The organism is Streptomyces sp. NPDC058683, assembly GCF_042716195.1.
In the GTDB taxonomy this organism is placed as follows: Bacteria; Actinomycetota; Actinomycetes; order Streptomycetales; family Streptomycetaceae; genus Streptomyces.
Genome location: NZ_JBHXSK010000025.1, coordinates 57,672 through 114,218 on the forward strand (window position 1 = coordinate 57,672; position 56,547 = coordinate 114,218).

Consider the following 56,547-nt stretch of genomic DNA (forward strand, 5'->3'; position numbering starts at 1 on the left):
GGAGGCGGAGGCCGCCCCCGGTTCCAGTGTGGCCACGCCGGCGGCTGCGAGTCCCCCGGCGGCCAGTGCACCCGCTATGAGGGTCGCGAGGCCCCTGCGCCCCGCACCGCTCCTGGAGATAGGTGTCATTCCGTCCGTCCTCCATGCCAAATTCCCTGACGCTCGAGGATTCGGAACAGCCACCCATGCGGATTGGTGAATATTGACGGATCTGACCGATCTATCGGTTGATCTATCGATTGATTTCGACTCCCTTGGCCGTCTCACCCTTGCCTGTGCGGCCGGGGCCGGGGCCGGGGGACGGGAGCGCGGGAAGTCCGCGTGGGGCTGATACGCGGGTATGCGCCCTGCGGAGGTCGTCCATCTCGGCGAGGGCGATGCGCCCGTGCTGGTCGTGGCGCTCGCTCACGACTGTGCGCGAGGCCTGTCAGCGGCAGAACTCCATGATGGTGTCGTCGAAGTCCGGGAACTCTCGGGCCGCCTGCTCAAGAACGGCAACCGCCGACTGCTTGCAGTCGGACGCGAATCGTTCGGCGACGGCCGCCAGTTCCATGTGGTGGCGCGGGGTCCAGTCGGGCTCGTACGAAGTGGCCGCCTCCCAAGGGCCGTATCCCCCGGCCAGCAGCCACAAGAAGGCACCCAGATCACGCGCGACGACACCGGTCTCGCCCTCGGAACCGAGAAAGACCACAGGCTGGTCGACGAGCGGGCGGTGCGGACGGACGAGCCAGAAGGCCGCGTATCCGCCTGAGCCGTCCTGGCCGAACACACGGAAGCTGTCGCCATTCAGCTCGGCGTTGCCCGTCCAGGCCCGGAACCAGTCCGTCGTCTCCTCGGCAGACAGGAAGGCCGGGAAGGGCTCGAAGTCCACTCCGTTGCCGTCGTCATAGTCGAACGGGAGCGCCAGAGCGGCGGCGAGGGCCGCAGGGAACTGCCGATCATCGGTAGGAATCACGCGGACACGCTAGCGACTACCACTGACACTGAAGCGCTCCGGGATCGGTGGAGGCCCGGGAGCGCTTCAGCGGGCCGTTCTCTGTCAGCTCGCGCTCGTCCATGCATCTGGGCGGGGCGTCAGCACCGCGGAGACCACCGCGTAGGACGAGGCCATGACATCGCCCACGAAGCGCAGGCGTCCGATGCCGAGTCGGCGCAGTGCCGCACCGTGGTCGGCGGCGACGACGAGGCAGACCGCGAGGAGGAGGAGTCGCCACAGGGCCATCACCGGGCGGCGCATCGCGTGAGGCAGCTCCGCCAGGGAGGCGTGGAGTCGCTCGCAGTGGAACGGGACGTGACGTTCCTCGTCGGACAGGATCCGCCCTGCCACCTCCGAAGTGAGCGCGTCGTCGGTGCCCTCGCGCAGGGCACGGTAATAACGCAGCGCCACGACTTCCGCGATCATCAGCACCAGCAGTTCCATGCGCAGGCCCATGAGACGCCGCAGGCGTACGAAGACCGTGTCGCTCCAGTGCCCGGTCAACGTCGGCATGCCCCCGGCAGCCAGCAGACGGGCAAGCAGACGGGCATGGTTCTGTTCCTCGGCGATGAAGAGCCGGACCGCCTGCCCGTAGTCGGCGTCGCCGGCCTGGTCCGCCTTGCTGACGAGGTTGGCACCGTCACCGTCCTCGCCGACCTGGAAGCGCTGGATGCTGGCCCACACCGCCGGATGCAGCGTCGCGCTTTGTCCCCAGTCCGGATCACCCTGGACACGTCTGCGCTCGCGCTCGTCCTCGAAATGCCCTGTCCACTTGGCGAAGCCGCCCGTATGCACCCGGTCTCCCCTCTCCGGAACACGGCCACCGTGCCCCGCAGAGGGACGACGCAGGCGGACACCGAACCGTTCCAAGGCTGCCCGGCGCTCGCAGCGGCCTGTCTCCGGTGAAAGCCGTCGACGACGGCGACTGGTCCATGGGCAGCCTGGACGACGACGGCAGCGTCACCTGCCGGAGCGTCTACAGCGACCGTCATGGGCGGATCGGAGGCAGCTTCCGGCGCTTGCGGCCGCCGCGACCGTTCCGGAACGGGTCCGAGCCACGTGCCAACAGGATGTAGCCGACCACGCTGAGTGCGGCAAAACAGATGGCGAGGATGACGCCGAGTGGCCGGCGGTCTTCGGTCAGTGAGCCCGCTGCGCGTATCAACTGCGCGACTCCGATGACCAGTCCGCCCCACCCGACGAGGGTGCCGGCGTGCCTGCGGTGCTGCCGCCGGACGAACCACATGCCAAGAGCCAGGCAGATGGCGCCACCAGTCCCGAAAGCCACTGCATCGAACATTCCCGCCTCCGGACGGAAGCGTACCGATCCAGTCGGGTCGAGGAGCAGATGAGTTGACGGCGACGACGTTACGGAGAGCGACGGCCACGAGCGTCAGCGATCAGCACGAGCGCACACCGGCAAAAGCGGAACAAGCTCATCCCCCGAGCTGTTGGCTGCTACGTCGGACCAGGCTCCGCCGGGCTCGCCCGCCCAGGTGGCGCCGTCGGCCGGCGCACTGTCACGCCCCATATCAACACTCGGTAGAAGGAGTAGCGATCATGACCAAGGGATCCGCGCTTGTCATCGGAGTCGGCCCCGGCCTCGGCCTGGCCCTTGCGGAGGCCTTCGCCAAGGACGGCCACCCTGTGGCGCTGTTCGGGCGTGACGCGGCGCGGCTGGACAAGTACGCGTCTGAGCTGACCTCCGAGGGCCGCACGGCGCGCGCCTACTCGGTGGATGCAGCCGATCCCGAAGGACTGGAGGCCGCACTCACGCGTGCCGCAGACGAATTGGGGTCGCCGGAAGTGCTCGTGTACAACGCGGCCGTGATGAGCCCTGACACGCCCACCGGGCTGGACGCGCGGGAGCTTGCGCACATCCTCGCGGTCAACGTCACTGGAGCCGTCGTCGCGGCCCGGACGGTCCTCCCGCTCCTGCGTGACGGCCGAGGGAGCCTGCTGTTCACCGGTGGTGGTCTGGCTCTGGACCCCTCGCCCGAATTTACGTCTCTGTCGGTCAGCAAGGCGTCGCTGCGGGCCTACGTCCAATCTCTCCACAAGCAGCAGCAAGGCTCCGACGTGCACGTGACCACCGTGACGATCGGTGGCGCCATCGGCGGGGACAATCCGCGCTTCTCTCCCGAGAACCTGGCCGCGGCCTACCTGAACCTGCATCAGCAGCCGCAGGACCAGTGGCAGGCCGAGCTCCTCTACACCTGATGGCGTGAAGCCGGTTACGACGTCGGGGACAAAGGTGTGCCGGCCCGGCCAGCTCCGCCTGGCCGGACGGCGGGGCGATGGATCGACGCGGAATGCATGCGCTTTGCGGATCCGTCAGGCGCTGTCCTCGGGGCGTGGCCCGTAGCGGGTCCGGAGTCTGCGCTCCTCCTCGGCCGCCCTTTGGAGCGGGGCGAGCAACTGCGGCCGTGCCGTAGTCGTCCCGGAGGCCCGTGTCGGCGTCTTGAAGGTTCCGGCCAGTGCCCACTGCTGGAAACGGTGGTGGACGCTCTGCCTCGACCAGTCCGTCGTAGCCCCGGCCCGTGGCCGCGAGGAGCGCCATGCCGAGTCCGGCGCGGGCGGCTTCCAGCACTCCGGTCAGGTAACCGCCGCGGCGAACCGGTGCGGACATGGGGCCGGTGGGTCCGGGGCGCACCGCCCGGGGTCAGCCCGTGGCCGCCAGGCGAGGGGTGCGGCCGCGCAGTGCCGCCGAGAAGCGGTCCGTGACCTCCGTCAGGGCATCGGCCGACCCGGGGGCCACGCTGAGCCGTCCGTCGGTGTCCGTCGTGATGTCCTTGTCGAGCGTGAACCAGCCGGGGACGATGTGCGCGGCGCCCATGGAGCTGAGCACCGGGCGCAGGGCGTAGTCGATGGCCAGGACGTGTGCCGTGCTGCCGCCGGTCGCCAGCGGCAGCACGGTCTTGCCGGCCAGCGCGTACTGCGGGAGCAGGTCGAGCAGTGCTTTGAGGACGCCGGAGTAGGCCGCCTTGTAGATCGGCGTGCCGATCACGACGCCCTCGGCCCGTTCGAACAGCGCGGTGGCCTCGACGACGGCCGGATGCGCGAAGTCCGCACCCAGCAGGGCTTCCGGGGGCAGGTCCCGAACGTCGAGGGCGATCACCTCGTGGCCCTGCGCGGCCAGACGGCGGTCCAGGTGGCGCAGCAGACGCGCGGTGCGCGAGCCGGCGGACGGGCTTCCGGAGACGGACAGGACAGTAGCCATGGTGAGCCTTCCAGAGTGAGGGTGGGGAGTCGGTCAGAGGGCGGAGCTGTCCACGGCGCTCGTCACGCGCTCGACTCGTTGTTCAGGAGGTCGCGGTGGCCGCCACGAGACGGGGGTCCACGTCCTGGCCGCGCGGTCCGGCGCGTTGCGGTCCGCGAGCGGATCGGCGTCACCGGCCGGCAGCCGGGCGGATACGGTGAGTTCGCTGTCGTACGCGGCCGTGAACAGGGGCTCGGCGACCGGGGCGGCGCTGCTCACGGCAGTTCGAACCGGTGCCGCGGGGACGACCAGCCGGCCGCCGCCGCCACCGCCCGGTCGACGTCCTCGGCCAGCAGGAACCGGCGCGCCACGAGGTCCTCGGCGGCGGCCCTGATCGCGGCGGTGTACCCGTCCGCGTCCTGGTGGCGTCTCTGGACGCTCGGGCGGGGGTCGCCGGTGATCAGACGCTCGTCCTCCGTCGCGGCGAACGGGAACGTGGAGCCGCTGAACTCGTGCAGCGCGCCGTGGCCCTGACCGGGCGCGCGGGTGTTCCAGCCGGTGTAGGTGGCGAGCGGGACGGCCACCATGGGCGCGCGGACGCCCGCCGTCTCGTTGCCGTCGGTGTCGACGGCCGGGACCAGCACGGTGTAACCGCGCGAGCGGTCGGCGACCGGCGGCACGGTCGAACGGTCCACCGCGTACAGCTCGTTGGGCCCCTGCGGGGGCAGCGCGCCCGGCACGGACGGGAATTGGCGTGACCACTCGGCCGCCGTCACCAGTGTGCCGTCGGCGACCGTCGGCACCGCGCTCGGCGGCGGTTCGGCTCCCTCGCTCACCCAGGCGTCGAGCGCGTCCAGAACGGCGCGGAAGAAGGCGGAGGTGGCCACGACGTTCTCCGGGTGGTTGCAGATGCCCTGCGCGGGCGCACCCGCCGTCGGATCGGCCACGTGCTGGCTGGAGGACCACAGATAGCCGCGTACGTTCGGCGGGAAGCCCAGGTCCTGGCCGTCCGTCGTCGTGTGCACCAGCGAGCCCCGGCGCTGCCAGTACTCGGTCGAGGTCTGGGTGTGCAGCACCTTGGGGTCGCTCGCCCGCTTCATGATCGCGTCACGTGCGCCGGTGAGATGGTCCGTCGTCTCGGCGTAGGCGAAGGGGAAGGCGTCGGCCGCACTGAGGTGGTCCTCGTACTGCTGGCCGCCCGGGACGGTGAGGTTGGTGAAGCGTGCGACGCCCAGCCGGCCGGCGCCGGAGACGTGCGGGAGCAGCCCGTCGAAGACGCGCCGGCCTTCGAGGTCCTCGTTGAAGCCCTGGTGGATGAAGTCGCGGATGGCCCGGCCGGTCTGCGAACGCCCCCAGCCGTACGCGTACTCGACGGGACCGGCCGGCCCGCCGGGATCGTGGCGCAGGTGGCTCACGAGGTCCCGGACCGCCACCAGGCCCAGTCCCAGGACGAGCGGATCCTCGGCCTCGTAGGTGAGCTCGTAGATCCAGCCCGGCCGGAATCCGTCGTCGAGGTGGAGGTCGTGGCGGCTCGGGACGAGGGCCGTGGACCGTCCCTTCAGGTCGTTGCCGCCGCCCTGCACCCGGGCGAACCGCCAGGTTCCCGAGGGGAGTTCCTCCGGCCTGCTGTGCGCGTAACGCCGCCGGGTGAGCCGTGCGCCGTGCACGCCGCGCTCGCTCACCGGAGACGACCTGGTGCTGGACCAGCGGGACAGCGGGAGCGACCCGGTGGGCTCCTCCACGATGAACTCGGCCGTCGTCAGCCCGCGTACGGGCTCGCCGTCGTGCTTCGCCACCGGCAGGTCCAGCAGCAGCCGTCCGTCGCCCGGCAGCAGGTCGCCCTGCCAGGCGCCGAAGACGACCGTGTACCCGCGGCGCAGCAGATAGCCGTTCCCCGCGTCGGCGAGGGTCCGCGGCCGGTTGGTGTGCGGGGCGTCGCAGAAGTACTGCACGGCCCGCTTGTTGCCGCGGTTGCCCCAGTCGAAGAACAGGCGGCGGCGCCCGCCGTCGACCGGGCGCAGGATCTCCACGTCACCGCTGAAGCGGACCAGGCCGGTGCCGTCACGCGGCGCGAGGCCGAGGTCGGGCACGGCGCGGTGGGCAGGGGCCTGCGGGTCGACGGCGTAGTGCGCGGTCGCGGTGACCACCTCGTACGCCCCGGCCTCGGCGAAGCGGTGCCCGTCGGCGAACGGCTCGCGCGTGTGCACCTCCAGCCGCACAGCCGGCTCCGGGACGGCGCTCAACGGGTCGCCTCCTGAACCGCCGACGCGACGGGCCGCCAGCCCAGCTCGGGCGCGACGAGGTGCCGTACGTCGTGGAGGATCTGCTCGTACTCCTCCCGGTGGAACTCGTACGGCAACTCCAGGCGCAGCTCGGACACCTCGGCGAGCACCGGATCGGCGGCCAGTCGCTCCAGGATCTGCTCGGCGGTGCCCACCACGTCCGGGGCGAACAGGATGCGCTTCGGGCCCTGGGGCGCGCGGGTGCGTTCGTGGCGGCTCGCCGCGTAGGCCCGGTAGCGGGCGCGGGTGGCCGTGTCGGCGCTGTCGAGGGGTACGACCACCCGGCCCAGGGCCACCCGCGGCGCCCGGTCCCCGGGCAGGGTGCGCCGGTACTCGGCGAGCAGGTTCAGCTGGGCCGTGGTGAAGTCGTCGGTGTCCTCGCCGGTGACGATGTTGCCGGACAGCAGACCGAGGCCCTGCCCGGCGGCCCAGCGCACCGAGCGCAGGCTTCCGCCGCCGTACCAGATCCTGCGCGCCAGACTGGGGTTGTGCGGTTGCAGACGGGGCCGCTGGACGTTGCCCGGCGAGTGGATGACCGTGTCCGGGCCGCCGAGGTAGTCGCCGCCCAGGTTCTCCAGGACGCGGGCGATCCTGCCGTACGACAGGTCGAAGCCGCGCCAGTCGCCGTCGTACACCAGGTCGCCGAGCAGGTCGGCGTGCGGCATGCCGGTGCTGAAACCGATCTGGAGCCGGCCCCGGGACAGCACGTCGGCCAGCGCCAGGTCCTCGGCGAGCCGGAACGGGCTCTCGTAACCGATGGGGATGACCGCGGTACCGAGCTCGATCCGCTCGGTCCGCTGCCCGGCCGCCGCGAGGAACACGGCCGCCGAGCCGACACCGTGTTCGAGGTGGCGCTGCCGGATCCAGGCGCCGTCGTAGCCGAGCCGCTCGCCGTACTCGAACAGCTGGAGGGTCTCCTCCAGACCCGGGTACGGGTCGTCGTCCGCGAAGTTGCCGGGGGTCAGGAAGGCCAGTGAGGTGATGGTCGGAGTGCTCATGTGTCGCCGGTCCTCAGCTCGTGGTCGTCTCGGCGGCGGGGGAGGGGACACGCCCGCCCGGGATCGCCGCCAGCAGCTCGCGGGTGTACGCGTCGCGGGGCTCGGAGAACAGCTCCTCCGGCGGCCCCGTCTCGACGACCCGTCCGGCCCGCATCACGGCGACCTGGTGCGCGATCTGCCGCACGACGGCCAGGTCGTGGGAGATGAACAGGTACGCCACGCCGGTGTCCGCCTGCAACTCGGCCAGCAGGTCAAGGACCTGGGCCTGCACGGACACGTCGAGCGCGGACACGGGTTCGTCGCACACCACCAGGTCGGGGGAGAGGGCGAGGGCACGTGCGATGGCCACCCGCTGGCGCTGTCCGCCGGACAGCTCCGCCGGGCGCCGCTCCAGTGTCGCGGCGGGCAGCGCGACCCGGTCGAGGAGTTCGCGGGCGCGGTCGAGCCGGGAGGTGTGGTCGCCGACCTTGAACGCCCGCAGCGGCTCGGTGATCACCTCACCGATGGAGAAGCGCGGGTCGAGCGAGGCGTAGGGGTTCTGGTAGACGAGCTGGGCGCGCCGGCGCAGCTGCCGGACCTCGGCGCCCTGGGCGGTGGTGACGTCGGTGCCGTCGAACAGCACCTGCCCGGAGGTCGCCTCGGCCAGGCGCAGCACCAGCCGGGCGGTGGTGGACTTGCCCGACCCCGACTCCCCGACCAGGGCGAGGGTCTGCCCGCGCCGCAGGGTGAGGCTGACGTCGTCGACCGCGCGCAGGGTCCGGGCCTCGCCCCCGGCGCGCGGCAGCGTGAACTCCTTGACCAGGTTGCGTGCCTCGACCAGGGGAGCTGCCGTGTCGGCCGGGGCGGCGGGGACCGGGGTACGGGGGCGGGCCGTGGTCAGGCTCGGGGCGGCGGCCAGCAGCCGCCGGGTGTACTCGTGCTGCGGGTCGGCGAGGACGGCACGGGTCTCGCCCGCCTCGACCACCCTGCCCTGCTCCATGACCACCAGGCGCTGGGCCCGGTCGGCGGCCACCCCGAGGTCGTGGGTGACGAGCAGGATCGCGGTGCCCGACTCCTCGGTGAGGTGCTGGAGATGGTCGAGGATGACCCGCTGCACGGTGACGTCGAGCGCGCTGGTCGGCTCGTCGGCGATGATCAGCCGGGGCTTCGCGGCGATGGCTATGGCGATCAGGGCCCGCTGCCGCATGCCGCCGGACAGCTCGTGCGGGTACTGGCGGGCCCGGACGGCCGCGTCGGGCAGTCCGGCCCGGTCAAGGACGGCGACCGCTTCGGCGCCCGCCGCCCGGCGGGTCGCCAGACCGTGGATGCGCAGCACCTCGGCGACCTGGTCGCCGATCCGCTCGACCGGGTTGAGCGAGACCGTCGGATCCTGCGGGACCAGCCCGATCTGCGCGCCGCGCACGGTACGCAGCTCCGCCTCCGACAGCGTTGCCAGGTCGTGCCGGCCGAAGCGGACCGTGCCCGCGTCGATGGTGCCGTTCGCCGCCAGCAGCCGGGTGACGGCGTGTGCGGTGGTGCTCTTGCCGGAGCCGGACTCGCCGACCACGGCGGTCACCTGCCCGGGCCATACGTCGAGGTCCACGCCCCGTACGGCCGAGACCGTGCCGCCCCGGGTGCGGTACGACACGGACAGGCCGCGGATCTCCAGGAGTGGTGTGGTCACGTTCTCACCGTTCTCGCGTGCGTCGCCGTTCTCGCGTGCGTCACCGATCTCATGTGCGTCGCCGGTCATCGCTGCCGCGCCCATTCGCCGTCCAGCGCCCTGGCGATGCGGTTGGTGGCCAGCACGGTCGCGGCGATCGCCAGCCCGGGCAGTGCGGTCAGCCACCAGGCGTTGGCCAGGTAGTTGCGGCCGTCGGAGATCAACGTCCCCCACTCCGGGGCGGGCGGCGGCGCGCCGTAGCCGAGGAAGCTCAGCGCCGACACGGCCAGGATCGAGGAGCCGAAGTCCAGCGTGGCCAGGACGATCACCGGGCCTGCCGCGTTGGGCAGCACATGCCGGCCGAGGACCGCGTACCAGCGGGTCCCGCAGGAGCGGGACGCCTCGACGAACACCGCCTGCCGCACCCGCAGCACCTCGGCCCGCGCCACCCGGGCGAAGGAGGCGACGCTGGCGATGCCGACCGCGACGGCCACCTTCACCGTCCCGTACCCGAGCGCGGTCACCAGGGCCAGCGACAGGAACAGCGCGGGGATGGAGAGGAGGACGTCGACGAAGCGCATCAGCACGTCGTCCACCCAGCGGCCCACGAACCCGGCGACCACGCCGAGCAGACCGCCGACCACGAACGCGACCAGGACCGCGATCAGCGTGGCCTTGAGGGAGAGCTGGGCGCCGTGCACCACGCGGGAGAAGACGTCGCGGCCCAGTTCGTCCGTGCCGAACCAGTGACCGCCGCTCGGACCGCGGAAGTTCTGGGACGGCACCCCCTTCAGCGGGTCCTGCGAGGTGAACAGATCCGGCCAGAAGGCGGCCAGCACCACCAGCACGAGGACGACGGCGGACAGCAGCAGACCGGGGCGGCGCACCAGGAAGCGGAGCACCCGGCGGATGTCGGCGGGCCGTCCGGGTTCCGCGGGAGGTCCCGTCTCGACCGGCCGGGCGAGACCGAGGGCGGCCTCGGCCTGGTCGTCGACAAGGCCCTGGCTCATGCGAAGCTCGCCTTCCTGTCCGAGGCCACCACGATCCGCGGGTCCAGCAGCGGATAGACGAGGTCGACGAGCAGGTTCGTCGCCACGAAGATCAGCGCCCCGAACACCACCACCCCCTGGACCAGCGGGATGTCCTGGGTGGTGACCGCCGCCGCGGTCACCCGGCCCAGACCGTCGCGGGAGAACACCGTCTCGACCACCACCGAACCGGCGATCAGCTGCCCGACCAGCAGGCCCACGACCGTCAGCGCCGGCAGCGAGGCGTTGCGCAGCGCGTGCCGCAGGTGCACCCGCCACCGGCCGGCGCCCTTGGCCCGCGCGGTCTCCACATAGGCCTGGTCCAGCGCGGTCAGCAGGCTCTTGGCCAGCACCTGGGCGACCTGCGCACCGGTCGGGATCGCCAGCGTGAGCGCCGGCAGCACCAAACCCTTCAGCCCGTCGTTGCCGAACGCCGGGAACCAGTGCAGCTTGAACGAGAACGCCTCGACGAGCAGCAGCCCCACCCAGAACGTCGGGACCGACACCCCCAGCGGAGGCAGCGACAGCAGCAGTTGCCGCAGCCACCGCCGCGAGGTGTACGTGGCCACCACCGCGAGGCCGCCGCCGAGGACCACCGCCAGCAGCAGCGCGGCACCGGTCAGTTGCAGTGTCTGCGGCAGCGCGTCGGCCAGCGTGGAGGTCACGGGGCGGCCGGTGGAGACCGCGTCGCCGAAGTCCCCGCGTACCGCCCGGCCCAGATACTCCGCGTACTGGACCAGCACCGGCTTGTCGAAGCCGTACTCGTGCCGCAGCTCGGCGAGTTGGGCCGGATCGACCTGCCCCGAGTCCATCCCGGCCCCGGCCATCGCGGAGACCGGGTCACCGGGCAGGAAGTCCAGTACCAGGAACGACACCGTGTAGGCCGCCCACAGCACCCCGACCGCCTGCGCCAGCCGTTTGATCACATAGCGGCGCATCCGTCAGCCGATCCAGGTGTCGTGCAGCTGGACGCGGCTGCCGGAGTCGAATGTCAGGTCGTGCACCTTGTTCGAGACGCCCAGCTGGGTCTGGAGCTCCACCACCGGCACGTTGTACGCGTTCTGCACGATCAACTGCTGCGCCTCGGTGACCAGCTGCTTGCGCTTCGCGGTGTCCGTGGTCGCGGCCTGCGAGGACAGCGCCGTGTCCAGCGGACTGGCGGGTAGGTGGTAGAAGTTGGCCAGCTGGGTCGAGAACGAGCTGCGCAGGATGTCCGGGTCGGCGCGGGTCGTGTTCCCCCACACCACGTCGAAGTCACCCGACTGGAGCGTGGTGGCGAACTGGGTGACCGGGAGCTGCTTGAGCACCACGTCGATCCCGACGGCCTTGAGCTGCTGCTGGACCAGCTCCAGCGCCGGCTGGTTGGTGGCCGAGTTGGGGAACCAGGTGATGGTCAGGCTCAGCTTCTTGCCGTCCTTGGCGCGGATGCCGTCGCTGCCCGCCTTCCAACCGGCCTCGTCCAGCAGGGACTTGGCCTTGGCCGCGTCGAAGGCCAGGTCCGAGGAGAGATCCGTGTAGTCGGGCGTGGTGTGCGCCAGGACGCTGGTCGCCGGCTGGGTGCCGGTCGGGAAGACGGTGTCGGCGATCTGCTTGCGGTCGACGGCGGTCAGGATCGCCTGGCGCACCTTCGTGTCCTTCAGCAGGGGCCGCGCGTTGTTGAGTCCCAGGCCGAACACCACGCCGGGGTTGGCCCGGCTCCGGAGGGCGACCTGGCCGCCCTTGAGCGCCGCCTCGTTGGCCTTGCCGACGCTGCTGATCGCGTCCACCTGCCCGGACTGGAGGCTGCCGGCCCGTACCCCCGCCTCGGGTACGACCTTGAAGACCAGCTTGTCCAGGTAGGCCTCGCCCTTCTTCGACCACAGCGAGGAACCCCAGTCGTACCCGGTCCGCCTGTCCAGGGTGACCGACTGGTTCTGCACGTACTGCTTCAGCACGAACGGCCCGGAGCCGACCACACCGTCACTGCACTTCTGCTGCGGGGACTTCTGTACGCTCGCCGACGACTCGATGCCCAGCGAGTGAGTCGAAGTCGCTTGCAGGAACTGGGCGTTGGGCTGCTTGAAGGCCACCTTGACGGTGAGCGGGTCCACCACGGTGGTGCTCTTGACGCCGCTCAGATAGCCCTGGCCGAGGGTGCCCAGCGCACCGAGGTCCGGTACCGCGTCGAAGTTGTCCTTGACCACCTGCGCGGTCAGCTTCGAGCCGTCGCTGAAGGTGACCCCCGACCGGAGGTGGAACGTGAACGTCGTCGCGTCGGGGCTGATGTCCCAGCTCTTGGCCAGCCACGGCACGATCTTGCCGGTCTTCGGGTCCTGGTCGGTCAGGGAGTCCACGGTCTGGCGCACCGAGTAGATGGTGTCGTTGCTCGCGACCTGCTGCGGATCCACGCAGCCGGCGTCGGATCCCACCGCGAAGGTCAGGGTGCCGCCGGACTTCGCCTGGCCGCTTCCGCTGCCGGATCCGTCGTCGCCCGAACCGCACGCGGTCAGCAGGACGCTGGTGGTCAGGAGCGCGGCCAGGGGCGCCCATCGGGAGGGTCTGAAATCCGGGAGTGCAGTCACGGAGGGCTTTCTCCTACTCGTGTCACCCGGCACGGGGTGCCGGGCTTCGGGGCGCGAGGCACGGCCGTGCAGGGGCGTGCGGTCCCCGGCCGGATCGGCGCCGGCCGGGGAAGCGCTGTGCAGACGGAGGGCAGGTGGACGACACCGGAGACCGGTGGCGAGGGAAGGGCGGCGCGAAGGGGCCGTGGCCGGTGACGGGAGGTCAGCCGGCGGCAGGCGGGCCGGTCAGAGCCGACAGAGGCAGCTGGTCGAGCGCTTCAGATCGATGTGGCGCCGACGCGAGAGCCGGGAGTACGCCGTGGCGTCGGCGGGGGAGGCAGCCGGGTCATCGCTGTGTCGCATGCCGGTCCCTCCTCGTCTCCGGCCCCGGTGACGGGGCCACGCGCTTGCGGGAGTCATCGGTGACCCCGCCGGGCTTTCACCTGGAGCACCCCACCGCGTGGGAGGGTTGCCGGTCAGCGAGCCAGGGCTTGACGCTGACACTCAATGCCGTTGGCGATCGTACGGATCGGTTTTGTCGTACGTCAATGCCGCAACCGGACGCCCTGTTCGAGAAGACGCGACCGTCTCACGCTCCGGGACGCATGGTGGACGCACCTAGTGCCGTGTGCTTTGATCCGGCCATGGAGACCGCAGGTCAGGCACGCACCGTGCTGCTCGACCCGTTCTGGGCGGGCCGTCGCGCCGACCAGTTCGACCAGACCTGTCGCTGACCAATCGCTCCCCTCAGCTCGGTTCAGCTCGGCTCCTTCTCCTCGAAGCGCGTGAACACGCCGCGCAGCCCCTTTTCACCGTCGCGTCCGTCGCGCGCACCCTCCCGACCGCCCCGCCGCAACCCGTCGGAAAGAGAGGCATGGCCGTCAACAGCATCGCTCCGACCGGGGTGTTCGCCGCGCTGCGGGTCCGTGACTACCGGATCTACTGGAGCACGGGCCTGGTGTCCAACATCGGCAGCGCCATGCAGGGTGTCGCGCTGGACTGGTTCGTCCTGACGCTCACCCACAGCGGAACCGCGCTCGGCTGGGTCGCCGGGCTCCAGTTCGCCCCCGTGCTGCTGTTCGGCCTGTGGGGCGGGGTCGTCGCCGACCGCTACGACCGCCGGACCCTGCTGCTGTGGACGGGGGCGGGCGCGGAGGGGCTGCGGTATGTGGCGGCCCGGCCCGAACTCGTGGGCGTGTTCACCATCTTCGGCCTGGTCGCCACCTTCGCGGTCAACTTCCCCACCACGCTGACCCTGTTCGCCGGGCGCGTCTTCGACGTCGGCCCGGGGACTCGGCCTCATGAACACCGCACTGGCCGTCGGCACCGTCGCCGGGACGGTCGCCGCCACGCGTGGGGTCTCGCCCCGGGTACGGACGGTCGTCGTCGGCGCGCTGCTGTTCGGCGGTTTCGAGGCACTCGCGGCGGTCATGCCCACGTACCCCGCCTTCCTCGCCCTGCTGCTGCCCGCCGGCTTCACGCTGATGACGTTGAACACGGCGGTGAGCGCCTTCGTCCAGTCGGAGGTGAGCGACGCCATGCGGGGCCGGGTGATGGCCGTCTACACGGTGATCTCCATGGGCGGCAGCCCGGTCGGCGCCCCCGTCATCGGCTGGATCTCCCAGCACGCGGGGGTGCGCTGGGGGCTGGGCGTGGGTGCGGCCACCGCCGTGCTGGCCGCGCTCGGCGTGGCGCTGTGGCTGACGCGGAGGGCGCGCTCGGCGCCGGCCCTGGATGTGGCGGCCGGGTCGGCCGCGCCGCCCGGGTCGGCCGCGCCGGCCACGCCGCCCGTACCGCCCGCCCCGCCCGTCTCCCGGTCCGCATCGGCGGCTGCGGCATCGCCGACCGGCCGTTCGCCCTCCACCGATCACCAGCCGTCACCTGAACCGTCCACCGGAACAACGCCCCATGACTGACCGTCACACCTGAACCTGCCCCCCGCTCACCGCCGCGCAGGCCGACTGAGCGCACGCGGGAGACGGCCCCGTCAGCCGCTCTCGGCCGGTGTCGGTGTCGGTGTCGCGCGCAGGCGGAAGCCGACGCCTCGTTCCGTCGTCAGCAGAGCCGCGGCACGTGGGCCCAGTTTCCGGCGGATGCGGTGGATGTGCAGGTCGACGGAGCGGCTGCGGCTGCCCGCCCATTCGCCCAGCCCCGAGCGCAGGTCCTCCCGGGTGATGACCCGGCCGTTGCCGCGCAGCAGGGCGGTCAGCAGCCGGAACTCCAACGGGGTCAGAGCGACGGGAGCACCGTCCACCAGCATGCGCTGCCCGCCCGGGTCCAGGCTGATCGGGGACGGGGCGGCGGCCACGTAGGACCCGGGCAGCGTGCCGCCGGGCACCACCGGCAGGCCCGCGGCACGCCAGGCCTCGTAGCCGCCGACGATGTCGGTGGCCCGCACCAGTCCGAGATCGTGCAGCCCGGCCGCGGCCATGCTCGACATGTAACCCTGCGAGCACATGATGATCGCGCGCAGGGAGTGGTCGACGGCCTCCTCGATGCGCCAGGCGCTGCAGGGGTCCAGCCGCCACTCCAGCACGTTCCGGTCCATGACGAGGGAACCGGGGATCTCGCCCTCGGCGCGCCGCACCATGTCCGCGCGGACGTCCACCAGCAGGGCGCCGTCGGCGAGTTCACGGGCCGCGTCCGTCGGGGCCAGCCGCGTCAGGCGGGTACGGGCGCGGACCAGCAGTTCGTCGATCGACGAGTGACCGGTGTCAGGTGCGCCGCCCGAAAGCCCCGCGGTCTGTAGGTGCGCCGGTGGCTGCATGGCGAGCAACTCCCCTGTCGTGCCTCGGAGACGGCCGGTGGTCGTCAGAACCGTGGCGGTGACAGCCGTCGGCGGGGCGCGACAGCGCGCGGCAGGAGTCGGTCATGCCGGAAGTGTACGGGCGCAGTTTTGCGGCGGAGTTTCTCGATTCTGAAACAGATCCCGCATTGTCTGCCGCCGAACTGCGCTGTTATCAATGAGGGGTGACCGCGAACACGCTGCTGACCCGGAGGATCCACGTGGATCTGCTGCGCGTCGGCACGTGCGCCTGTCCGCAGCGCTGAGGCATCCGACCGAGCGCACCGCGCCGGCCTTCTGACGGCCCTGGGCCCCACGCCTCCTCACCCTGCACCTCCCTTCGCCTTTCACCTTTCTGTCTGCACCGCACACGCCCGCGTACAGCTCCCCCAACCTGTGCCGTGCCGCCGGTCGTTCCCTGGAGAACCCATGCCTGCATCCGATGCCGACGCGCTGCCCCAGCACTGGCAGGACGTCCTGCCGGCCGTCCGCACCCGCCGCGGCTTCCTCACCCTGGCCGGTGGCGGCGCCCTGGCCGCCCTGCTCGCGGCCTGCGCGCCGAGCGCCGAGGAAGAGGCCTCGGCCGGGACTCCGGCGTCGGCCACCGGCCCGGCCAGGCGCGGCGGCACGCTGCGCGTGGGAGCCCCGCCGCCGCCCACCGCCCTCGACCCGGTCACGGCGTACGACGGCACCGCGATCGCCCTCTACCAGCTGGTGGCCGAATACCTGATCTGGCTCGACAAGGACTTCAAGCTGGTGCCGCGGCTGGCCACCAAGTGGACCTCGGACGCGACCGGCCGCAAGTGGACCTTCGTCCTGCGCGAGGGCGTCACCTTCTCCGACGGCACGAAGCTCGACGCCACCACCGTGAAGGCGTCCTTCGACCGGCTGCTCGACCCGAAGAGCAAGTCGGCGGCCCTGTCCGCCTTCGACACCGTCCTCAAGTCGGGCGGCGTGACCATCCAGGGCGACTCGACCGTCGTCTTCACCCTCGAACGGCCCTTCTCCGACTTCCCGTACCTGGTCTCGGCCGGCAACTACAACGCGGTGATCCTGAAGCAGGACTACACCGGCGATTTCACCAAGTACGGCATCGGCACGGGCCCCTTCACCCTCAAGTCGTACGACGTGTCGACGGGCGCCGCCTTCGTCCGCAACCCGAAGTACTGGGAGAGCCCCAAGCCCTACCTCGACGGCGTGGACGTCAAGTTCTACGCCGACGACCAGGCCGACCTCGTCGCCCTCCAGTCCGGTGACATCGACGCCCAGTTCCTCAGCAGGCCCGCGCTCGTCGAACCCCTCGGGAACAGCGGGGGCGTCGCCGTCGACAAGGTCAGGGGCACCGGCGTCACCGTGCTCACCCTCCGCGTCGACAAGGCGCCCTTCGACCGGAAGGAGGTCCGCCAGGCCGTCGCCTACGCCCTCGACCGGCCCGCCGTACGCCAGGCCGCCGGCAGTGGACTCGGTGACCTCGGCAACGACCACCTGTTCGCGCCGCTGTTCGCGGCCGCCCCCACCGACATCGCCCAGCGCGCCAAGGACCAGGCCAAGGTCACCGAACTCCTCGGGGCGGCCGGCCTGAAGAGCCTGCGCTTCACCCTCACCTTCGACCCGCCCAGCAAGGACTACGCGGTCACCGTGCAGAGCCAGCTGAAGGAGGTCGGCATCACCGTCGACCTCGACCAGCGCTCCTCGAAGGAGTTCTACGGCGGCGACCAGGCCAAGGACACGCCCTGGCTGTTCACCACCGCCAACCTCGTCGGCTGGGCGGGCAGAGCCGTGCCGAGCCAGTTCATCATCCCCATGGTCAAGAGCAACGGCGTCTGGAACGGCTCCAAGTACGCCAACAAGGCCCTCGACGCCGCCGCCGAGGCCTACGACGCCGCCACCAGCGACGCCGAGCGCCGCAAGCAGGCGGAGATCATCGCCGAGGCCCTGCACGAGGACGTGCCGATCGTCATCGCGTACTGGAGCGGTGCGGCCCGCGCCTTCAACAGCGGCAGGTTCCGCGGCGTCCAGGCCCACCCCAGTCAGTACGCCGACTTCACCACCGTCTCCCGGGTCTGAACCATGACCCGGTTCCTGCTCCGCCGCCTCGCCGCCGTCCCCCTGACCCTGCTGGCGGTCTCCCTCCTGGTCTTCCTCGCCACCCAGGTACTGCCCGGCGACGTGGCCCGCACCGTCCTGGGCCGGGAGGCCACGGACGGTTCGGTGCGCGCCCTCAACCACGAACTCGGCCTGGACCGGCCGCTCGTCGTGCAGTACGGGAGCTGGCTCGGGCACTTCGTCACCGGTGACTGGGGGACGTCGTACACGCTGCACGTGCCGGTGCGCGGGCTGCTCCTGGAACGGCTCGGACACTCGCTGTTCCTGGCGGTCTTCGCGTTCGTGCTGCTGGTGCCGGTCGCGCTCACCCTCGGCCTGGTCGCGGGGCTGTACCCCGGCCGGGTACTGGACCGGGCGATCACCTCCACGACCCTGGCGCTGGGCGCCACACCGGAGTTCGTGACCGGGGTCGTCCTGCTGGTGGTGTTCTCCGTGCAGCTGCGCTGGCTGCCCGCGTCGGCGCAGACCCGGCCCGGGGCCGACGGCCTGGGACAGACGTTGTGGCACCTGCTGTTGCCGGCGATCTCGCTGGTGCTGGTGTGCACCGGCTATGTGGCCCGGCACGTGCGCGCCAGCACCGTCGCCGTCGTAGAAGGTCCCTACGTCCGCGCGGCCCGGCTGCGCGGCACCGGCCCGGCCCGGATCGTCCTGCGGCACGTGCTGCGCAACGCCACGGTGCCGGCCACCAGCGCCCTCGGCGTGCAGCTCCAGTACATGCTCGGCGGCATCGTCGTGGTCGAACTGCTCTTCAACTACCCGGGCGCCGGAGCCCTGTTGTTGCAGTCGGCGCAGGACAAGGACCTGCCGACGCTCCAGGCGTCCGCTCTGGTGCTGGGCGCCCTCTACATGCTGGTCGTGCTGCTCGCCGACCTCGTCCACCGGTTGCTGGATCCGCGGATACGGCTCGGGGGTGCTGCGTGAGCACCGTGTCGATCGCCCTGCGGCCGCTGGGCCGGCTGGGCCGGCTGCCCGTCGCCTCCGCCGTGGGAGCCGCCGTGATCGTGCTGTGGACGGTGGTCGCCCTGTTCTGGCCGCATCTGGTGCCGTACGCACCCGACGTACAGCGTCCACAGGACCGGTTCCTGTCGCCGAGCGGCGAACATTGGCTGGGCACCGACCAGTTCGGCCGCGACGTGTTCTCCCGCACCCTCGCCGGGGCGCGCCCCGTGCTGGAGGTGGCGCCGGCCGCGACCGCGCTGGCCGTCCTGGCCGGCACCGTGATCGGGCTGGTCACGGGCGGGGTGGGCGGCTGGCTGGACGACGTGGTGATGCGGATCGTCGACGCCGTCGTGGTCTTCCCGGCCATCATCGCCGCCGTCCTGTTCGTGGCCTTCCTGGGCCGCTCCACGCCGGTGCTCGTGTTCGTCGTCGCGACCGCCCTGACCACACTGGTCGCACGCAGCGTACGGGCGGCGACGCTCGTGGAGCGGGGCAAGCCGTACGTCGAGGCCGCCCGGCTGCGCGGCGAACCCCTGTGGTCACTGCTCGGCCGCGAGATCCTGCCCAACGTCCGCTCCACGGTGTACGTCGAGGCGACCTCACGGCTCGGCGACGCGGTGTTCGCCGCCGCGACCCTCTCGTTCCTCGGCCTCGGCCAGCCACCCGGCTCACCGGAGTGGGGCGCGGCCGTCGCCGACAACCGGGTCTGGCTGAACAACGCGCCCTGGACGGTCCTCGCGCCCGCCCTGGCGATCGTCTCCCTGGTGGTCGGGGTGGCCCTGGTCGCGGACACCTCACGGCGGGCCGCGGGAGGTGCGGCCGAATGAGCACGGACGAACAGGGGCTCGTCGTCGCGGGGTTGGGCACAGCCGAACAGGGGCTCGTCGTGGCGGGGCTGAGCGCCGCGTACGACTCCGCCCAGGTCCTGTACGACGTGTCGTTCACCGTCGCCCCCGGCGAGATCTTCGGTCTGGTCGGCGAGTCGGGCTGCGGCAAGTCGACCCTGGCGTACGCGCTGGCCCGCCACTTCGCCCCCGGCGGGCGGGTGCTCGGCGGCGGTGTCCGGCTGGACGGCACCGACGTACTGGGCCTGTGCGGACGGCGGTTGCGGGAGTGGCGGGCCTCCCGGCTCGCCTTCGTGCACCAGGACGCGGCGGGATCCCTGGATCCGACGATGCGGATCGGCAGGCAGCTGGCCGAAGTGCTGCGCGGCCGCGGTCTGTCACGCCGTGCGCGTGCCGAGCGTGCCGTCGAACTCCTGCGCACGGTACGGCTGCCCGACCCGGAGCGGCTCGTGCACCGCTACCCGCACCAGTTGTCCGGCGGCCAGCAGCAGCGTGTCGTGATCGCCGCCGCCCTCGCCGTGGAGCCACGGCTGCTGATCCTGGACGAGCCGACGACGGGGCTCGACGCCTCCGTCGAGCACGAAGTACTGGGCCTGCTCAAGGAGTTGCGCGGCCGGCTCAACGCCGCGGTGGTCTTCGTCAGCCACGACCTCGGTCTGATCGGCCGCATGTGCGATCGCGTGGGTGTGCTGTACGCGGGACGCCTCGTCGAGACCGGGCGCGTCGGTGAGGTCCTGGCCGCCCCCGCCCATCCCTACACGGCGGGCCTGCTGGCGGCCGTCCCGGTCCTCGGTGTCACGCGGCAGGAGCGCCCGCTGCTGCCCCTGCCCGGCCGGCTGCCGCTGCCGGGCGAGACCACGACCGGCTGCGCCTTCGCGCCACGCTGCGCGCTGGCCGAGGACGCCTGCCGGGCGGCCGAACCCACGCTGGACGCGGCGACCGTGCCGGGCCGGGCGGTGCGCTGCCTGCACCCGGGGGAGGCCACCGTGGAGGTCGGCACGGGGGCGGTGGGCGAACGGCCGAGAGAAACACCTGCCGCCCTCGTCGAAGTACATGGGCTGGTGCGGAAGTTCGGGCACACCGTCGCGGTCGACCACGTCGATCTGACCATCCACGAGGGTGAAGTCCTCGGCCTGGTGGGGGAGTCGGGCAGCGGAAAGACCACCCTCGCCCGTGCCGTCGCGGGTCTCGCACCCGACGGCGAGGGCACCCTGCGGCTGCGCGGCGAACCACTGCCCGCACGCCTCTCCCGGCGCGACGCGAGCCTGCGCCCGCGCATCCAGATGGTCTTCCAGAACCCGGACGCCTCCCTCAATCCCAGCCACACCGTGCGCACGGTCCTGAGGAGAGCGCTCGCGACCCTCCCGGACGCCTCGGGCACGTCTCTCGACGCTCTCCTGGACCGCGCCCGCATCGACGCCGATCTCCTCGGACGCCGCCCGGCCCGGCTGTCCGGCGGGCAGAAACAGCGCGTGTCGATCGCCCGGAGCTTCGCGGGCCGTCCCGACCTGGTGATCTGTGACGAGCCGGTGTCCGCGCTGGACGTCAGTGTGCAGGCGGCGGTGCTGGAGGTGCTGGCCGACCAGCGGGACCGTACGGGGACGTCGTACCTGTTCATCTCGCACGATCTCGCGGTCGTCGGCTATCTCGCCGACCGGATCGCCGTCATGTACCGCGGCGTGATCGTCGAGGAGGGGCCCGCGGCCGATGTGCTGGGCGGTCCGTCGCACCCGTACACGGCCCTGCTGGTCGAGGCCGCCGCGCGCCCGGTGGTGACGAGCCAGCCCGAAGCACCCGACAACGCCCCGGCACGACCGAGTGGCTGCCGCTTCGCCGACCGCTGCACCCGCCGGATCGCCGGGCTGTGCGAGGACGTACCGCCCCCGGAACGCGACCTGGGCGCGGGCCATGTCGTGCGCTGCCACCTCGCCCCCTCCGACCTGCCCGCCGGGATCCCCGCCACCGCCGCGCTCAGCGTGGCCGACCCGCTCTGACCCCCTCTCCGCCCTGGGAGCTCCCATGACCACCAGCACCAGCACCAGCACCAGCACCAGCACGGGCACCAGTACCAGTACCAGCACCGCCGCCGAGGAGTTCGCCGGCGTGCCTAGCGCCCCCGTCATCCAACGGCGTTGGGTGACCGTGGCCACCGGCGGCCACGTCGGCGGCGTCTTCTGGCACCCGCAGAAGCCCACCGTCGTCCTGCTCCACGACGCCGGTGCCGGCGCCCGCGCCTGGGACGACGTCCTGCTGGCCCTGGACCGGCCCGCCGTCGCCCTGGACCTGCCCGGCCACGGCCGCTCCAGCAGGCGCGGCCGGGGCGATTATCGCCCACGCCGACTCGCCGCCACGCTGGAGGAGACCGTCCGTTCCTTCGCGCCGGGAGGCGTGCCCGTCGTAGGGGCCGGGTTCGGCGCGCTGGCCGCGATCGCCCTGAAGGCGAAGTTCCCGCACAGCGCCGGACGCCTTGTCCTCGTGGACGCGCTGCCCGGCACGCTCTCTGCGGGCCTGCGACTGTGGCCCACGCCCAGCCCCGGGTTCGCCACCCGCGCCGAGGCGGCGGCCTGGCTGGAAGAGCGCGGTGCCACCGACGCCGCCCGCACGGCCGAACTGGAGACCGAACAGGCCGCGGACGGCACCTGGTCCTGGCGCCACCACCTCGGCAGCCTCCCCGCCGACGCACCCACCGCACTGGACGACGACACCCTCTGGGAGCAACTCGCCGCCCTGCCCGCCCCGTTGCTCGTCCGCACCGAGGGCGGCCCGCTGGACACCGTGTCCCTCGACCGGTTCCGCGCCCAGGTACCCGACGGCGACATCGTCACCGTCCACGCCGATCCGCAGGCCCTCGCGGACGTCCTGCGCCCCTTGACCCACTGAACCCACCACCGAAGGAGCACCCGCCATGTCGGACGACATCCCCGTCATCGACCTCGCCGCCGTCCTCGCCGCCGACGCCCCCGAGGACCTGCTGGCCACCGTGCGCCGCGCCGCCGAGACCATCGGCATCATCCAGGTGGTCAACCACGGCGTCCCCACCGAGGTGATCGCCGGGTTCGACGACGGCTTCCGCCGCGTCCTCGACCTCCCCCGCGACGAGAAGGAACAGCTGGCCAGCCCCACCGGGCACCCCAACCGCGGCTGGCGGCAGTGGCCCGACGACTTCGGCCGCCTCGAACTCGAACGGTTCAACATCGGCCAGTACGACGACGCGGACGCGGCCGTGGCCGCCGGGCTCACCCCGGAGCACGCCGCCCTCTACGCCCACGCCAACGTGTGGCCGCCGCAGGAGCCCGGCCTGCGCGCCGCGGCCCAGCGCTACCAGGACGCGTTCGTGGACGTGGCCCGCCGCGTCCTCGGCCTGTACGCGCGCGTGCTGGACGTGCCCGCGGAGACCTTCCCGCTCGGAGACACCGTGTACACGACGCTGGTCGTCAACAACTACCCGAAGTGGCCGTACGAGGGCGCGTCCGACGAGGAGAAGCTCCTCCTCCTGGAACACGCCGACGGCTCCGCGCTCACCGTGCTCCACCAGGAGGGTGACTACGCGGGCCTGCAGGGTCAGCGTCCCGACGGCACCTGGACCTCCGTACCGATCCGGCCCGACGCCCTCCAGGTGTTCACCGGCACCCTCCTGACCAACTGGACGGAGGGCAGGCTGCGCCCCGGACGGCACCGCGTGGTGGCCGGCGGCTCGGTGACGCGCCGCTCCTCCGCGGTGTTCGTCCATCCGAGCCTGGACACGGTCGTGGAACCGCTGCCGGCCTTCGCCGACCCGGACGGCTCCGACTTCGAACCCGTCTCGGTGTGGGAGCGTGCCAGTGGCAACGTCGAGGAGTACCTGCGGGTCTTCGGCCGCCCCGAGCAGCTCGCGGCCTGGCGGGAGAAGCGCCCCTACGTCGCCGAAGTCACCGCGTGAGCAAGCCGAAGGAGAGCCGGTCATGACCACATTCCCCACCGCGCAGGCCGTGCGGACCACCCCCGAGGGGCTCCTGTGGGAGCCGAGCGAGCGCTGGGTGCGCGGCCGCAAGGGCGACGTCACGGTCGTGGACAGCCACCGTCCCGTCCTCGTCTGGGAGCCCGGTGTTCCCGTACCGCTGTACGCGTTCCCCCGTGCGGAGGTACGCGAGGAACTCCTCCGGCCCGCGAAGAACCCGCCGACCGGTACGCACACCGGGTCGCGGATCTTCTACGACGTCGAGGTCGACGGCGAGCTGCTGGAGAACGCCGCCTGGACCTTCCCGGCCGCCGACCTGGCCGACCACATCGCCTTCGAGTGGTTCCGGCGCGTCGGGCGGGGGCTGGACCACTGGTTCGAGGAGGAGGAAGAGATCTTCATCCACCCCCGTGACCCGCACAAGCGGGTGGACGCCATCCCCAGCAGCCGTCACCTCGTGGTCGAGATCGACGGCACGGTCGTCGCGGACACCCGCCGGCCGGTCCTGCTCTTCGAGACCGGCCTGCCCACCCGCTACTACGTCCCGCGCGAGGACGTCCGCCTCGACCTGCTGGAAGCCACCGACCATCACACCGGCTGCCCCTACAAGGGCACCGCCGAGTACTGGTCATGGCGTGGCGAGGCCGACGTCCCGTCCAACGTCGTCTGGAGCTATCCGGACCCGCTGCCCGCGGTCGGCGCCGTCGAGGGGCTCCTCGCCTTCTACAACGAGGCCGTCGACATCACCCTCGACGGCGAACGGGTGGCGCGCCCCGTCACCCACTTCACCAAGGCGCTCTCGGAGCAACAGCGCACCTGACGGCAGACGAACACGGCGGGTCGGGGCGGCCGGCACCCGCAGACAGCCCCCCGCCGCCGGCCGAGGAGCACGGCCACGGCGGCGGGGGACACGGAGATACGCGGTCCCGTCAGGGGCGTCCGCCGCGCTCCAGCGGGATCTTCTCGCCCGTCTCGATCCCGACCGGCAGCCGGTTCTCGGCCGGCGGCAGCGGGCAGGTGGCCAGGTCCGTGTAGGCGCAGGGCAGGTTGGCGGCGCGGTTGAAGTCGACCGTCACCCTGCCCTCGGCGTCGGGGGCGGGGATCAGGAGGGAGCGGTTCGCCGCGTACGTGGTCACACCGGAGGTCTTGTCGGTGAACAGCACCATCAGGGCGCCGGGCGTCCCGCCGTTGAACGCGGTGAGCCGGTGCGCAGTGCCCTCCAGTTCGAACTCGACCTGGCCGGGGGAGTCGTAGACGTGCTCCAGACCCTCGACGGCGGCGCCGACGGTCACCGGGCGCGGGGTGTCGAAGGGCAGGAAGCGGCCGGAGAGCACCCAGCGTGCGTCGGGCGCGTAGGCAGGTGTCCCGGTGAACGCCGTACGCAGCGCGTTACCGGGGTGGCGGGGGCGCACGATGTCGTGTCCGCCGCGCTTGGCGACCTCGATCACCGCATCGCCCCAGCCGACGTACACACTGGCGCGTTCGGCGAGGACACCGAAGTCGTGGCGGCCGCGCACGGTCTGTCCGTCGACGGTCACCTCCTCGCCCTCGTCCAACGCGACGACCACGCCGTCGGCGGTGCTCGACCAGGCACCGGGCGCGTCCTCGAACCGGGTGGGCTCGTCGCTGAGCCAGTGGAGGCCGGTGATCGCGAGGAACCCGTGCGGGCCGGCCAGCACCGCCTCCTTCTGCCGGTGCCACTCCTCCCACTCCTGTACGAAGCTCACCCGGTCGACGTCCTGAACGGTCATGTCGGCTCCTTCCCGCTGCATGTCCTGTTCTCCGTGCAACAGCCGCGCCTGCCCAGATCATCCCGCCAGGGCAGCCACTGTGCCGCCCCATCGGAGGCCGGGTGAACTCCGGTACGGGCGAGGTGCGTTCGCCCAGTGCGATGCCGTAACGCGCCGACGCGAACGCTCCGTTGACACCCCCCGCCCGGCGTGCTTCCATCCCGCCATGCCGTCGCCGGAGCCTCTGACTCGCCGCCGCGCCGTGGACCTCGTCCGCGTGGCCGCCGCGCTGTGTCGGACGACCGGCTGATCGCCCTCTCCTCGACGCCTCCGTCAACCCGCGCGCCCTACAGGCCAGTTGTGTAGGCAGTGGGGCGTGCCGGCGGACGGCCCTGTCCTGGCTTGCACCGACCCCCCTGTCGTGCTCTTCCGCCCTCTGATGACGAGGATCCGCCATGCCCCGTTCCACCCCTGCCGGTCACCGCCACGAAACCGACTACGACCGCCGAAGGCTGCGCCAGTGGCTCGCAGGTGAGGCCAGGGCCGACGGGGTCACCCGCCGGCGGCTGCTCACCCTGCTCGCCGCCACCGCCGTCGGGACCGAACTCGGCGGCCGGCGTCCCGCCCGCGCCGCCGCCGGAATCGTCAAGCCGCTGCCGCCCGAGTGGTTCGTCGAGCGCGGTACCAACGCCGAGACCCGCTGGGAGGCACTGCGCGGAACCGGCCACCACACCCCCAACGAGCTGTTCTTCGTACGCAACCACACCGCCACCCCCGTCCTGGAGGCCGACGACTGGCGGCTGAGACTGTGGGGCAGCGGGCTGCGCGGCAACCCCGGCGAGGACCGGCCGGTGGAGTTCGGCTACGACGATCTGCGCGCCCTGCCGGCCGTCACCCGGACCGCCTTCGTCGAGTGCGCCGGCAACGGCCGCTCCTACTACACGACACAGCAGGGCGACACGGTCACCGGCACCGCGTGGACCCTGGGAGCGATCGGGGTCGCGCGCTGGCGCGGGGTGCGCCTCGCCGACGTGCTGCGCAGGGCCGGTCTGTCCCACCACGCCGTGGACGTGCAGCCGCGCGGCCTGGACGCCGAGTACGTCAGCGGCGGCGAGAGCCTGGGCCGGGTACGCCGTCCGCTGCCGCTGGCCAAGGCGCTGGACGACGTACTGCTCGCGTACGAGATGAACGGCGAGCCGCTTCCGTACGATCACGGGTACCCGGTGCGGGTGCTGGTGCCCTCCTGGGTGGGGATCGCCTCGATCAAGTGGGTCGGCGACATCGAGGTGTCCGCGCAGCCGCTCTACTCGCCCTGGAACACCACCTTCTACCGGCTGTTCGGCCCCTCCTATCCGGAGGGCGGCAGCGCGCCGCTCACCCGGCAGGCGACGAAGAGCGCCTTCGAGCTGGCGAGCGGGGCCACGTTCACGGCGGGCCGCAGCCACGTCCTGCACGGACGGTCGTGGTCGGGCGCGGGCGCCGTCGCCCAGGTCGACGTCAGCACCGACGGCGGGGCGAACTGGCGGCCTGCCCGCCTGCACGACCGGCCCCGCGCCGGGACCTGGACCCGCTGGTCCCTCGGCTGGCAACCCGAAGAACCCGGCGCCACCCACCTGCTGGCCCGCGCCACGGACACGGCCGGCCGTACGCAGCCGGACGTCGCCGTACCGAACACGCAGGGTTACCTGTTCGGCGCGGTGGTACGGCATCCGGTGAGCGTGGTGTGACGGACCGCTGACCCACGGGCAGGCTCCTGGCGGCCGTGCCGGCTTCTCGACGGGCTGGGGCGGCCCGGGACCTCCCGAGTCGCCCGTTGCGGGTTGCCGCGTGCCCAGTCGTCTGGAAAGTGCGCTCTTGTCATGACAGGGCAGGACGGCGGACTCTGGCAGCAGGCACAGCGGTACGCGTAGCGGACGTCGGGTCCCCGACGGCCCTGAGGCGGCTCAGGAGGCTCGCGGATGTCGGTTTCACCGGAGTGCGGCGTTGACGGTCCTGCTGTCACCGAACACGAGGCGGAGGCCCTGGTCGAGGGGGTGTGCTTCAAGACGGGACCGCCGCGCAGCGTCGGGGTCGAAGTGGAATGGCTCGTCCACCGGGAGCGTGCACCGCACGACTCCGTGGGCCCGGAAGACCTGGAGGCGGCCCACGCCGTACTGCGCACCCTGCCGCTGACGTCCGGGCTGAGCGTCGAGCCCGGCGGTCAGGTGGAGCTGAGCTCCCGGCCGGCCCCGTCGCTGGCCCAGTGCGTCTCGGAGGTCTCTGCGGATCTGGCGGCGGTGCGCACCGCGCTGCGCGGGCACGGCCTGTTACTGGCCGGGATGGGCGTCGATCCCTGGGTGACGCCGCGCCGGTTCCTGCGGGAGCGGCGCTACGACGCCATGGAGGCCTGCCTCGACCGTACGGGTCCGGCGGGGCGGACCCTGATGTGCACGTCGGCCTCCGTCCAGGTGTGCCTCGACGCCGGACGGGAGGAGCCCGGCGTCATGGGATTCGCGCGCCGCTGGTGGCTGGCACACCACCTGGGCGCGGTCCTGGTCGCGGCGTTCGCGAACTCGCCCATGGCCGAGGGCCGCGCCACGGGCTGGCTGTCCACACGGCAGCTGATGTGGGCGGAACTCGATCCGGGGCGGGCCGGCGGGCCCTCCCTGGTCCCCGACCCGCGACGCGCCTGGGTCCGGCGGGTCCTCGACGCACCGGTGATGTGCGTACGGCGGGACGGTCCCTGGGAGGTGCCGGACGGAGTGAGCTTCCGCGAGTGGACCCGCTCGCACACCATGCGCCCGCCGACCCACGCGGACCTCGACTACCACATCAGCACACTGTTCCCGCCCGTCAGGCCGCGCGGACACCTGGAACTGCGCATGATCGACGCACAGCCCGGCGACGACGGGTGGATCGTGCCGCTCGCCGTGGTCACGGCGCTGTTCGACGACCCCGGCGCCGCGGTGATCGCGAACCGGGCGGTGGAGCCACTGGCCGAGCGGGCCGCCGGGGCCCCGGCGCCGCACAATCCGCTGTGGACCGACGCGGCGCGCCACGGGCTTGCCGACCCGGAGCTGAAGCGCGCCGCCGTGACCTGTTTCGCCGCGGCGCTGGACGCCCTGCCCCGGCTGGGCGCGGGCACCAGGGTCATGGAGGCCGTCGCCGCCTACACCGACCGCTACGTCCGCCGCGGGCGCTGCCCGGCCGACGACGTCCTCGACCGGCAGCGCGACCGGGACGCGTCCGTACGGCGCCGGGCCCGGCGGTGACCCGGACGATCCTGGCGCCCCCCGAGCGGAATGGCGAGGCGCTTCGTCCTGTTCCCGCAGGAGGGTTTCAGGCCGTCAGGACGCCTGTGGCGGCGGAGAGTCGGGGGGACGGGCCGACGGCGCTCCGCGGGACGGCGTCGGGCCTGCGCATCGGTCGAGTAGAGAAGGACGCCACGTGCGTGCATACGGATTCAAGTCGAACGGCGGACCGGAGGTCCTGGAAGAGATCCAGGCGCCGACCCCGCGGCCCGGCCCGGGACAGGTGCTGATCGAGGTCTCGTACGCCGGCGTGAACTTCGCCGAGGTGCAGCACCGACGGGGCGAGTTCGGCGAGCCCGACGGCCCCGGCGGCTACGACGTGCCCGGGCTGGAGGTCTCCGGCACGGTGGCCGCGCTCGGCAGCGGGGCGACGGGACCGGCGGTCGGCGAACAGGTCGCGGCCTACCTTCCGGCCTTCGGCGGATACGCGGAGTTCGCCGTGGTCGACACGGACTTCGTCCGGCCCATCGGTGCGCTTCCGCCGGCGCACGCGGCCGGGGTGCCGTGCGTCTATCCGACGGCCTACGGAGTGCTGACGGACGCGGGGCGGCTGCACGAGGGCGAGACGGTGCTGATCCACGCGGCGGCCGGCGGAGTCGGTTCGGCCGCGGCGCGGATCGCGCGGGCGCTCGGCGCGGCCCGGGTCCTCGGCACGGTCGGCTCCGCGACGAAGACCCAGCTGGCCGCCGAGCTGGGCTACGACACCCTGTTCGTCCGGGACGCATTCGAGGACGCGGTCCGGGAGGCCACCGCCGGGCGCGGGGTGGACCTGGTGCTGGATCCCGTCGGCGGTCCGGTGCGCCAGGCCGGCCTGCGGGTACTGGCCCCCTTCGGCCGGGTGGTCACCTACGGGGACCTCGGACGTGACGCCGACTGGACGGTGGACGTCCGGGATCTGTGGAAGAACAACAGGACCGTCGCCGGATACAACATCGGTGACGTCGCCCGCCGTTCCCCCGCCACTATCGGCGAACACCTGTCCAGGGCGTTGTCCGCGCTGGCCTCCGGAGCACTGCCCTACACCCCGCCGACCGTCGTCCCCCTGTCGGACGTCGTCGAGGTCCACCGCCGCCACGAGGCCGGGCTGACCCACGGCAAGACCGTGCTCGCGCTCACGGGGCACGGAGCGGACTGAGCCGGACGGCGCGTTCCCCCGCCGCACCGGTGAGCGCGGACCCGGTGCCGGTCCGGTGCGACGGGGGAGACGTGTTCAGCCGGCCTGTTGTTGCTCGGGTGCGGAGCGGTGCGTGAGCGGTGCCCGCAGGCCGAGGTGTTCGCGCAGCGTGCTGCCGCTGTATTCGGTGCGGTAGACCCCGCGTTCCTGCAGTGCCGGGACGAGCAGGTCGACGATGTCGTCGAGGCCGTCGGGGATGAGGTACGGCGTGACGTTGAAGCCGTCGACCGCGCCGTGCCGTACGAACCGGGCGAACTTGTCGGCCAGGCCGGACGGCGTACCGACGTGCCCGCGCTGCGGGCCGAGCGCGATGACGGTCTCGCGCAGCGACCAGCCGTGCGCCTCCGCCTTCGCCCGCCATTCGGCCACCACCGTGCGCGGGTCGGCGATGCGCCGCGCCCCGAAGGAGCCGTCGTTCCCGGCGACGACCGGGTCCTCGGCGGGCAGCGGCCCGTCGGCGTCGCGGCCGGACAGGTCGATGCCCCACAGCAGCCCGGCGATCCCCAGCGCCGTGGCGGGCGTGACCTGCTGGAGCCGGATCCAGCGCTTCTTCTCCTGGGCCTCCTCCTCCGTGGCGCCGATGATGATCTCGGTGCCGGGCAGGATCCGCAGGTCGTCGTCGGGCCGCCCGACCGCCCGCAGCCGGCGCCGGATGTCCTCGGCGAAGGCCAGCGCGTCGTCGAAGTCGGTGCCGTGCGCGGAGAAGATGACGTCGGCGTTGCGGGCGGCGAAGTCGCGCCCCTCGCCGGAGTCACCGGCCTGGAAGATCACCGGGTGGCCCTGGGCGCTGCGCGGCAGGGTGGGGGCGAGGTCGACGTCGAACTGCGGTCCCCGGTGGTGTACTTGGCGTACGGCGCCGGGCACCGACCAGGCGGGCGCGTCCACCGACGGGGCGACTGCCGCGTCGTCCCAGCCGTCCCACAGGGCGCGGGCCACGGTGAGGAACTCCTCGGCGCGCCGGTAGCGGTCGGCGTGGTCGAGATAGCCGCCGCGGCGGAAGTTGGCGCCGGTCCAGGCGTTGTCCGTGGTCACCACGTTCCAGCCGGCGCGGCCCTCGGAGAGGAGGTCGAGGCCGGAGAGCCGGCGGGCGAGGTCGGCGGGCTCGTTGTAGGTGGAGTTGGAGGTGGAGACCAGGCCGATCCGGCGGGTGACCGCGGCCAGCGCCGCGAGCTGGGTGACGGCGTCCGGCCGTCCGGCCACGTCGAGATCGTGGATCCTGCCGTCGACCTCCCGCAGCCGGAGCCCCTCACCGAGGAAGAAAGCGTCGAACAGGCCCCGTTCGGCGGTCTGGGCGACCCGCCGGAAGGAGGCCGGGTCGATCTGCGAGCCGCTGTCGGGGGCGGACCAGATCGTCCAGTGGTTGACGCCCTGGAAGAACACGCCGAAGTGCAGCTGGGCGTCCGGCCGGGGGACGTCGAGGGGGTCGGTGCGGGTCATCGGGTCTCCTCCTGGACGGCCGCGGCCGCGAAACGGTTGGCGGGGCGCTCCAGACCCAGGGTCGAGCGCAGGGACGTGCCGGGCAGCGGGCGGGCGACGAGGCGCCGTGCGGACAGGGCCGGCAGGACGAGCCGGGAGAGGACGGGCAGATCCTCGTCCAGGACGAGGGGATGCAGCCGTACCCCGTGGACGTGACGGCTCAACTCGTCGAGGACAGCCACCAGTCCGTCCGCCGAACCGACGTGCCGCAGCCGTCCACGGTCGGGCCAGGGCGCGTACCGTTCCAGGTCGGCGACGCGCTCGGCGCCGCTCGCGTCCGGCGTGTCCAGCGCCACCTCGACCTCGGCGAAGACACGGGGCGTACCGGCACCGGCGGCGGCCGCGGCGACCGACGCCGGGTCGTGGCCCTCGACCAGGGCGACGTCGAGCCGCGCGGCGGGCACCCGGTCCGGCCGGCCCAGGACGACGAGCTGCCCCTGCGGCGGACGCGGCACGATCGCGGGGCCCTTGACGGCGTAGGTCTCCCCGGTGAAGTCGATGTAGTGCAGCCGGTCGCGGTCGAGGTAACGGCTCGTGGCCACGGACCGGATGACCGCGTCGTCCTCCCACGAGTCCCACAGCGCGCGGGCCACCTCGACACCGTCCCGCGACTCCCGGGCCCGCGCGGTGGCGTCGGCGACCAGGGGGCGCCCCCACACCCGGGCCGCCTCGGGGAGGCCCTCCTCCGTCACCACCCACCCTGCGCGGCCGGCCGAGATGTGGTCCAGGGACGCCAACTGGCTGGAGACATGGAAGGGTTCGGCATACGTGACCGGGACGACGGGCGCGATCCCGATGGTGCTGGTGGACGCGGCGACGAACGCCGCCCGCTCCACCGCGCCGATCCGGCCGACGGGATCCGGCGCGGCACCGGGCGGCAGCACCCCGTCGTCCAGGGTGATCAGGGTGAACCCGGCGTTCTCGGCGACAGCGGCGAGCCCGGCCACCCGGCGCGGCGTGAGCAGCTGGTCGGGTGAGTGGGCGGCGCGGCGCCAGGCCGCGGGGTGGGCGCCGTCACCGTCGATCTCGACGGCGAGGTGCAGGGCGGGGCCGGACAATGGACGTTCCTTCCGGGAAACACGGGAACTCGCGGCCTCGGGGCCACGGCGAGAGAGCCGGGCGGGGCCACGGCAAGCGGTCCGGCGGACGGGCCGGCAGCGGGACCGGCCGGGCGGGCCGGCAGCGATCAGAGGAGGGCGGAAGGACAGACGGCGGAGCAGGTGCGGCAGTAGTCGACATGCCGGCGGACGATCAGCCGCACGCCGGAGCACACACCCTGCGGTGCCGCGCCGGATACGTGCATCAAGGGCCTCCACCCGTCAGAAACCGATCGGTTCACCGTACGTCGCCCGCCCCCGCGGGTGTCAAGGACATGCGACGAGGTCCACACCCTCCGAGGCGCCGGCCGGTGTGGACCGACCCGTCAGCGCAGCGGGGTCGTGGGCCACAGCGGCTCGGTGGCCCGTTCCTCGGCGGCGCGCAGGACCCGCAGGACGTTCCGGCCGGTCAGGGCCTCCAGCTCGGGCCGGGGCCAGCCCCGGTCGGCGAGTTCGCGCAGCAGGACCGGATAGCCGGCTCCCGGCCGGTTCGCGTCCCGCCCTCACCGCGGTGAAGGTGCCAAGTCGGCGCCGGGATGCGGTGACGCCCATCGGTTACGCTGGCCGCGTGCCTGGAGGACATGGCGGGATACCCGACCTGTCGGCCGCAGTGGGCTCGGGCCGTGCACCGGGCCGGGGCCGCCCCGGTCTCATCGACCGCCGCGACCTGCTCGCCGCCCTGGACCGCGCGGCCGAGAAGCAGGTGACGATGATCTCCGCGCCCGCCGGCAGCGGAAAGACGTCGCTGCTGCGTGCATGGACCGACCGGCCGGGTCGCAACCGCCGTATCGCGTTCATGTCCGTACGGCCGGGCCAGCAGGACGCGCAGCTGTTCTGGCTCGCTCTGCTGGACGCGGTGCGCGCCGCGGCCGGTACCGAGGGCGCTGCGGAGCCGCCGCCCGTGACCCCCGGCTTCAACGGCGGAGCCATGATGGACAAGGTCCTGTCCGAGATCACCGCGTCCGGCGGAGCCTTTTTCCTCGTCGTCGACGATCTGCACGAACTCTGCTCCGCGGAGGCCGCCGAGCAGCTCACCGCCCTGCTGACGAATCTGCCCCAGGGTGTCCACGCGATCGTGGCGACCCGTCACGATCCGCTGCTGCGCCTGCACAAGCTGCGGCTGACAGGAGAACTGGCCGAGATCCGCGCCGCGCGGCTGCGCTTCACCCTGGACGAGACCCATGAGCTCCTCGCCACTTCCGGGGTCGCGCTGCCCGACCGTGCGGCCGACCTGCTGCACCAGCGCACCGAGGGCTGGGCGGCCGGGCTGCGGCTCGCCGTGCTCGCCCTGGCCGGGCACCCGGATCCCGAACGGTTCGTCGCCGAGTTCTCCGGCAGCCACCGTACGGTCGCCGAGTACCTGGTGGCCGAGATGCTGGAGCGGCAGCCGGCCGACGTGCAACGTCTGCTGCTGCGCACCTCGCTGCCGGACCGGGTCAACGGCGAACTGGCCGATCTGCTCACCGGCGGGACCGGGTCGGAACGCATCCTGCTGGATCTCGAGGATGCCAACGCGTTCGTCGTCTCACTGGACCCCGACCGCACCTGGTTCCGCTACCACCGCATGTTCGCCGACCTGCTCCGGCTGGAACTGCGCCGCACCTTCCCGGAAGCCATCCCCGAACTGCACCGGCTGGCCGCGGGCTGGTTCGCCGGACACGCCCAGGCCGTCGACGCCGTCCGGCACCTGCAAGCAGCCGGCGACTGGGCCGAGGCGGCCCGCCTGCTCACCGATCACACCGTCAGCCTCACGCTCGACGGGCAGGCCGACACCGTGGTGGCGCTGCTGCACTCCTTCCCGGCCCGCACCGGCGAGGAATGCCCGGAGCTGGCCCTCGTGTACGCCAACGCCGACCTGCACCAGCACCGCCTGGAGGAGACCCAGGCGCACCTGGAGATCGCCAGGTCGTACGCCGCCACGACGCCGCCCGACCGCCGCACCCGGCTGCAGACGGCCATCGCGTCCCTGGAGCTGCTACTGGCCCGGCTGCGCGGCAACTTCGACGCCGTGTTCGAGCAGGCTCACGCACTGCCCTCCCCGGCCACCGGCCAGTCCAACACCGAGGTCGCGCTCGCCGGTGACCTACGGGCCCTCGCGCTGCTGAATCTGGGCGTCACCGAGGCCTGGTCGCTGCGGCTCGCCGACAGCGAGCGGCACCTCCAGGAGGGCGCCGCACTCGCCCGCGACATCGGCCGCCCCTACCTGGAGGTCGCCTGCCTCGCCCACCTGGGATACGCCTCCGGCCACCGCTCCTTCGCCCTGGCCTGGCGACGCTGTGAGCAGGCCCTGGCGCTGGCCGCCCGGTACGGCTGGGACGCCGAGCCGGTGATCGCCCCCGCTCAGGCGTCCTTCGCCGGGACGCTGATCTGCATGGGCGAGTTCGACCACGGCGAACAGTGGCTGAACCGCGCACGCGCGGCCACCCGGTCCGCGGGCGAACCCGGCGTTCGGCTGCTGATCCGTCTGACCTCCGCGATGCTCTCGGCGGCGCGCGGCCGACACCGCCAGGCGCTGGCCGAGCTGACCGCCGCCGAGCAGGTGCAGGAACACATGGTGGGCCGGCACGGGCTGTCGTCCCGGGTGACCGCCTGGACGATAGCCACCCAGGCCCGCCTCGGGATGGTCGACCGGGCACGGACCGGTCTGGCCGTCCTCGACGACCCGCAGGCCGCCGCCGGAGAGATCCGCAACGCGGCCGCGGTGATCCGCCTCGCCGAGCAGGACCCCGACGGCGCCCGCCGCGAGCTCCGATCGGTCCTCGACGGCACCGCACCCGTCCACTCCCTCCTCACTCGGACCGAGGCCCGGCTCCTGGACGCGCTCGCCTGCCGTGACCTGGGTGACGATCACGCGGCGGGAGAAGCCGTCGAACAGGCGCTGAACCTCGCCGAGCCGGACCGCATGATCCTGCCCTTCGCGTTGACCGGTGCCTGGGAGTTGTTGGAGGCCCTGCCGCAGAAGACGTCGCACGCCGCGCTGGTCTCCGACATCCTCGACGCCGTCCGCGGCGACGCCCCGGCCGGGCCGGACCGGTCGGCTTCCGGGCCGGCCGAGGGGCTCAGCCCGAGCGAACTGCGCGTCCTGCGCTACCTGCCGACGAACCTCACCCGGCCGGAGATCGCCGCCGAACTGTCGGTCTCGCTCAACACCGTCAACACCCACATACGGCGGATCTACGCCAAGCTCGGCGCGGGGGACCGGTCCTCGGCGGTCCATCGTGGCCGTGAGCTGCGGTTGCTGTCGAACGTCCGCTCCTGAGCGTCGCAGGATCACCGGATTCCGGTGACGCGGACTCACCTTGCCGTCGAGATCATGAACGCATGGGCGATGACCCCGTCCTGTACCAGATCCGGGTCGACGGCCACCTCGGCCCCACCCTGCTGACGGCGTTCCCGGCTCTGGTGCCGGAGCAGCAGGGCGCCGAAACCGTGCTCACCGGGTTGCTGCCGGACACCGCGGCGCTCTTCGGCGTCCTCTCCGGGATCGAGGCCCTGGGCCTCGGTCTCCTCGAGGTCCGCAGAGTCCCGCCCCGACCCTGTCAGGACCTCCCGGACCTGCCTGGGCCGGACGATCAGAGTGTGCGACCGAACCACCCGCCACCGAAGGGAGATGCTCCGTGAGTGCCGAGCAGCAACAGACCCTCGACGCCATCCTGCGTCAGTCCGCCATCCCCGTCGACAGTGATGTCAGCGAACAGCGGCGCCTGCTGCGCGAACTGACGTCGGCGCAGCCGCTGCCCGCCGATGTGATCGCGAAGTCGACCACCCTGGGCGGTGTCCCCACCACCGAGATCACGGTCGACGGAGTCGAACCTCGGCACGTCGTCCTGTACTTCCACGGCGGCGTCTACGTGCTCGGGGACGCCATCAGCGCCGCGGGCCTGGCCGCGCAGGTCGGCCGGCGGACCGGCGCCAGGGTCTTCTCCGTGGACTACCGGCTCGCCCCCGAGCATCCGTATCCGGCAGCGGTGGACGACGCGCTGGCAGCCTACGAAGCCCTCCTGGGTGACGGCGTGGCCCCCTCGGACATCGTCTTCGCGGGCGAGTCAGCAGGCGGCGGACTCGTCATCGCCACCCTGCTCAACGCCCGCGACCACGGGCTGCCCCTGCCGGCCGCGGCCTACGTCATGTCGCCGTACGTCGACCTCACCCTGGCCGGGCCGACGATGGAAACCAAGGGAGCGGCCGACCCGCTGCTCAGCCGTGAACTCCTAGTACCCCGCGTCACCGACTACACGGCGGGCCAGGACGCCGCACTGCCCCTGATCAGCCCCGTCTTCGCGGACCTCGCCGGCCTGCCGCCCCTGATCATCCAGGTGGGAACCCACGAGGTCCTCCTCGACGACGCCGTACGCCTGGCCCAGCAGGCCGCCGCCGCGGACGTGGAGGTCACCCTGGAGGTCACCCCGCGTGTGCCGCACGTCTTCCAGGCCTACCAGCCGCTGCTCGACGAAGCGGGCGCCGCGCTGGACAGTGCCGGACAGTTCCTGACCGCACGGCTCACGAGCACAAAGCGCGTCACCGGATAACGCGAGACGACGGCACGTCCTCACACCGACCACCTGGCCCTGCCGCCCGCGGCAGGAAGGAGACCGCCATCTCCGGCCAGGTTCTCGCGCGAAGGGTTCTGCTGCTTGCGGCCCGGCGTGTCGAACCCCGTGTCAGCCAGGTGGCTGCCCACACACCCGCCGCGTCCCGCTGCTGACGACACCGGTCCCCGCCCGGTCGTCGTCCACCACGGCAGGTCCGGCCCGTGGCGCTCGGGGCACGGACCGGCGGTGCGCTCCTCGCCGTGGTCAGCCGGCGAACCTCCTCCACAGCCGGCCGTTGCGGGGCGCCGCCCGGGACTTCGCCGCGTCCGCGAGGCCGGGCTGGAGGCGGCGGGCGGCGTCGATGTGGTCGTCGGTCCAGATGATCCGGACCGCCACCGGGGTGGCCCGGCCCTGACCGTCGCTGAGTTCGGTGCGGACGGACGCCACCAGCCGCGCGGCACCCTCGGGATGCAGCGGGACGACGTCGGGGACGGGGGAGTGGTCGCCGAGGCTCGCCGCGAGCCCGTGGTACCAGCCGGTGACGAGGGCCGCCGACCCGAGGACAGCGGAGTGGGCGTCGGCCCGCACGGCCTGGACGCGCGCCAGGTCCTCGCCCTGCCACAGGGAGACGACGGCGTCGGCGGCCAGGCGCAGCCCGACGACTCCCGAGACGAGGGCGGTCATGCAGGCCAGCGACAGCGGCTTGGCGCCGCGCTCGGCCAGGAAGCTGCGGAACGCGTCGTCGAGACGGCGGGCGGAGGCCGCCGCCTCACGGCTCTGCGGATCCGGGTCGGCCGGGTGGCGGTGGCCGAGGGCGTAGTCGACGGCACCGCCGAGATAGCGGGCACTGTCGTCGTACGCCTGGGCGAGTGCCTTGTGGACGGCGGCCTGGGCGCCGCGCGGCCAGAAGAACACGGCGACGACGATGCTGACCGCACACCCCAACGCGATGTCCTGGACACGCAGCAGGGCCACATGCCAGTTGGGGTCGTGGCCGATGTTGAACAGCACCACGAGCGTCACGGTGAACGCGGCCTGCCCGGCGGCGAAGGAGATGGCGGCGGGCGCGATGCCGGCGCACAGGATGGCCACCGGGAGCACGAACCACAGCGCGGTGCCGTGATGGCCGATCAGATGCAGCAGCCCGGCGCCGACGACAGAGCCGGCGACCGTGCCGAGGACGGCGCGGGCGGCGTTCTGCCCGGTGCTCAGCGCGTTGGAACGCAGCACGGACAGGGTGCCCAGCAGGACCCAGAAGGAGTGCCCCACGCCGGTCGCCCCGGCCAGGAACACCGCGATGCCGAGACCGACGCCGCCGCGCAGACTGTTGTGCAGCCACACCGAGTCGGCCCTGAGATGGGCGGCGGCCCGTTCCCGCGCGGAGGCCAGCGGTGCGGCCAGCGCGCCCGGGTCACGGCCGAGCAGCCGCTCGGGCCAGCTGCGCTGCCAGGCGGTGGCCGCCATGTCCACGTTGTCGGCGATCTGGAGTACGGCGAAGCCGAGCTCCTGGGCGCGGAAGGACACGTCGAGCGCGGCGATGAACCCGTAGTTCTCCGCCGTGCTGTTCCCGCCCGGGTGTGCGGCGGGCACCCGGACGGTGGAGCTGTGCTCCATCCCGGTCAGCGCCGCCCGCAGTTCCCCGGCGCGGGCCCGCAGCGGGCCGGTGTCGCCGGTCAGGTCCCCGAGCAGGTCGCAGGCCGCCTCCAGGGCATGGGCGGCGGCGCCGCGCACGCCGTGCGCGGCCGGATCACAGCCGGGAGGCTCGTCGGTGTAGTCGGACCGGTCCACGAGGACGGCGCACAGCCACGTGAGTTCGTCGACCAGCCGGACCAGGGCACGTGAGGTCGCGGACAGACCGGTGGGGCGATAAGGGGTGGCGTCGAAGGCTCCCCGCAGGTCCGCGCCGGTACGGGAGGTGAGCTCCGCCGCCGCTCTGCACTGCTCGGCGAAGGGCACCGACCCGTCCGGGTCCGGCACGGTGGCGCGGGTGCGCAGATATCCGGCGGCGGCCCGGCAGACGGCGGCCGCCGGGGCGCTGAGGGGATCGGCGACGGGACGCGGCCACATCAGGGCGACGGCGGGCAGCGCCACCGCCGCCGCCAGGCCCGCGCCGGCGAGGCGGTCGGGCAGCTGGGACAGCGCTACCGGTGCGCTGACCGGCAGCACGAAGGCCAGCAGGAGCGCCGTCGAACTGCCGGCCAGGACCGAGCTGACCACACCGGAGAACAGGACCACGAACCCGACCACGACCGTGGCCGCCACGGCGAGCCAGATCTCGGCTGCGGCCACCGTCCCGACGCAGATCAGCGCCAGCCACGCCACCGCGAGAGCCGCCTGCGCCCGCAGCCGCTCCACCATCGGACCGGAGTAGTCGACCAGCAGCAGCATCGAGAACGTCCCGAACGCGGCGAAGCTCGCCATCGTCGGGTTGTGGAAGACCTCACTGCACAGGGCGAACAGGGCGGGCATCACCAGCGCGGTACGCCCGGCCCGCCGGGTCGCCGCGAGGTCCGGGTCCCGGTCGCGCAACCACGTCACCCAGCGCGGTGCCCGCCCCGACATGTACACCTCCCGCTGGCCCAGGGCAGCCGGCCCCGCCGCCGCACCGCGCACACCACCCATATGCGGCCACCACCCGTCGGTCCGCAACATTTACCGGGACGGTACGACTCCCCGGGCGGACCGGCACCCCGCGGAGCGGATGTCGGCCCGATCCGAAGCTCGGCGCACCACAGGTGACGCGGCCCGGCTCACCGTACCGGGAAGCCGAACGCATACCCCTGTTCCTTGAGCCAGGGCAGCACCTCGCGCAGGGCGGCCACGGTCTCGGAGCGGTCGCCGCCGGCGTCGTGGAAGAGGATGGTCGGCCCGTTGGGCATCTCGTCCTTGACGGTGGCGACGATCGCGGACGTGCCAGGCCGTTCGAAGTCCTTCGAGTCGACGTTCCAGCCGAGCGGGCGCATACCGTGGGAGGCGGCGAGCTTCCTGCTGTACGGGGTGAAGGCGCCGCCCGGGGCGCGGTAGTAGAGCGGTGGTACACCCCCCGACGCCTCGGTGATCATGCGTTCCGCGTCCAGGATCTGCCGGGACTGGTAGGCCTCGGACTTGGTGTCCATGGTGACGTCGTGCGACACCGTGTGGTCGCACAGCCGGTGCCCGGCCGCCACCACCGCCCTGACCAGGTCCGGATGCGCCTGCGCCTGCGGGCCGATCATGCAGAACGTGGCCTTCACGCCGTACTCCTCGAGCACCTGGAGCACCCGCGGGGTCCAGACCGGGTCCGGGCCGTCGTCGATGGTGATGTTCACGCCCCGGGCGCCCCGGTCCGAGGCGTGCGCGATCTCCACCGACACCTCGGCCGCCTTCCGGGCGGCGCCGGGTGCCGCGGGGTGCGCCGAAGCCCCGGCTCCCGCACTCCCGTCGACGGGATCGGACGGCGAGGTCCACAGTGAGGCGGCCACGGCCACCGCCGTGACCCCCATCGCCGCCGCGGCCACCTGGCCGTACCAACCTCGTCCGCCGCGCCGTGCCATCGTCCGCCCCGATCCTTGTCGTTCCGTTGATCTCGTGCACCCGTCCAGACGGAAGACGGCGGGCACCGGATCCATCCGTTACCGATCACGGACAATTCCGCGAGAGATCTGCGACAGGCTCCCTGCGTGTCCTATAACGGCGGGCGGGGCGATCGGTGTTGGCGGACCGGCCCACGGTCATGGACGGAACACGGTCGCGCTCTTGACGGAACTGTTGATGCAACGGTTAATGCAACCAGGTTGTGCTACGCTTCCGCTCGTGAGTTCGATTCGCCCCCAGCGCGCCCGTAGTGCGGCGGCCAAGCAGCAGCGTGAGCGGGAGATCCTCGACGCGGCCCGATCGCTCGCCACCGGGCGCAGCGTGCGTGAGGTCACGCTGACCGACATCGCTGCCGCCGTCGGCATGCACAAGTCCGCGATGCTGCGGTACTTCGAGACGCGGGAGCAGATCTTCCTGACGCTCACCGGCGAGGGCTGGCAGGAGTGGTCGGCGGCGCTGCGCGCGCGGCTGGCCGAGCTCACCGGCGCCGGCCATGACGAGATCGCGGCGGCCGTCGCCCGCTCGCTCGTGGCCCGGCCGTTCTTCTGCGACCTGCTCGCCCAGGCGCCGCTGAACCTGGAGCGCAACGTGTCGCTCGACTCCGCCTACGAGTTCAAGACGATCGCACTCGCCGAGGTCGCCTCGATCACCGCCGTGCTGCGCGGCCTGCTCGGGATCGGCGAGGGCGCGGCCGTGGACGTGGTCGCCACGGCCACGGGCATGGCCGGGGCGCTGTGGCAGATGGCCGCACCCGGCACCGGTCTCCGCGAACTCTACGAAAGTCACCCCGAGTTGGCGCACGCGGTGGTCGACGTCGAACCCCGTCTGACCCGCATCCTGACCGCCCTGCTGAACGGCGTACGCGCCACCGCCGCGGAGTCCTGAGCCACCGGTCCCGGGCACGATGCCCCGTGCCGGCGGAGCCGTAGCAGTCCCCGCCTGCCGCCTGCCGGCAGCCGTCGGTCCGGCGATTGACCGGCTCGAACGGCAGGCCGCAGGCCGTCGCCCTGATCCCCCGCTACGGGATGCCGGACCGTCCCCACAGGACGAGCCGTTCCGAATCCCGGTGGATTCTCCGCTGCGGGCCAGGCAGAATCCCCGTGGATTCGGGGCGAGGGGGAGCTTGTTTGGACGTGTTCGCGTGTGCCGGGTGCGGCACGGAGCTCACGGCGCCGGTGTCCCGGGTCGCCCTCCCCGTCCACGTCCACCACGGAGGATGGGAGCAACTCCACCCTCCGCTGATGGAGCCCGCGACGTACGCCGTCGACCCCCAGCCCACCGGACCGCCCTGGCGGCTGTGGAGGGAGGTCGGAGCGGACGCGGCCGCTCGGCAGGGCGTGTTCGCGCCGGTGTACTCCGTCTCCTTCGGCGCACGGAACAGGATCGTCATCGCCCCCGGCGACTCCCGGTCCATGACCCTGATCCCCGACAAGTGCGAAGGCTACTGCCGGGGTGTGGACGGCCGGGCCGGTCCCAACCTGGCGTGCGAGGGATGTGGACGGGCCGTGGCGACCCGCATGGACGACTGCGGAATGTGGCAGACGGTGTGGCTCGAGCCCGACGCGGTCGCACGCCGCTCCTCGGGACTCCCGGCCGGTCCGTCTCCCGGCTGGGACGATCTGGAACGCGCGGAGCATCGCGTCCCACCTGTCGAACCCGACGGTTCGTGGAGCCGCCGCTGGGAGGCGGCGGTCGGGGTCGCACTGGCCCATCTCGTGGCGGTCACCGAGGACCGCCCGGTGAGTCTCCCCACCGGTCCCGTCGCCGAGTTGCTCGGCCACGCCGTCGGCCGGTACCTCCCCGCCGGTCCCGAGACCCGGTCCGTGGCGCTGGCGGGCCCGGGGATCCACCCGCCCCAGCCCCGCCCCGACGTCCTCCTCGTCCCCCGCCACCCCCTCACGGGGGCGCCCTGGCGTCCGCCAGGCGATGAGGGAGCCGTGGTGCCGCTGGACAGCGGGGTCTGGGCCTACCTCGCCCATCCGGGCGAGACCTCGCCGTTCCCCGCGACCGGGATCCTCCCGGAGGGCGTCCTGCGCGACGACTACCCCCTGCCACCGCGCCCCTGGCGCTCACTGACGCCCCATCACCGTGCCTTCGAGGACACCTTGGTCCGGCTCCCCGCCGTACGCGCCCCCCGGCTGCGCAGGTACCACGAGGCGTACCACCAGGCTGTCTCGCCTGCGCCGGCGGGCTGACCAGGGGAAGATGCCCACCCTACGAAGAGGCCCACGGCAACCAAGCCCACCTGCACAGACGCGGCATCAAGGCAGGCATCCCGGAGAAGGCCGACCAGGCTGCCGGCCGGAAGCTATCCGGCTGTGTGCCGCAGTCCTGCCAGGACCACATCCGTGATCCTTTCCGCCTCGGCGCGGGTGAAGGGGTGCAGGCCGCGGCTGACGTACAGGTGAACCGGGCCGGTCAGCATCTCGGCGAGGAAGTAGCCGTCGACCGGGGGCAGTTCACCGCGTGCCACGGCATGGTCCACGACCTGCTGGAGGGTGGCCAGACGCTGCTCGAAGATCCGATTGACCGGCAGGGCGACCTCGGGGTTCTCCCGTGCGGACTGGATGACGCGCTGCATGGCACGGCCGGTCGTGGTGGACAACAGGGCGGCCAGCGCCACCAGGTAGTCGACCAGATCGTGGCGCAGGTCTCCGGTGTCTTCCAGCCCCACCGTGCCCGAGTACCGGAGCAGTGCCGCGGTCACGAGCTCCTCGCGGTCCGGCCAGTTGCGGTAGACGCTCGTCCTGTGCACTCCGGCCAGCTCGGCGACTTCCTCGTAGCGCAGGGCGGCGATGCCGTCGCGCGCGACGAGGTGCAACGTGGCCTCCAGGATCCGGGCACGAGTGCGGGCCGTGCGGCCCCCTGGCCGCCGCACGGTCACCGGCCGAGGTTCGCCATCTGTGTCCTGCTTCCGGGTCGCCGTCACACCCCCACCTTAATGCAACAGATTGACGTGTTAGCTTTAACGCAACAGATTGACGCTTTTGGATGCCCGGCAAACCGGCTCCCGGCCTGTCGGGCCACCGCGACCGCGTCGCCCGACGGTCCGCAGGAGCTTCCTGCAGTACCCCGTAATCGCGCGAAGGGGACTCCCGTGAACATCCTCATCTCCGGCGGCGGCATCGCCGGCCTGGCCGCGGCACTGGAACTCGGCACCCGTGGCCACCAGGTGACGCTCGTCGAACGCGCCGCACACCTGCGTGTCAGCGGCGCTCCGATCGACGTCCGCGGCGACGCCATCGCGTGCGCCGACAGGATGGGGGTGTTGCCCAGGATCCGTGAGCAGCGCATCCGGATGGCGGAGCACGGCGTGTTCGTCCATGCCGACGGTTCCGTGGCCGCCCGTCTGCCGGTCGAGGAGATGAGCGATTCCGGAGACGACATCGAGATCGCGCGCGAGGACCTCGTACACACTCTCGCCGCCGCTCTGCCGACGTCGACGGACATCGTTTTCGGCGACTCCGTCGACGCACTCGCCGACGACGGCGACGGCGTCGACGTCCACTTCGTCTCCGGCCGCGCCGGACGCTTCGATCTCGTCGTGGGTGCCGACGGCCTGCACTCGGTCACCCGCAGGCTGGCCTTCGGGCCCGAACGTGACTACCTGCGCCACTTGGGCCTCTACGTCGCACTCACCGACCTGCCCTCCGAGGCCCGGGCCGACCGCACCAGCCCGCTGTACAACTACCCCGGCCACCTCGCGAGCATCGCCCGCTACCGGAACAGGGCGTTCGGAGTGTTCCTCTTCCGCTCCGGGCTCCTCGACTACGACTACCGCGACCTCGATGCCCAGAAGAAGATCCTCCTGGACGCCTTTGCGGGACACACCGAGTGGAAGATTCCGCAGCTGCTCGACGCGGTCCGCGCCGATCCCGAGTTCTACTTCGACTCGGTCAGCCAGATCCACCTGCCCACCTGGCACCGAGGCCGTGTCGCCCTGATCGGTGACGCCGCGCACTGCGCGGCGCTGCTCTCCGGCCGCGGCACCTCACTGGCCCTCAGCGGCGCGCACTTCTTGGCCGAGGAACTCGAAGACGCAGGCGGCGATCACACGGTGGCGTTCGGGCGTTACGAGCAACGCCAGCGCCCCTACGCCGAGTTCGCCCAGAACAGCGTCACGGACGGCGGCGAGCTCATCGTGCCCTCCGCGCAGGAAGCGATCGACACCCGCAACGCGAGGCTCCAGGCCGCCATCGCCACCTGATGACGGCACCGGGCCACGACCGCACCCGACCGACGGTCACGCGACAGCTCCACCGTGCACAGCTCGCGTTCCTGTCGGTCCGGCCGCCCAGCCGCCGACCAGAATCCCCGGCACCGGGAAACGACGGGGTGCTCGTCGGTCGCATGCCGGCGGGCACCCCGTCCGTCGGGTCACAGGGACTGTTTCATGATCCAGTCACGGATTCCGGGGATGGAGTAGGCGATCTGCCAGGTGCCCATGTGCGCGCTCGTGGCGCCGGTGGTGCCGGTGACCGTGCCGGTCAGGAAGGTCGCGTAGTTCACGGGCGCCCGCTGCTTCTCCAGGTTGCGTACGTCCGCCGCGAACTGCGCGGCCGTGGAGCCCGCGTCCCACACCGCCGTGCCGACCTCGGTCCCCTCCGCCTGGATGACCGATGTGATGGCGTTCTCGCCGGGGAAGGCCTTGGTGTCGTCCTGCGAGACGACGATCCACAGCTTCTTCTCCGCCAGCGGTGCGGCCTGGCTGTCCGGCCACTGCCCGGCGACGATGTAGGCGGCCGCGAACAGGTCCGGGTAGCGGATGTTCAGCCCGAGCGACAGCATCGCGCCCATCGACTGCCCGGTGGTGTACCGCCGCTTCGTGTCGATGCTGTACTGCTCCGACACCGTCTCGACGAGATGCACGGTGGTCTCGAAGAGCGAGGTCGGCTGATAGGTGTCGTCGATGACGACCTCGCCGTACTCGGGCGCCAGCACGAACGACTCGTGCCGGGCCTGGGCCTCGGGGCTCGCCCAGCACACCGCGCCGAGCCCCTGGACCAGAGGGCCGACGGTCTCGACGTTGACGACACTGGCATCGTGCATGAACAGCACCAACGGGTACTTCCTGCGCGGGTCGTAGCCCTTGGGCATGAAGAGGTTGTACTTCAGCGACCTGCCCGTCTCCGGGTCGTCGAAGGTGAACTGCTCGAAGTCGTCGACGATCGGGTTCACCACCGCACTCGTGGCCACCGCCGTGCCGCTCGGCGCGTAGGACCTGCCATGGGTCGTGGTGACCGTGCCGGTCTGGGTGACGGTGGCCTGCGCGGGGACGATGGGGCCGCCGGGGGTCGTGTCGCCGGCCGTCGGACCGCCGCCGGGGCCGCCCGCGCCGCCCGACCCGCTGGGGGCCGGCGCCGGGCTGCTCGACGCGCCGACCGCGTCCTTGCCCCACAGCAGGGCCGCCCTGTCGTCGGGGGACAGTTCCACGATGACATGGCGGCCGTCCCTGCCCCGCTCGGCGAGCGCGGCGGAGGTGTTGGCGTAGACCCTCGTGACCGTGCGGTCGGTGACCGCGAACGACGAGGCCGAGAGCGAGGAGCCGGCGATGGCACGGTCGTACTCGACCGCCACCGCGATGAGCTTCTGCCCTACGCCGTAGACCCTGGTGATCGCGGTGGCGCCGACGATGTGCCCGGCCCCGGACACCGGATCCGTCGGGTCCGGGGAGGCGGCCGCGACGGCGGTGCCGCCGAGTGCGGCCACGGTGCCGATCCCGGCGGAGCCGGCGATGAGCGTGCGCCTGGTTACCAAGACAAACTCCTTCATCGGTGGTGGGGGTACGACGGTGGGGGTGGGGTCAGCCGCGCAGTGAGCGGAGCAGGTCGGCGATGCCGGCCGCGACGGTCTCGGCCGTGCCCTGGGCGTACGAGGAACCCATCGCCTCGTACGTGATGCGGGCGTGACTCCGGGCGTCGGCCAGGTTCTTGGCGCCGCCCTCCGGCATCGGCATGACCGCGGTGTGCGGGCACGGGGAGTGCTTCCTGATGGCGAGCGCCGTGTCGGTGGACAGCTCGGGCTGCACGCCGACGAACACCCCGTCACCGGCCCGCAGAACCCGGACCGGCACGCCAGCGGTGCCGATCGCGTGCCCGGAGTTCGTCGTGGACGGTGGTGAAGCCCCGGCCGCCACGGTGGCGGCGATGGAACCGTTCGGAAACGACCGCCGGTGCATTCGGCCGCCCTGCCCCGTCGTCCGGTCCCGCGTCCGATCGTCATTGGTCGGCGTCAAAATTTCCGTCCTCCGGCTGAAATCAATTGACCGCACGGATTGGACCCATCGGTATATGGCGAGAAAATGCGGATCGAGCAGGCGGTCGAGCGGGCGCCGGAAACAAGAACACGCATTGCTGTGCCGACGAGCCGTGAGCGTTGCATCGGGGTGAGAGACCGTCAACAGAGGTGACACGAGATCTAAGGTTGCACGCGACGAAATCATCACATCGGCCCAGCTCGGCGGCGGGCGCGAATTTCCTGTCGCTTTCCTTAGAATCCCGGAATGCGTGCGGTATATCGGCCGAGGGGCTCTGGGAATACATTCAAAAAGGGGGACACAACAGTCGGAGGCCCTCGGTGCGAGGACCTCCGACGGTGGGGCGAGGGTGGATCAACTGCCGTGCGGGACGCCCTTGGCGGCGGCGAGGCGTGGCGCTCCTTGTGCCGGCCGTCGGGCCGGCGCCGGACGGCACCGTCGGCGCCGGACGGCACCGTCGGCTCAGGCGGTCCCGTCGACCTCGTGGACGAGCTCGATCGCCCTGCCCAGAGTGGTGAGCCGGTCCTCCAGGGTCGTCCCGGCCGGATAGAGGCGGACCGTGTCGACGCCGGCGTCGCGCCAGACGGCCAGCCGCTCGCGCACCATGGCCTCCGTGCCGATCAGCGTCGTACCGAGCACCATCTCGTCGGTCACCAGGGCGGCCGCGCCGTCCCGGTCGCCGGCCTGCCAGCGCTCGTGGACCTCGGCGGCGACCTCGGCCCAGCCCTGGCGGCTGTAGGCGCCGTTGTAGAAGTTGGTGGACGCCGACCCCATGCCGCCCAGGCTGAAGGCGAGTTCCTTCTTGCGTCCGGCGACCATCGCGCCGAGCGCCTCCTCGTCGGGCGCGAAGGCGACCTCGGCGCCCTGGCAGACGTCCAGGCCGGCGCGGGTACGACCGCTGCGGGCCAGGCCCTCGTCGAGGTGGGCGAAGTAGGCGTCGGCCGCGCCCTCGGGCACGAAGCTGGTGCCCAGCCAGCCGTCGGCGACCTCGCCGGTCAGCCGCAGCATGGCCGGGGACAGGGCGGCGAGATAGATCGGGATCTCGTGCTCGGCACGCATCGACAGCCGCATCGGAACGGCCTCGCCGTCGGGCAGCGGGATGGTGAACTCGGCGCCGGAGTAGGCGAGTCGGCCGCCGTCGAGCACCCGCCGTACGATCTCCACCGTCTCGCGCATGCGCCGCAGCGGCCGCGCGAAGGGTACGCCGTGCAGCCCCTCGATCACCTGCGGGCCGGAGGCGCCGAGGCCGAGCAGGAAACGCCCGCCGGACAGGTTGGAGAGGGTGATGGCCGTCTGGGCCACGGCGGTCGGGGTCCGGGTGCCCAGTTGCATGACACCGGAGCCGAGCAGCATCCGCTCGGTGAGCGCCGCGTAGTAGCCGAGCGCGGAGGGCGCGTCGGAGCCCCAGGCCTCGGCGACCCAGCAGACGTCCAGGCCCAGCTTCTCCGCCTCGACGACGAAGTCGCCCGTCTGGGACCAGTGTTCGCCGCCCGAGGCCTCGATCGTGGTGGCCGTCCGCATCACGCCTCCGCCCGCTGCTTGATCTGCGCGAGGGTGGCGGTGATGCTGCCCTCGAACTCCCGCAGCCGTACGAACACGATCTTCTGTTCCTTGTCGGGCATCCGGTCGATCGCCACCGACAGCCCCGAACGCCCCGGTCCCAGCTGCATCCACTGCGACAGTTCGGTCCCGCCGTTCTCGGAGCGCAGCCGGAACCGCCAGACCGCGGAGGGTTCGGCGGGGTCCTGCACGGCCCAGGCGAGCACCGACGACGGTTCGCACTCGATCACGTGGGACGTGGTCTCCCACCTGCCGAACGCCTCGTGCTCGCTGCGGCCGACGAACCTGGCGCCCACCGCCGGCCCGGCCGCGCCGTCCAGCCAGGCGACGGAGCGGAGTTCCTCGCTCATGTCCGGCATCAGTTCGATGTCGCTGACCAGGGCCCACACCTTCTCCGGTGGGGCGTCGATCCAGGTCCGCACCTCGACCGTGGGTTTGTCCGCGTAGCGTGCGCCCGTCCACTCCAAGGTCGTCGGCCTCCTCGCCGTCAAGGGTCTGACCTCCAGAGTTGCTTTGTGAGACTCTCCCTGTCAAGAGGGAGTACCGTGCTCAGCCGGTGCCGAACCGCCGTCGTACGTCCGGCCGCTGTTTGAGCCGCTCGGGATAGCCGGGCCCCATCCGCATCGAGGTCTCCTCGGCCCGCAGCGGGGTCCGGCACTGGGCGCAGACCACCTCCGCCGTGGTGTCGTGGTCGCACGCGTCGTGATGGAACACCACGGGCACCCCGCGCTCCCCGGCCAGCCAGCGGTCGCCCCACGCGGACATCGCGGCGAGCACGGCGAACAGGTCCCGCCCCTTCTCCGTGAGGACGTAGTCGTAGCGCGGCGGCTCGGCCTCGTACAGCCGCTTCTCCAGGATCCGCTCGTCGACCAGATGACGCAGCCGGTCGGTCAACGTGTTGCGGGCGATGCCCAGTTCCTGCTGGAACTCGTCGAAGCGACGGATCCCGTAGAACGCTTCCCGCACCACCAGCGGCGTCCAGTGGTCACCCAGCAGATCGACGGTCCGTGCGATGGAGCACGGCCACTTGGCGAACGACGTCCGTTTCATGTCCTTACGATAGCGAGTCTCATGACAAAACTCAGCTGACGGTGACAGGCGGGATCGGCACGCCGACGGCCGACCGCGTACGGGCCGCGTGGACAGCGATGCCCAGTGCGCTTTGACTGGTCATGACGGATTTCCTGCGGTGGAACGAGGTGTCCGACCATGAAGATCGAGGGATCGGTCGCGTTGGTGACCGGAGCGAACCGGGGGATCGGGCTGGCGTTCTCGCGTGCGCTGCTGGCCCGGGGCGCGTCCAAGGTGTACGCGGGCGTCCGCCGGCCCGAGGACCTCACCGAGCCCGGCCTGGAACCGCTCCGCCTCGACGTCACCGACCACGACCAGGTCGAGGCCGCCGCACGGACGGCGTCCGACGCGACCATCGTGATCAACAACGCGGGCATCCAGGGTGGGCCACCCCTGCTGGAGAACGGCTCCCTGGACGGGGCCCGGCGGGAGCTGGAGGTGAACTATCTCGGCACCTGGGCCGTCTCCCGGGCCTTCGCGCCGGTCCTCGCGGCCAACGGCGGCGGAGCCCTGGTGAACATGCTGTCCGTGGCCTCCTGGCGGGCGAACAGCCGGTTCCCCAGCTACGCGGCGTCGAAGTCCGCCCAGTGGTCGCTGACCAACGCGCTGCGCCTGGCCCTGCGGGACCAGGGGACCCTGGTCGTCGGTGTGCACGTCGGCTATGTGGAAACCGATGCCACCACGGAGATCGCCGGCCCGAAGATCGACCCGGCCGAAGTGGCGGCGCAGACCATGGACGCCATCGCCCGTGACGAGCCCGAAGTGCTGGTCGACGAGACGACCCGAAAGGTGCGCGCCGCCCTGTCCGGGCCGCTCGATCTCATCTACGGCACCGCCTGATCGTGCGACGGTGGAGTCAGCAGACCGACTCGACGCAATGGTGAGGTGGAGCCATGCAAACCGACTTCGATGTCGTCGTCCTGGGAGCCGGGCCGGGCGGCTATGTGGCCGCGATCCGTGCCGCCCAGCTGGGACTGCGCACCGCCATCGTGGAGGGCCGCTTCTGGGGCGGTGTCTGCCTGAACATCGGCTGTATCCCGGCGAAGGCGCTGCTGCGCAACGCCGAGGTGGCCCAGCTGATCCTGCACGACGCGGAGAAGTTCGGCGTGAAGATCAGCGGCGAGGTGGACCTGGACTACCGCGCCGCCTACGAACGCAGCCGGGTGGTGGCCGACGGACGCGTCAAGGGCGTCGGCTATCTCATGCGCAAGAACAAGATCGAGCAGTTCGAGGGGCAGGGCACCTTCCTCGACCCCCACACCCTGCAGGTGCGCCTGCGGGACGGCGAGACGACACTCTCCTTCCGCTCCTGCATCATCGCGACCGGCTCGACCGTGAAGCTGCTGCCGGGGACCACCCTGGGCCGGCGCGTCGTCACCTACGAGGAGCAGATCCTCTCCGACAGCCTTCCGGCGAGCCTGGTCATCGCGGGTGCGGGCGCCATCGGCATCGAGTTCGCCTATCTGCTGCGGTCCTACGGTGTCGAGGTCACGCTGGTGGAGTTCCTGGACCGGATCGCACCCCTGGAGGACGAGGAGGTCTCCGCCGAACTCACCCGGCGCTTCAAACGGCAGGGCATCCGCGTGCTGACCTCGACGGCCGTGCAGGCCATCGAGGAGACCGAGGAGAACGTCCGGGTCACCGTCCGGCAGGGCGACACGGAACAGGTCCTGGAGGCGGAGAAGGTCCTCCAGGCCACCGGCTTCCAGCCGCGCACGGCCGGCTACGGACTGGCCGCCACAGGGGTACGGCTCACCGAGCGCGGTGCCATCGACATCGACGGGTACTGCCGTACCAGCCGGCCGCACATCTACGCCATCGGCGATGTCACGGCGAAGCTGATGCTGGCCCACACCGCCGAGGCGATGGGCATCGTCGCCGCCGAGAGCATCGCCGGCGCGGAGACGATGGAGCTGGACTACCGCATGATCCCGCGGGCCACGTTCTGCCAGCCGCAGATCGCCAGCTTCGGCTGGACCGAGGCGGAGGCCCGCGCCGAGGGGTTCGACGTCCGGGTGGCGAAGTTCCCGTTCACGGCCAACGCCAAGGCCCACGGCCTCGGCGACACGGTCGGGTTCGTGAAACTGGTGAGCGACGCCCGCTACGGCGAACTCCTCGGCGGCCACCTGATCGGGCCGGACGTGACCGAGCTGCTGCCCGAGCTGACGCTGGCTCAGAAGTGGGACCTCACGGTGACCGAACTCGCCCGCAACGTCCACGCCCACCCGACGCTGAGCGAGGCGGTCCAGGACGCCCTGCACGGACTCGCCGGACACATGATCAACCTCTGACGGCGGGCCTCGGGACCCGAGTTCGTGTGTGTCCGTGCCATCGGTCGCAGGAGACGGCGACGGCACGGACACACCGTCCGGGTCCGCTAGGGGCGGACGTACGGCCGGGTCATGATCTCCATGTTGTGGCCGTCCGGGTCCTCGAAGTAGGCGCCCCGGCCGCCGAACAGGCCGTTCACGCCCCCGGGCCGGGTGTGGTGGGGGTCGGCGTAGTAGGTGACGCCGTCCGCCTCCAGCCGGGCGATCATGCCGTCGAACCGTTCCTCGGGCACGAGGAAGGCGTAGTGCTGGGACTGGATCGGCTCGTCCCGCTTCTCGTAGTAGTCGAGCGTCACGCCGTTGCCGAGGTCGACGGGCAGGAACGGCCCCAGCGGCGCGCCGACCCGCAGGCCCAGGACGGTGGCGAGGAACTCGGCGGACCTGTGGCGGTCGCTGGCGTAGACGGCGGTGTGGTTCAGCTGGACCGCGGCGGCCGGCGGCTCGGATGCGTGAGGGTGCGTCTGGTCATGCGGGCGCTGCTGCTCAAAGGTCAAGGAAGTCTCCGGTCTGGGGATCTGCTCGGGCTGGGCGCCGCATACGGGCGTACGGGCGCCGGGAGCGAAGACGCGGAGAAGACGGCGGGCCCCTGGCCCGCCTCGGGCTCACGCCGAGGCCGGGAACCTCACTCGTGCATGGCCCATGGCCGACCCGGCAGTCACGCGGCCGACCCTAGCGACCGTCACCGGCCGGGGCAACGGAGTTGTGCGCAATGACGGACGACCGTGCCCGCCCGGCGTGCGGTCAGGCCGTACCCGCTCCGCGGTCGGCGCCGCGCGCACCACGTCGCCGGTCCAGTTCCGCATAGCGCTCCCGCATCGCCCCGCCGGCGGCCGGACCCGCGGTGAACACATACGCCTCGCTGTCGTCGAGGCTCCTGCCGGTCCGTGCGTCGACCAGGAGCGGTTCGGCCTCCTCTCCCGTCTCGGCGTCGACGAGGATCATCGAGCGGTCCTCCGGGGCGAGGTGCCGGTTGCCCCAGGCGGCCAGCGCGACGATCACGGGCCGCAGGGAGCGCCCGCGCTCGGTGAGGACGTACTCGTGGCGGACCGGGTTCGTCCGGTAGGGCCGGCGCTCCAGCAGACCGTCGGCGACCAGCGTCTTCAGACGGCTGGTGAGCATGCTGGTGGAGATCTTCAGGCTCTGCTGGAACTGGTCGAAGCGCGTGTAGCCGTCGAAGGCGTCATGGAGGATCAGCAGCGTCCACCACTCGCCGACATGCTGCACCGTCGCCGACAGCGGACACTCGCGGTCCGCCGGCCCGATCCGGCTCGGCATCACACCCTCCCCACTCACTGCTAAATTAGAAGTAACTCCCTTCCACTCTAGCAAGATCCTTTTGGAGGAAGCATGCCCACCGCGGACGAGCTGATCAGTCCCGACAGCATCCGTCGTCTGGCTGTCATCCTCCAGGAGGCCGCGCCCGGTACCTCACGCTGGGAGACCGTCGCGGACAGCCCGGCGCTGCTCGGCCCGCTCGGCCTCAGCGAGCGGGCCCGGACGGTGGGCGACGCGCTCCTGGCCGACTGCGGCCGTGACTACGAGGAGCTGGCCCGGGCGGTACGGCGGGCCCTCACCCGTGCTGACCTGACGGGCTGGATGATCTGGCCGGTCACCGAAGCCGTCGCCGCCGCGGCCACCGCATCCGGCACCGGCCGGCACTTCGACGACGGCCTGGACCTGCTGGCGCGGCTCACGCCCCGCCTGACCGGCGAGTTCGCGCTCCGCACCTTCCTCAACGCGGACCTGGACCGCACGCTCGCCGCGGCCCTGACCTGGACCGGCTCCCCGGACCCGGCCGTGCGCCGGCTGGCGAGCGAGGGCAGCCGCCCCAAACTCCCCTGGGCCCGGCAGGTGCCCGCGCTCAACCGCGACCCCGGAGTCACGGTGCCCCTGCTGGACAGGCTGTACGCGGACGCCTCCCAGGATGTGCGGCGTTCGGTGGCGAACCACCTCAACGACATCTCCCGACTCGACGCCGGACTGGCCACCGAGGCCGCCGCCCGCTGGCTGCGGAAGCCGGAGCCCACCACCTCCGCCCTGGTCCGGCACGCGATGCGAACCCTCGTGAAGAAGGGCGAGCCGGCCGCTCTGGAGCTGGTCGGTTTTCACGGCGGCGGCGAGGACCTGAAGGTGGTGGGTCCGCTGCTGGCGGAGACCGATGTCCCCATGGGCGGAGACCTCGTCTTCACCGCGCGCATCACCAACGTGTCGGGCAGGCCGGTGTCCCTCGCCGTCGACTACGTCGTCCATCACCTGAAGGCGAACGGGAAACCGGCGCCGAAGGTGTTCAAGCTCGCCAAGCGGGAGCTGGCCCCCGGAGAGTCGGCCGACGTGACACGCAGCCACTCGTTCCGCCCCATCACCACGCGCGTCTACTATCCGGGCGCCCACTCCGTGCAGCTCCAGGTCAACGGGCACCGCTTCGGCATGGCGGATTTCCAGCTCCTGAAGGCCGAGGAACCGCTGGCGCGCGGTTCGCGGGAATGATCTCGGGCTCGCCGGTGGTTTCGATGACGGTCGTACTATGACGTGACCGTCCCGAAGCCACCCCGAGGAGCCACCGTGGCCCGCCCCCGTACCACCGCCCGCACCGTGGAGCACCCCGAGCTGTCGGAGGTCTCGCTCCAGCAGGTGCTGGAGGCGCTGGTGGATCCGGTACGGCGGCTGGTGGTCATGCAGCTCGTCCGCGCGGGCGAGGACCTGACCTGCGGGACGTTCCAGGCGCCTGTGTCGCTCTCCACGCTGACCCACCATTTCAACGTGCTGCGCGAGGCCGGTGTGATCCGGCAGTACTACGTCGGGACGGCCAAGATGAACACCCTCCGCGCCGACGAGATGGAGCAGCGCTTTCCCGGCCTGCTGGCGGCCGTGCTGGCCGCCTCGGCCGCGGAGGAAAGGGCGCGCGAGGTCTGAGGCGAGCGGCGGACCGGCGACCTATGCTGTAGCCGGCGCCGACGGTCTGTTCGTGCACGCGGAGATCAGCGGCGGCTCCGTCGATCTGGTGGCCCTCAGGAAGTCCGGTGCGGCGACGAGCGACCTGGCCACGTTGGCGGCCATCAGCGTGACCCGCTCCAGTGGCGTGCCGGCCGCTTCGCCGGGGAGTTCGCTGGCCGTGAGCCAGGTCTCGAAGCTGCGCTCGATGACGGCGGCGATCAGGTCGTCCTTGTCCTTGAAGTGCCAGTAGATCGAGCTGGCGGGCAGACCGCACTTGGCGCTGACGGCGGCGATGGAGGTGCCGTCGTAGCCGCGTTCGCCGGCGATCTCCACCGCGGCGTCGAGGATGAGGTGGCGCGACTCCACCCCGTTGGCACGCTTCCTGCGTGTCGTCTGCGGCCCGGTCATCGCTGCGCCTCTCGGGAATCCCGGCGGCCCGTGCGGCGGGGCGCCTCTGAAGTGTGCACTCTCATGGGAGCATTCCCTGCATCAACCGTGGTTCAGAGGTGCCTCACCTGCGCCTCCATGGCCCCGACCAGCCGGTGCAGCGCCTCGGTCACCTGTTCGCGGTCCTCTCCCAGGCCTGCCAACAGGCCGATCTCGATGGCGAGTTGCCGGGGAAAGAGGTCGTCGACCGCCTTGGCACCGGCCTCGGTGATGGTGACCAGGGCGGCACGCCGGTCCGCGGGGTTGGGGGTGCGGGCGATGAAGCCGCGTTTCTCCAGCTTGCCGAGGGTCTTGCTGACGCCCGCCCGGGACAGCCCCAGCCGCTCGGCCAGGCTGCGGGCGATGAACGGCGCGGTCGCGTGCCGGAGGGGGATCAGCATGTCGACCTCGGGTGCGGTGAGGGCGGCACCGGCGTAGAGGGGTTCCACGGCGCGGTTGAGCAGGCCTGTGGCGTGTTTGAGCAGGCCGACCAGCTCCATGGGGGAGGTGTCGAGGTCGGGGTTGTGGGCGGACCACTGGGCGCCTACGTCGGCGGCGGAGGGGGTGGATGAGGGGGACGGGGAGGCGTGAGTGGGCATGCGGCTCGTCTTCTCGTTCCAAATATTTGTTAGCTGGTGAACTATCGGTTACCGTTATTTGCATGGTAGCTCCGTCATCCTCGCGCAACGGCTCCGGCGCCGTCCCCGACACCACCGGACCAGCGCCTTCGGGCCCTACGGCCACCGCCCTGATCGCCGTGCTCGGCGCGCTGACCGCCGTCGCCCCGCTCGCGACCGACATGTACGTCCCCGGCTTTCCCGCGCTGGGGGAGGCGCTCGGAGCGAGCAGCTCGGCCGTGCAGCTCACGATGACCGCGTTCCTCGCCGGTCTCGTCGTCGGTCAGTTGGTCATAGGCCCGCTCAGTGACGGGCTCGGCCGGCGCCGGCTGCTGACGGCCGGGACGGCCGGGTTCGTCCTGTTCTCCGTCGCCTGCGCCGCCGCCCCGAACATCGCCGTCCTGACCGGCGCCCGCTTCTTGCAGGGCGTGGCCGGTGCGGCGGGCATGGTGCTGGCCAGGGCGGTCCTCACCGACCGCTTCCACGGACCCGAACTGCCGCGCTACTTCGCGGTGTTGTCGCAGGTGATCGGCGTGGCACCGGTCGCCGCGCCGGTGCTCGGCGGGGCCGTTCTGGCCGTCTCCACCTGGCGGACCGTCTTCGCCGTGCTGGCCGTGCTCGGCGTCCTGCTCCTGCTCGCCGTGGTGCGGGCGGTACCCGAGTCGCTGCCGCCCGAACGGCGCCATGACGGCGGACTCGCCAGCACCTTCCGGGCCATGGGCGCACTGCTCGCCGGCCGGACGTTCATGGGGTACGTCCTGGTCGTCGCCCTCGTCTCGGCCGCCATGTTCGCCTACATCAGCGGCTCCAGCTTCGTCTTCGAGAACCTCCACGGGGTCTCGTCGACGACGTACTCCCTGATCTTCGCCACCATCGCCGTCGCCATGCTGGCCGGCGGGGCCGGCTTCGCGCGCCTGGCCGGGCGTGGCACACGCCTGAACACCATGCTCTCGGCCGGAGTCGGCATCGCCCTGCTGGGCGCGCTCGCCCAGGTCCTGCTGGTGCTGGCCGCGGGCGAGACCCTCGCGGGAACCTGGATCACCCTGTTCGTGACCGCGGGAGGCATCGGCCTGGTCTTCCCGAGCGCCATGAGCATCGGTCAGACGGTCGGCCGTACGGCACCGGGAGCCGCCTCGGCACTCCTGGGTGGCCTCCAGTTCCTCTTCGGCGCCCTGGCCGCGCCGCTGGTGGGGGTGTTCGGGGA

The 56,547-nt window shown here is 72.0% G+C and carries 51 protein-coding genes, 3 pseudogenes and 1 riboswitch (2 of these 55 running past the window's edge); of the genes and pseudogenes, 25 read left to right on the plus strand and 29 right to left on the minus strand.

Annotated elements, in window-relative coordinates; genetic code table 11:
• The 4 genes from ACFWXC_RS27040 to ACFWXC_RS27055 form a co-directional block, all read right to left on the minus strand.
• Positions 1-129 carry the start of a DUF4331 domain-containing protein gene (locus ACFWXC_RS27040; RefSeq protein ID WP_384482758.1) on the minus strand. 1,407 nt of this gene lie to the left of the window's left edge, so the window shows 129 of its 1,536 coding nt (coding positions 1-129); the start codon lies at positions 127-129; its stop codon lies beyond the left edge, outside the window.
• Between the two features lie 298 nt (positions 130-427).
• Entirely contained in the window at positions 428-955 is a 528-nt protein-coding gene (locus tag ACFWXC_RS27045) for an SMI1/KNR4 family protein (RefSeq protein ID WP_384482760.1), read from the minus strand.
• Positions 956-1,039: 84 nt separating this feature from the next.
• Positions 1,040-1,771: a ferritin-like domain-containing protein gene (locus ACFWXC_RS27050; protein WP_384482762.1), complete on the minus strand. Its 732-nt coding sequence runs from the start codon at positions 1,769-1,771 to the stop codon at positions 1,040-1,042.
• 193 nt (positions 1,772-1,964) lie between these two features.
• Positions 1,965-2,276, minus strand: a complete 312-nt coding sequence (locus ACFWXC_RS27055) for a hypothetical protein (protein ID WP_384482764.1) — start codon at positions 2,274-2,276, stop codon at positions 1,965-1,967.
• Positions 2,277-2,536: 260 nt separating this feature from the next.
• Between ACFWXC_RS27055 and ACFWXC_RS27060 the strand changes: the two genes are divergently transcribed.
• The gene (locus ACFWXC_RS27060; protein ID WP_384482766.1) at positions 2,537-3,196 is read left to right on the plus strand and encodes an SDR family NAD(P)-dependent oxidoreductase; all 660 of its coding nucleotides are present in this window, start codon (positions 2,537-2,539) and stop codon (positions 3,194-3,196) included.
• Between the two features lie 442 nt (positions 3,197-3,638).
• On the opposite strand, the gene ssuE is transcribed toward ACFWXC_RS27060, so the two are convergent.
• The 9 genes from ssuE to ACFWXC_RS27105 form a co-directional block, all read right to left on the minus strand.
• Positions 3,639-4,196, minus strand: a complete 558-nt coding sequence (gene ssuE, locus ACFWXC_RS27065) for an NADPH-dependent FMN reductase (RefSeq protein WP_384482768.1) — start codon at positions 4,194-4,196, stop codon at positions 3,639-3,641.
• A 33-nt stretch (positions 4,197-4,229) separates the two neighbouring features.
• Positions 4,230-4,454, minus strand: coding sequence for a hypothetical protein (locus tag ACFWXC_RS27070; protein ID WP_384482770.1), 225 nt, complete (start codon positions 4,452-4,454; stop codon positions 4,230-4,232).
• Positions 4,451-6,418: an alpha/beta hydrolase domain-containing protein gene (locus tag ACFWXC_RS27075; RefSeq protein ID WP_384482772.1), complete on the minus strand. Its 1,968-nt coding sequence runs from the start codon at positions 6,416-6,418 to the stop codon at positions 4,451-4,453. The genes ACFWXC_RS27070 and ACFWXC_RS27075 overlap by 4 nt, the downstream gene beginning before the upstream one ends.
• A complete protein-coding gene (locus ACFWXC_RS27080) occupies positions 6,415-7,455 on the minus strand; it encodes an LLM class flavin-dependent oxidoreductase (protein ID WP_384482774.1) in 1,041 nt (346 codons plus the stop codon). The genes ACFWXC_RS27075 and ACFWXC_RS27080 overlap by 4 nt, the downstream gene beginning before the upstream one ends.
• A 13-nt stretch (positions 7,456-7,468) precedes the next feature.
• Positions 7,469-9,202 (minus strand): dipeptide ABC transporter ATP-binding protein, encoded by a 1,734-nt coding sequence (locus tag ACFWXC_RS27085; RefSeq protein WP_384482775.1) that lies wholly within the window; start codon positions 9,200-9,202, stop codon positions 7,469-7,471.
• Positions 9,184-10,107 (minus strand): ABC transporter permease, encoded by a 924-nt coding sequence (locus ACFWXC_RS27090; protein ID WP_384482777.1) that lies wholly within the window; start codon positions 10,105-10,107, stop codon positions 9,184-9,186. The genes ACFWXC_RS27085 and ACFWXC_RS27090 overlap by 19 nt, the downstream gene beginning before the upstream one ends.
• Positions 10,104-11,063 carry an ABC transporter permease gene (locus ACFWXC_RS27095; protein WP_384482779.1) on the minus strand — a complete coding sequence of 320 codons (960 nt, stop codon included), beginning with the start codon at positions 11,061-11,063 and terminating at the stop codon, positions 10,104-10,106. The genes ACFWXC_RS27090 and ACFWXC_RS27095 overlap by 4 nt, the downstream gene beginning before the upstream one ends.
• 3 nt (positions 11,064-11,066) lie before the next feature.
• Positions 11,067-12,686, minus strand: a complete 1,620-nt coding sequence (locus tag ACFWXC_RS27100) for an ABC transporter substrate-binding protein (RefSeq protein ID WP_384482781.1) — start codon at positions 12,684-12,686, stop codon at positions 11,067-11,069.
• Between the two features lie 225 nt (positions 12,687-12,911).
• A complete protein-coding gene (locus tag ACFWXC_RS27105; RefSeq protein ID WP_384482783.1) occupies positions 12,912-13,028 on the minus strand; it encodes a putative leader peptide in 117 nt (38 codons plus the stop codon).
• A 35-nt stretch (positions 13,029-13,063) separates the two neighbouring features.
• A riboswitch (SAM riboswitch) is annotated at positions 13,064-13,177 on the minus strand.
• Positions 13,178-13,539: 362 nt separating this feature from the next.
• Here ACFWXC_RS27105 and ACFWXC_RS27110 point away from each other — a divergent pair.
• Both ACFWXC_RS27110 and ACFWXC_RS27115 read left to right on the plus strand, forming a co-directional pair.
• Positions 13,540-13,797 (plus strand): annotated as a pseudogene (locus ACFWXC_RS27110) (MFS transporter); the annotation flags it as partial.
• A 160-nt stretch (positions 13,798-13,957) separates the two neighbouring features.
• Positions 13,958-14,581: pseudogene (locus ACFWXC_RS27115) on the plus strand (MFS transporter); the annotation flags it as partial.
• 71 nt (positions 14,582-14,652) lie between these two features.
• Here ACFWXC_RS27115 and ACFWXC_RS27120 read toward each other — a convergent pair.
• On the minus strand, positions 14,653-15,432 hold the full coding sequence (locus ACFWXC_RS27120; protein ID WP_384482785.1) for a winged helix-turn-helix domain-containing protein: 780 nt from the start codon (positions 15,430-15,432) through the stop codon (positions 14,653-14,655).
• Positions 15,433-15,635: 203 nt separating this feature from the next.
• Between ACFWXC_RS27120 and ACFWXC_RS27125 the strand changes: the two genes are divergently transcribed.
• The 8 genes from ACFWXC_RS27125 to ACFWXC_RS27160 all read left to right on the plus strand — a co-directional run bounded on the left by ACFWXC_RS27125 (position 15,636) and on the right by ACFWXC_RS27160 (position 24,097).
• Positions 15,636-15,716 carry a putative leader peptide gene (locus ACFWXC_RS27125; protein WP_384482901.1) on the plus strand — a complete coding sequence of 27 codons (81 nt, stop codon included), beginning with the start codon at positions 15,636-15,638 and terminating at the stop codon, positions 15,714-15,716.
• Positions 15,717-15,879: 163 nt separating this feature from the next.
• On the plus strand, positions 15,880-17,517 hold the full coding sequence (locus ACFWXC_RS27130) for an ABC transporter substrate-binding protein (protein WP_384482787.1): 1,638 nt from the start codon (positions 15,880-15,882) through the stop codon (positions 17,515-17,517).
• A gap of 3 nt (positions 17,518-17,520) precedes the next feature.
• Positions 17,521-18,477: an ABC transporter permease gene (locus ACFWXC_RS27135; RefSeq protein ID WP_384482788.1), complete on the plus strand. Its 957-nt coding sequence runs from the start codon at positions 17,521-17,523 to the stop codon at positions 18,475-18,477.
• Entirely contained in the window at positions 18,474-19,322 is an 849-nt protein-coding gene (locus tag ACFWXC_RS27140) for an ABC transporter permease (RefSeq protein ID WP_384482790.1), read from the plus strand. Before ACFWXC_RS27135 ends, ACFWXC_RS27140 begins: the two co-directional genes overlap by 4 nt.
• Positions 19,319-21,334, plus strand: a complete 2,016-nt coding sequence (locus ACFWXC_RS27145) for a dipeptide ABC transporter ATP-binding protein (RefSeq protein ID WP_384482792.1) — start codon at positions 19,319-19,321, stop codon at positions 21,332-21,334. Before ACFWXC_RS27140 ends, ACFWXC_RS27145 begins: the two co-directional genes overlap by 4 nt.
• A gap of 25 nt (positions 21,335-21,359) precedes the next feature.
• Positions 21,360-22,220: an alpha/beta fold hydrolase gene (locus ACFWXC_RS27150; protein WP_384482794.1), complete on the plus strand. Its 861-nt coding sequence runs from the start codon at positions 21,360-21,362 to the stop codon at positions 22,218-22,220.
• Positions 22,221-22,245: 25 nt separating this feature from the next.
• Positions 22,246-23,259, plus strand: coding sequence for a 2-oxoglutarate and iron-dependent oxygenase domain-containing protein (locus tag ACFWXC_RS27155; RefSeq protein WP_384482795.1), 1,014 nt, complete (start codon positions 22,246-22,248; stop codon positions 23,257-23,259).
• Between the two features lie 22 nt (positions 23,260-23,281).
• Positions 23,282-24,097: a DUF427 domain-containing protein gene (locus ACFWXC_RS27160; RefSeq protein ID WP_384482797.1), complete on the plus strand. Its 816-nt coding sequence runs from the start codon at positions 23,282-23,284 to the stop codon at positions 24,095-24,097.
• A 109-nt stretch (positions 24,098-24,206) separates the two neighbouring features.
• On the opposite strand, the gene ACFWXC_RS27165 is transcribed toward ACFWXC_RS27160, so the two are convergent.
• Positions 24,207-25,028, minus strand: a complete 822-nt coding sequence (locus ACFWXC_RS27165; RefSeq protein ID WP_384482799.1) for a DUF1684 domain-containing protein — start codon at positions 25,026-25,028, stop codon at positions 24,207-24,209.
• Positions 25,029-25,462: 434 nt separating this feature from the next.
• Here ACFWXC_RS27165 and ACFWXC_RS27170 point away from each other — a divergent pair, with 434 nt between their 5' ends.
• The 3 genes from ACFWXC_RS27170 (at position 25,463) to ACFWXC_RS27180 (ending at position 29,432) form a co-directional block, all read left to right on the plus strand.
• On the plus strand, positions 25,463-26,734 hold the full coding sequence (locus ACFWXC_RS27170; RefSeq protein ID WP_384482801.1) for a sulfite oxidase: 1,272 nt from the start codon (positions 25,463-25,465) through the stop codon (positions 26,732-26,734).
• Positions 26,735-26,965: 231 nt separating this feature from the next.
• Entirely contained in the window at positions 26,966-28,258 is a 1,293-nt protein-coding gene (gene egtA / locus ACFWXC_RS27175; protein WP_384482803.1) for an ergothioneine biosynthesis glutamate--cysteine ligase EgtA, read from the plus strand.
• A gap of 175 nt (positions 28,259-28,433) precedes the next feature.
• Positions 28,434-29,432 carry a zinc-binding alcohol dehydrogenase family protein gene (locus tag ACFWXC_RS27180; protein WP_384482805.1) on the plus strand — a complete coding sequence of 333 codons (999 nt, stop codon included), beginning with the start codon at positions 28,434-28,436 and terminating at the stop codon, positions 29,430-29,432.
• 75 nt (positions 29,433-29,507) lie between these two features.
• Here the strand turns inward: ACFWXC_RS27180 and ACFWXC_RS27185 are convergent, their stop codons facing one another.
• Positions 29,508-30,908 carry an NtaA/DmoA family FMN-dependent monooxygenase gene (locus tag ACFWXC_RS27185; RefSeq protein ID WP_384482807.1) on the minus strand — a complete coding sequence of 467 codons (1,401 nt, stop codon included), beginning with the start codon at positions 30,906-30,908 and terminating at the stop codon, positions 29,508-29,510.
• Positions 30,905-32,005: an LLM class flavin-dependent oxidoreductase gene (locus ACFWXC_RS27190; protein WP_384482809.1), complete on the minus strand. Its 1,101-nt coding sequence runs from the start codon at positions 32,003-32,005 to the stop codon at positions 30,905-30,907. Before ACFWXC_RS27190 ends, ACFWXC_RS27185 begins: the two co-directional genes overlap by 4 nt.
• A gap of 607 nt (positions 32,006-32,612) precedes the next feature.
• Here ACFWXC_RS27190 and ACFWXC_RS27195 point away from each other — a divergent pair.
• The 3 genes from ACFWXC_RS27195 to ACFWXC_RS27205 all read left to right on the plus strand — a co-directional run bounded on the left by ACFWXC_RS27195 (position 32,613) and on the right by ACFWXC_RS27205 (position 36,573).
• The gene (locus ACFWXC_RS27195; RefSeq protein WP_384482811.1) at positions 32,613-35,303 is read left to right on the plus strand and encodes a LuxR C-terminal-related transcriptional regulator; all 2,691 of its coding nucleotides are present in this window, start codon (positions 32,613-32,615) and stop codon (positions 35,301-35,303) included.
• A 62-nt stretch (positions 35,304-35,365) separates the two neighbouring features.
• Complete coding sequence (locus ACFWXC_RS27200) at positions 35,366-35,665, plus strand: hypothetical protein (RefSeq protein ID WP_384482813.1); 300 nt, start codon at positions 35,366-35,368, stop codon at positions 35,663-35,665.
• On the plus strand, positions 35,662-36,573 hold the full coding sequence (locus ACFWXC_RS27205) for an alpha/beta hydrolase (protein ID WP_384482814.1): 912 nt from the start codon (positions 35,662-35,664) through the stop codon (positions 36,571-36,573). The genes ACFWXC_RS27200 and ACFWXC_RS27205 overlap by 4 nt, the downstream gene beginning before the upstream one ends.
• A 267-nt stretch (positions 36,574-36,840) precedes the next feature.
• On the opposite strand, the gene ACFWXC_RS27210 is transcribed toward ACFWXC_RS27205, so the two are convergent.
• On the minus strand, positions 36,841-39,198 hold the full coding sequence (locus ACFWXC_RS27210) for an FUSC family protein (RefSeq protein ID WP_384482816.1): 2,358 nt from the start codon (positions 39,196-39,198) through the stop codon (positions 36,841-36,843).
• Between the two features lie 128 nt (positions 39,199-39,326).
• Entirely contained in the window at positions 39,327-40,109 is a 783-nt protein-coding gene (locus tag ACFWXC_RS27215; RefSeq protein WP_384482818.1) for a polysaccharide deacetylase family protein, read from the minus strand.
• Between the two features lie 259 nt (positions 40,110-40,368).
• On the opposite strand from ACFWXC_RS27215, the gene ACFWXC_RS27220 reads away from it, so the two are divergent.
• Complete coding sequence (locus tag ACFWXC_RS27220; protein ID WP_384482820.1) at positions 40,369-41,034, plus strand: TetR family transcriptional regulator; 666 nt, start codon at positions 40,369-40,371, stop codon at positions 41,032-41,034.
• 356 nt (positions 41,035-41,390) lie between these two features.
• On the plus strand, positions 41,391-42,344 hold the full coding sequence (locus ACFWXC_RS27225) for a hypothetical protein (protein WP_384482822.1): 954 nt from the start codon (positions 41,391-41,393) through the stop codon (positions 42,342-42,344).
• 113 nt (positions 42,345-42,457) lie between these two features.
• Here the strand turns inward: ACFWXC_RS27225 and ACFWXC_RS27230 are convergent, their stop codons facing one another.
• Positions 42,458-43,033, minus strand: coding sequence for a TetR/AcrR family transcriptional regulator (locus ACFWXC_RS27230; protein ID WP_384482824.1), 576 nt, complete (start codon positions 43,031-43,033; stop codon positions 42,458-42,460).
• A 213-nt stretch (positions 43,034-43,246) separates the two neighbouring features.
• Between ACFWXC_RS27230 and ACFWXC_RS27235 the strand changes: the two genes are divergently transcribed.
• Positions 43,247-44,356, plus strand: a complete 1,110-nt coding sequence (locus ACFWXC_RS27235) for an FAD-dependent monooxygenase (RefSeq protein WP_384482826.1) — start codon at positions 43,247-43,249, stop codon at positions 44,354-44,356.
• Positions 44,357-44,526: 170 nt separating this feature from the next.
• On the opposite strand, the gene ACFWXC_RS27240 is transcribed toward ACFWXC_RS27235, so the two are convergent.
• The 5 genes from ACFWXC_RS27240 to ACFWXC_RS27260 form a co-directional block, all read right to left on the minus strand.
• Positions 44,527-45,906 (minus strand): alpha/beta hydrolase-fold protein, encoded by a 1,380-nt coding sequence (locus ACFWXC_RS27240; protein ID WP_384482828.1) that lies wholly within the window; start codon positions 45,904-45,906, stop codon positions 44,527-44,529.
• 46 nt (positions 45,907-45,952) lie between these two features.
• Complete coding sequence (locus tag ACFWXC_RS27245; protein WP_384482830.1) at positions 45,953-46,327, minus strand: hypothetical protein; 375 nt, start codon at positions 46,325-46,327, stop codon at positions 45,953-45,955.
• 540 nt (positions 46,328-46,867) lie between these two features.
• Positions 46,868-47,926 carry an LLM class flavin-dependent oxidoreductase gene (locus tag ACFWXC_RS27250; protein WP_384482832.1) on the minus strand — a complete coding sequence of 353 codons (1,059 nt, stop codon included), beginning with the start codon at positions 47,924-47,926 and terminating at the stop codon, positions 46,868-46,870.
• Positions 47,926-48,432: an SRPBCC family protein gene (locus tag ACFWXC_RS27255; protein ID WP_384482833.1), complete on the minus strand. Its 507-nt coding sequence runs from the start codon at positions 48,430-48,432 to the stop codon at positions 47,926-47,928. The genes ACFWXC_RS27250 and ACFWXC_RS27255 overlap by 1 nt, the downstream gene beginning before the upstream one ends.
• Before the next feature lie 82 nt (positions 48,433-48,514).
• Complete coding sequence (locus ACFWXC_RS27260; RefSeq protein ID WP_384482835.1) at positions 48,515-49,015, minus strand: winged helix-turn-helix transcriptional regulator; 501 nt, start codon at positions 49,013-49,015, stop codon at positions 48,515-48,517.
• 159 nt (positions 49,016-49,174) lie between these two features.
• On the opposite strand from ACFWXC_RS27260, the gene ACFWXC_RS27265 reads away from it, so the two are divergent.
• Positions 49,175-49,876 (plus strand): SDR family oxidoreductase, encoded by a 702-nt coding sequence (locus ACFWXC_RS27265; RefSeq protein ID WP_384482837.1) that lies wholly within the window; start codon positions 49,175-49,177, stop codon positions 49,874-49,876.
• 53 nt (positions 49,877-49,929) lie between these two features.
• Positions 49,930-51,327 (plus strand): dihydrolipoyl dehydrogenase, encoded by a 1,398-nt coding sequence (gene lpdA / locus ACFWXC_RS27270; RefSeq protein WP_384482839.1) that lies wholly within the window; start codon positions 49,930-49,932, stop codon positions 51,325-51,327.
• An 86-nt stretch (positions 51,328-51,413) separates the two neighbouring features.
• Here lpdA and ACFWXC_RS27275 read toward each other — a convergent pair whose 3' ends face one another.
• Positions 51,414-51,860: a VOC family protein gene (locus ACFWXC_RS27275; protein ID WP_384482841.1), complete on the minus strand. Its 447-nt coding sequence runs from the start codon at positions 51,858-51,860 to the stop codon at positions 51,414-51,416.
• Between the two features lie 247 nt (positions 51,861-52,107).
• A complete protein-coding gene (locus ACFWXC_RS27280) occupies positions 52,108-52,641 on the minus strand; it encodes a winged helix-turn-helix transcriptional regulator (RefSeq protein ID WP_384482843.1) in 534 nt (177 codons plus the stop codon).
• 72 nt (positions 52,642-52,713) lie between these two features.
• On the opposite strand from ACFWXC_RS27280, the gene ACFWXC_RS27285 reads away from it, so the two are divergent.
• Positions 52,714-53,853: a DNA alkylation repair protein gene (locus tag ACFWXC_RS27285; protein WP_384482845.1), complete on the plus strand. Its 1,140-nt coding sequence runs from the start codon at positions 52,714-52,716 to the stop codon at positions 53,851-53,853.
• 75 nt (positions 53,854-53,928) lie between these two features.
• Positions 53,929-54,279: an ArsR/SmtB family transcription factor gene (locus tag ACFWXC_RS27290; protein WP_384482846.1), complete on the plus strand. Its 351-nt coding sequence runs from the start codon at positions 53,929-53,931 to the stop codon at positions 54,277-54,279.
• 33 nt (positions 54,280-54,312) lie between these two features.
• Here the strand turns inward: ACFWXC_RS27290 and ACFWXC_RS27295 are convergent.
• Positions 54,313-54,708 (minus strand): annotated as a pseudogene (locus tag ACFWXC_RS27295) (TetR/AcrR family transcriptional regulator); the annotation flags it as partial.
• Between the two features lie 92 nt (positions 54,709-54,800).
• Positions 54,801-55,325 carry a MarR family winged helix-turn-helix transcriptional regulator gene (locus ACFWXC_RS27300; protein ID WP_384482848.1) on the minus strand — a complete coding sequence of 175 codons (525 nt, stop codon included), beginning with the start codon at positions 55,323-55,325 and terminating at the stop codon, positions 54,801-54,803.
• 62 nt (positions 55,326-55,387) lie between these two features.
• Here ACFWXC_RS27300 and ACFWXC_RS27305 point away from each other — a divergent pair, with 62 nt between their 5' ends.
• Positions 55,388-56,547, plus strand: partial view of a multidrug effflux MFS transporter gene (locus ACFWXC_RS27305; protein ID WP_384482850.1) — the 5' portion only. It continues 115 nt past the right edge of the window; 1,160 of the gene's 1,275 nt are visible here — the first part of the coding sequence; its start codon is at positions 55,388-55,390; its stop codon lies beyond the right edge, outside the window.

Excerpts from the sequence above, each read along its gene's own strand:
- lpdA (WP_384482839.1), top strand. The coding sequence starts at position 49,930 with ATGCAAACCGACTTCGATGTCGTCGTCCTGGGAGCCGGGCCGGGCGGC.
- ACFWXC_RS27260 (WP_384482835.1), bottom strand. The coding sequence starts at position 49,015 with ATGAAACGGACGTCGTTCGCCAAGTGGCCGTGCTCCATCGCACGGACC.
- ACFWXC_RS27170 (WP_384482801.1), top strand. The coding sequence starts at position 25,463 with ATGCCCCGTTCCACCCCTGCCGGTCACCGCCACGAAACCGACTACGAC.
- ACFWXC_RS27200 (WP_384482813.1), top strand. The coding sequence starts at position 35,366 with ATGGGCGATGACCCCGTCCTGTACCAGATCCGGGTCGACGGCCACCTC.
- ACFWXC_RS27145 (WP_384482792.1), top strand. The coding sequence starts at position 19,319 with ATGAGCACGGACGAACAGGGGCTCGTCGTCGCGGGGTTGGGCACAGCC.
- ACFWXC_RS27265 (WP_384482837.1), top strand. The coding sequence starts at position 49,175 with ATGAAGATCGAGGGATCGGTCGCGTTGGTGACCGGAGCGAACCGGGGG.
- ACFWXC_RS27095 (WP_384482779.1), bottom strand. The coding sequence starts at position 11,063 with ATGCGCCGCTATGTGATCAAACGGCTGGCGCAGGCGGTCGGGGTGCTG.
- ACFWXC_RS27120 (WP_384482785.1), bottom strand. The coding sequence starts at position 15,432 with ATGCAGCCACCGGCGCACCTACAGACCGCGGGGCTTTCGGGCGGCGCA.
- ACFWXC_RS27165 (WP_384482799.1), bottom strand. The coding sequence starts at position 25,028 with ATGACCGTTCAGGACGTCGACCGGGTGAGCTTCGTACAGGAGTGGGAG.
- ACFWXC_RS27215 (WP_384482818.1), bottom strand. The coding sequence starts at position 40,109 with ATGGCACGGCGCGGCGGACGAGGTTGGTACGGCCAGGTGGCCGCGGCG.
- ACFWXC_RS27210 (WP_384482816.1), bottom strand. The coding sequence starts at position 39,198 with ATGGGTGGTGTGCGCGGTGCGGCGGCGGGGCCGGCTGCCCTGGGCCAG.
- ACFWXC_RS27135 (WP_384482788.1), top strand. The coding sequence starts at position 17,521 with ATGACCCGGTTCCTGCTCCGCCGCCTCGCCGCCGTCCCCCTGACCCTG.
- ACFWXC_RS27150 (WP_384482794.1), top strand. The coding sequence starts at position 21,360 with ATGACCACCAGCACCAGCACCAGCACCAGCACCAGCACGGGCACCAGT.
- ACFWXC_RS27130 (WP_384482787.1), top strand. The coding sequence starts at position 15,880 with ATGCCTGCATCCGATGCCGACGCGCTGCCCCAGCACTGGCAGGACGTC.
- ssuE (WP_384482768.1), bottom strand. The coding sequence starts at position 4,196 with ATGGCTACTGTCCTGTCCGTCTCCGGAAGCCCGTCCGCCGGCTCGCGC.
- ACFWXC_RS27250 (WP_384482832.1), bottom strand. The coding sequence starts at position 47,926 with ATGCGGACGGCCACCACGATCGAGGCCTCGGGCGGCGAACACTGGTCC.
- ACFWXC_RS27225 (WP_384482822.1), top strand. The coding sequence starts at position 41,391 with ATGGAGCCCGCGACGTACGCCGTCGACCCCCAGCCCACCGGACCGCCC.
- ACFWXC_RS27090 (WP_384482777.1), bottom strand. The coding sequence starts at position 10,107 with ATGAGCCAGGGCCTTGTCGACGACCAGGCCGAGGCCGCCCTCGGTCTC.
- ACFWXC_RS27285 (WP_384482845.1), top strand. The coding sequence starts at position 52,714 with ATGCCCACCGCGGACGAGCTGATCAGTCCCGACAGCATCCGTCGTCTG.
- ACFWXC_RS27085 (WP_384482775.1), bottom strand. The coding sequence starts at position 9,202 with ATGGGCGCGGCAGCGATGACCGGCGACGCACATGAGATCGGTGACGCA.
- ACFWXC_RS27105 (WP_384482783.1), bottom strand. The coding sequence starts at position 13,028 with ATGCGACACAGCGATGACCCGGCTGCCTCCCCCGCCGACGCCACGGCG.
- egtA (WP_384482803.1), top strand. The coding sequence starts at position 26,966 with ATGTCGGTTTCACCGGAGTGCGGCGTTGACGGTCCTGCTGTCACCGAA.
- ACFWXC_RS27080 (WP_384482774.1), bottom strand. The coding sequence starts at position 7,455 with ATGAGCACTCCGACCATCACCTCACTGGCCTTCCTGACCCCCGGCAAC.
- ACFWXC_RS27300 (WP_384482848.1), bottom strand. The coding sequence starts at position 55,325 with ATGCCCACTCACGCCTCCCCGTCCCCCTCATCCACCCCCTCCGCCGCC.
- ACFWXC_RS27280 (WP_384482843.1), bottom strand. The coding sequence starts at position 52,641 with ATGCCGAGCCGGATCGGGCCGGCGGACCGCGAGTGTCCGCTGTCGGCG.
- ACFWXC_RS27055 (WP_384482764.1), bottom strand. The coding sequence starts at position 2,276 with ATGTTCGATGCAGTGGCTTTCGGGACTGGTGGCGCCATCTGCCTGGCT.
- ACFWXC_RS27185 (WP_384482807.1), bottom strand. The coding sequence starts at position 30,908 with ATGACCCGCACCGACCCCCTCGACGTCCCCCGGCCGGACGCCCAGCTG.
- ACFWXC_RS27155 (WP_384482795.1), top strand. The coding sequence starts at position 22,246 with ATGTCGGACGACATCCCCGTCATCGACCTCGCCGCCGTCCTCGCCGCC.
- ACFWXC_RS27160 (WP_384482797.1), top strand. The coding sequence starts at position 23,282 with ATGACCACATTCCCCACCGCGCAGGCCGTGCGGACCACCCCCGAGGGG.
- ACFWXC_RS27060 (WP_384482766.1), top strand. The coding sequence starts at position 2,537 with ATGACCAAGGGATCCGCGCTTGTCATCGGAGTCGGCCCCGGCCTCGGC.
- ACFWXC_RS27245 (WP_384482830.1), bottom strand. The coding sequence starts at position 46,327 with ATGCACCGGCGGTCGTTTCCGAACGGTTCCATCGCCGCCACCGTGGCG.